The 54,920-nt window shown below is 73.3% G+C and carries 52 protein-coding genes; 26 read left to right on the top strand and 26 right to left on the bottom strand.

Annotation, left to right across the window (positions count from 1 at the left end; all coding sequences use genetic code 11):
• The first annotated feature begins 73 nt into the window (after positions 1–73).
• The 3 genes from ACFC1X_RS31760 to ACFC1X_RS31750 all read left to right on the top strand — a co-directional run bounded on the left by ACFC1X_RS31760 (position 74) and on the right by ACFC1X_RS31750 (position 2,204).
• Positions 74–721, top strand: a complete 648-nt coding sequence (locus ACFC1X_RS31760) for a TetR/AcrR family transcriptional regulator (RefSeq protein ID WP_376360309.1) — start codon at positions 74–76, stop codon at positions 719–721.
• A 33-nt stretch (positions 722–754) separates the two neighbouring features.
• Positions 755–1,438: a maleylpyruvate isomerase family mycothiol-dependent enzyme gene (locus tag ACFC1X_RS31755; protein WP_376360307.1), complete on the top strand. Its 684-nt coding sequence runs from the start codon at positions 755–757 to the stop codon at positions 1,436–1,438.
• A 76-nt stretch (positions 1,439–1,514) separates the two neighbouring features.
• Positions 1,515–2,204 carry a copper homeostasis protein CutC gene (locus tag ACFC1X_RS31750; RefSeq protein ID WP_376360304.1) on the top strand — a complete coding sequence of 230 codons (690 nt, stop codon included), beginning with the start codon at positions 1,515–1,517 and terminating at the stop codon, positions 2,202–2,204.
• Between the two features lie 114 nt (positions 2,205–2,318).
• On the opposite strand, the gene ACFC1X_RS31745 is transcribed toward ACFC1X_RS31750, so the two are convergent.
• The gene (locus ACFC1X_RS31745) at positions 2,319–4,367 is read right to left on the bottom strand and encodes a HelD family protein (RefSeq protein WP_376360301.1); all 2,049 of its coding nucleotides are present in this window, start codon (positions 4,365–4,367) and stop codon (positions 2,319–2,321) included.
• Positions 4,368–4,642: 275 nt separating this feature from the next.
• On the opposite strand from ACFC1X_RS31745, the gene ACFC1X_RS31740 reads away from it, so the two are divergent.
• Positions 4,643–4,828 carry a hypothetical protein gene (locus ACFC1X_RS31740; protein ID WP_376360298.1) on the top strand — a complete coding sequence of 62 codons (186 nt, stop codon included), beginning with the start codon at positions 4,643–4,645 and terminating at the stop codon, positions 4,826–4,828.
• Between the two features lie 31 nt (positions 4,829–4,859).
• Here the strand turns inward: ACFC1X_RS31740 and ACFC1X_RS31735 are convergent, their stop codons facing one another.
• The 3 genes from ACFC1X_RS31735 to ACFC1X_RS31725 form a co-directional block, all read right to left on the bottom strand.
• Positions 4,860–6,506 carry a DNA repair helicase XPB gene (locus ACFC1X_RS31735; RefSeq protein ID WP_376360295.1) on the bottom strand — a complete coding sequence of 549 codons (1,647 nt, stop codon included), beginning with the start codon at positions 6,504–6,506 and terminating at the stop codon, positions 4,860–4,862.
• 84 nt (positions 6,507–6,590) lie between these two features.
• On the bottom strand, positions 6,591–6,806 hold the full coding sequence (locus tag ACFC1X_RS31730) for a hypothetical protein (protein WP_376360292.1): 216 nt from the start codon (positions 6,804–6,806) through the stop codon (positions 6,591–6,593).
• Between the two features lie 414 nt (positions 6,807–7,220).
• Entirely contained in the window at positions 7,221–9,773 is a 2,553-nt protein-coding gene (locus ACFC1X_RS31725) for a helicase-associated domain-containing protein (protein WP_376360289.1), read from the bottom strand.
• A gap of 137 nt (positions 9,774–9,910) precedes the next feature.
• On the opposite strand from ACFC1X_RS31725, the gene ACFC1X_RS31720 reads away from it, so the two are divergent.
• Positions 9,911–10,906: a hypothetical protein gene (locus ACFC1X_RS31720; protein ID WP_376360286.1), complete on the top strand. Its 996-nt coding sequence runs from the start codon at positions 9,911–9,913 to the stop codon at positions 10,904–10,906.
• Between the two features lie 76 nt (positions 10,907–10,982).
• On the top strand, positions 10,983–11,639 hold the full coding sequence (locus ACFC1X_RS31715; protein WP_376360283.1) for an HAD family hydrolase: 657 nt from the start codon (positions 10,983–10,985) through the stop codon (positions 11,637–11,639).
• On the opposite strand, the gene ACFC1X_RS31710 is transcribed toward ACFC1X_RS31715, so the two are convergent.
• Positions 11,594–11,866 (bottom strand): hypothetical protein, encoded by a 273-nt coding sequence (locus ACFC1X_RS31710; protein ID WP_307013243.1) that lies wholly within the window; start codon positions 11,864–11,866, stop codon positions 11,594–11,596. The two genes, ACFC1X_RS31715 and ACFC1X_RS31710, sit on opposite strands and share 46 nt — an antisense overlap.
• A 133-nt stretch (positions 11,867–11,999) precedes the next feature.
• Here ACFC1X_RS31710 and ACFC1X_RS31705 point away from each other — a divergent pair, with 133 nt between their 5' ends.
• Positions 12,000–12,383 (top strand): cold-shock protein, encoded by a 384-nt coding sequence (locus ACFC1X_RS31705; RefSeq protein ID WP_053132946.1) that lies wholly within the window; start codon positions 12,000–12,002, stop codon positions 12,381–12,383.
• Between the two features lie 13 nt (positions 12,384–12,396).
• Here the strand turns inward: ACFC1X_RS31705 and ACFC1X_RS31700 are convergent, their stop codons facing one another.
• The 4 genes from ACFC1X_RS31700 to ACFC1X_RS31685 are packed head-to-tail and all read right to left on the bottom strand — an operon-like array spanning position 12,397 to position 15,919.
• Entirely contained in the window at positions 12,397–13,245 is an 849-nt protein-coding gene (locus ACFC1X_RS31700) for a 1,4-dihydroxy-6-naphthoate synthase (protein ID WP_376360279.1), read from the bottom strand.
• A complete protein-coding gene (locus ACFC1X_RS31695; RefSeq protein ID WP_376360276.1) occupies positions 13,235–13,933 on the bottom strand; it encodes a futalosine hydrolase in 699 nt (232 codons plus the stop codon). The genes ACFC1X_RS31700 and ACFC1X_RS31695 overlap by 11 nt, the downstream gene beginning before the upstream one ends.
• 23 nt (positions 13,934–13,956) lie before the next feature.
• Positions 13,957–14,469 carry a DUF2771 domain-containing protein gene (locus ACFC1X_RS31690; protein ID WP_376360274.1) on the bottom strand — a complete coding sequence of 171 codons (513 nt, stop codon included), beginning with the start codon at positions 14,467–14,469 and terminating at the stop codon, positions 13,957–13,959.
• A 58-nt stretch (positions 14,470–14,527) separates the two neighbouring features.
• On the bottom strand, positions 14,528–15,919 hold the full coding sequence (locus ACFC1X_RS31685; RefSeq protein WP_376360271.1) for an MFS transporter: 1,392 nt from the start codon (positions 15,917–15,919) through the stop codon (positions 14,528–14,530).
• A 344-nt stretch (positions 15,920–16,263) separates the two neighbouring features.
• On the opposite strand from ACFC1X_RS31685, the gene ACFC1X_RS31680 reads away from it, so the two are divergent.
• Both ACFC1X_RS31680 and ACFC1X_RS31675 read left to right on the top strand, forming a co-directional pair.
• Positions 16,264–17,190, top strand: coding sequence for a DUF3027 domain-containing protein (locus ACFC1X_RS31680; RefSeq protein WP_376360269.1), 927 nt, complete (start codon positions 16,264–16,266; stop codon positions 17,188–17,190).
• A 159-nt stretch (positions 17,191–17,349) separates the two neighbouring features.
• On the top strand, positions 17,350–20,499 hold the full coding sequence (locus tag ACFC1X_RS31675; protein WP_376360266.1) for a sacsin N-terminal ATP-binding-like domain-containing protein: 3,150 nt from the start codon (positions 17,350–17,352) through the stop codon (positions 20,497–20,499).
• Between the two features lie 103 nt (positions 20,500–20,602).
• On the opposite strand, the gene ACFC1X_RS31670 is transcribed toward ACFC1X_RS31675, so the two are convergent.
• A complete protein-coding gene (locus ACFC1X_RS31670) occupies positions 20,603–20,860 on the bottom strand; it encodes a DUF2530 domain-containing protein (RefSeq protein WP_376360264.1) in 258 nt (85 codons plus the stop codon).
• A gap of 198 nt (positions 20,861–21,058) precedes the next feature.
• On the opposite strand from ACFC1X_RS31670, the gene ACFC1X_RS31665 reads away from it, so the two are divergent.
• The gene (locus ACFC1X_RS31665; protein ID WP_376360261.1) at positions 21,059–22,474 is read left to right on the top strand and encodes an NCS2 family permease; all 1,416 of its coding nucleotides are present in this window, start codon (positions 21,059–21,061) and stop codon (positions 22,472–22,474) included.
• Between the two features lie 10 nt (positions 22,475–22,484).
• Here the strand turns inward: ACFC1X_RS31665 and ACFC1X_RS31660 are convergent, their stop codons facing one another.
• Positions 22,485–22,667, bottom strand: coding sequence for a ribbon-helix-helix protein, CopG family (locus tag ACFC1X_RS31660; protein WP_064728497.1), 183 nt, complete (start codon positions 22,665–22,667; stop codon positions 22,485–22,487).
• A 156-nt stretch (positions 22,668–22,823) separates the two neighbouring features.
• Here ACFC1X_RS31660 and ACFC1X_RS31655 point away from each other — a divergent pair, with 156 nt between their 5' ends.
• The 3 genes from ACFC1X_RS31655 to thpR are packed head-to-tail and all read left to right on the top strand — an operon-like array spanning position 22,824 to position 25,260.
• On the top strand, positions 22,824–23,261 hold the full coding sequence (locus ACFC1X_RS31655; protein WP_064728496.1) for a MarR family winged helix-turn-helix transcriptional regulator: 438 nt from the start codon (positions 22,824–22,826) through the stop codon (positions 23,259–23,261).
• A gap of 27 nt (positions 23,262–23,288) precedes the next feature.
• Positions 23,289–24,650 carry an MFS transporter gene (locus tag ACFC1X_RS31650; RefSeq protein WP_376360257.1) on the top strand — a complete coding sequence of 454 codons (1,362 nt, stop codon included), beginning with the start codon at positions 23,289–23,291 and terminating at the stop codon, positions 24,648–24,650.
• Positions 24,651–24,687: 37 nt separating this feature from the next.
• Positions 24,688–25,260, top strand: a complete 573-nt coding sequence (gene thpR / locus ACFC1X_RS31645; RefSeq protein ID WP_376360254.1) for an RNA 2',3'-cyclic phosphodiesterase — start codon at positions 24,688–24,690, stop codon at positions 25,258–25,260.
• Positions 25,261–25,406: 146 nt separating this feature from the next.
• Here thpR and ACFC1X_RS31640 read toward each other — a convergent pair whose 3' ends face one another.
• The 8 genes from ACFC1X_RS31640 to ACFC1X_RS31605 form a co-directional block, all read right to left on the bottom strand.
• Positions 25,407–26,399 (bottom strand): aldo/keto reductase, encoded by a 993-nt coding sequence (locus ACFC1X_RS31640; RefSeq protein ID WP_376360251.1) that lies wholly within the window; start codon positions 26,397–26,399, stop codon positions 25,407–25,409.
• Between the two features lie 43 nt (positions 26,400–26,442).
• On the bottom strand, positions 26,443–28,974 hold the full coding sequence (locus ACFC1X_RS31635) for an ABC transporter permease (protein WP_376360248.1): 2,532 nt from the start codon (positions 28,972–28,974) through the stop codon (positions 26,443–26,445).
• The gene (locus ACFC1X_RS31630; RefSeq protein ID WP_376360245.1) at positions 28,971–29,789 is read right to left on the bottom strand and encodes an ABC transporter ATP-binding protein; all 819 of its coding nucleotides are present in this window, start codon (positions 29,787–29,789) and stop codon (positions 28,971–28,973) included. The genes ACFC1X_RS31635 and ACFC1X_RS31630 overlap by 4 nt, the downstream gene beginning before the upstream one ends.
• A 165-nt stretch (positions 29,790–29,954) precedes the next feature.
• Positions 29,955–30,629, bottom strand: coding sequence for a response regulator (locus ACFC1X_RS31625; protein WP_376360242.1), 675 nt, complete (start codon positions 30,627–30,629; stop codon positions 29,955–29,957).
• On the bottom strand, positions 30,626–31,864 hold the full coding sequence (locus ACFC1X_RS31620; RefSeq protein WP_376360239.1) for a sensor histidine kinase: 1,239 nt from the start codon (positions 31,862–31,864) through the stop codon (positions 30,626–30,628). The genes ACFC1X_RS31625 and ACFC1X_RS31620 overlap by 4 nt, the downstream gene beginning before the upstream one ends.
• A gap of 87 nt (positions 31,865–31,951) precedes the next feature.
• A complete protein-coding gene (locus ACFC1X_RS31615) occupies positions 31,952–33,163 on the bottom strand; it encodes an acyltransferase (protein ID WP_376360236.1) in 1,212 nt (403 codons plus the stop codon).
• Positions 33,163–34,137, bottom strand: coding sequence for an alpha/beta hydrolase (locus ACFC1X_RS31610; RefSeq protein ID WP_376360438.1), 975 nt, complete (start codon positions 34,135–34,137; stop codon positions 33,163–33,165). The genes ACFC1X_RS31615 and ACFC1X_RS31610 overlap by 1 nt, the downstream gene beginning before the upstream one ends.
• A gap of 159 nt (positions 34,138–34,296) precedes the next feature.
• Positions 34,297–34,977 carry a GDSL-type esterase/lipase family protein gene (locus ACFC1X_RS31605; RefSeq protein WP_376360233.1) on the bottom strand — a complete coding sequence of 227 codons (681 nt, stop codon included), beginning with the start codon at positions 34,975–34,977 and terminating at the stop codon, positions 34,297–34,299.
• Positions 34,978–35,098: 121 nt separating this feature from the next.
• On the opposite strand from ACFC1X_RS31605, the gene ACFC1X_RS31600 reads away from it, so the two are divergent.
• Positions 35,099–36,076 (top strand): WD40 repeat domain-containing protein, encoded by a 978-nt coding sequence (locus ACFC1X_RS31600; RefSeq protein ID WP_376360230.1) that lies wholly within the window; start codon positions 35,099–35,101, stop codon positions 36,074–36,076.
• Here the strand turns inward: ACFC1X_RS31600 and ACFC1X_RS31595 are convergent.
• The gene (locus tag ACFC1X_RS31595; RefSeq protein ID WP_376360227.1) at positions 36,050–36,865 is read right to left on the bottom strand and encodes a TetR/AcrR family transcriptional regulator; all 816 of its coding nucleotides are present in this window, start codon (positions 36,863–36,865) and stop codon (positions 36,050–36,052) included. The genes ACFC1X_RS31600 and ACFC1X_RS31595 overlap by 27 nt on opposite strands.
• A 90-nt stretch (positions 36,866–36,955) precedes the next feature.
• Here ACFC1X_RS31595 and ACFC1X_RS31590 point away from each other — a divergent pair, with 90 nt between their 5' ends.
• The 5 genes from ACFC1X_RS31590 to ACFC1X_RS31570 all read left to right on the top strand — a co-directional run bounded on the left by ACFC1X_RS31590 (position 36,956) and on the right by ACFC1X_RS31570 (position 41,377).
• Positions 36,956–38,002 carry an ATP-binding cassette domain-containing protein gene (locus ACFC1X_RS31590; RefSeq protein ID WP_376360224.1) on the top strand — a complete coding sequence of 349 codons (1,047 nt, stop codon included), beginning with the start codon at positions 36,956–36,958 and terminating at the stop codon, positions 38,000–38,002.
• Complete coding sequence (locus ACFC1X_RS31585; protein ID WP_376360221.1) at positions 37,999–38,823, top strand: ABC transporter permease; 825 nt, start codon at positions 37,999–38,001, stop codon at positions 38,821–38,823. Before ACFC1X_RS31590 ends, ACFC1X_RS31585 begins: the two co-directional genes overlap by 4 nt.
• Positions 38,824–38,961: 138 nt before the next feature.
• Positions 38,962–39,492 carry a hypothetical protein gene (locus tag ACFC1X_RS31580; protein WP_376360219.1) on the top strand — a complete coding sequence of 177 codons (531 nt, stop codon included), beginning with the start codon at positions 38,962–38,964 and terminating at the stop codon, positions 39,490–39,492.
• A 2-nt stretch (positions 39,493–39,494) separates the two neighbouring features.
• Complete coding sequence (locus ACFC1X_RS31575) at positions 39,495–40,706, top strand: sensor histidine kinase (RefSeq protein WP_376360216.1); 1,212 nt, start codon at positions 39,495–39,497, stop codon at positions 40,704–40,706.
• Positions 40,703–41,377 carry a response regulator gene (locus ACFC1X_RS31570; RefSeq protein ID WP_376360213.1) on the top strand — a complete coding sequence of 225 codons (675 nt, stop codon included), beginning with the start codon at positions 40,703–40,705 and terminating at the stop codon, positions 41,375–41,377. Before ACFC1X_RS31575 ends, ACFC1X_RS31570 begins: the two co-directional genes overlap by 4 nt.
• 37 nt (positions 41,378–41,414) lie before the next feature.
• Here ACFC1X_RS31570 and ACFC1X_RS31565 read toward each other — a convergent pair whose 3' ends face one another.
• Positions 41,415–42,611, bottom strand: a complete 1,197-nt coding sequence (locus ACFC1X_RS31565) for a methyltransferase domain-containing protein (RefSeq protein ID WP_376360210.1) — start codon at positions 42,609–42,611, stop codon at positions 41,415–41,417.
• 255 nt (positions 42,612–42,866) lie between these two features.
• Here ACFC1X_RS31565 and ACFC1X_RS31560 point away from each other — a divergent pair, with 255 nt between their 5' ends.
• Together ACFC1X_RS31560 and ACFC1X_RS31555 are read left to right on the top strand one after the other, a co-directional pair.
• On the top strand, positions 42,867–43,553 hold the full coding sequence (locus tag ACFC1X_RS31560; RefSeq protein WP_376360207.1) for an N-acyl homoserine lactonase family protein: 687 nt from the start codon (positions 42,867–42,869) through the stop codon (positions 43,551–43,553).
• 352 nt (positions 43,554–43,905) lie between these two features.
• Positions 43,906–44,205: a DUF6087 family protein gene (locus ACFC1X_RS31555; protein ID WP_376360204.1), complete on the top strand. Its 300-nt coding sequence runs from the start codon at positions 43,906–43,908 to the stop codon at positions 44,203–44,205.
• Positions 44,206–44,235: 30 nt separating this feature from the next.
• On the opposite strand, the gene ACFC1X_RS31550 is transcribed toward ACFC1X_RS31555, so the two are convergent.
• Positions 44,236–44,514 (bottom strand): hypothetical protein, encoded by a 279-nt coding sequence (locus tag ACFC1X_RS31550; RefSeq protein ID WP_376360201.1) that lies wholly within the window; start codon positions 44,512–44,514, stop codon positions 44,236–44,238.
• Positions 44,492–44,842, bottom strand: coding sequence for an ATP-binding protein (locus ACFC1X_RS31545; protein ID WP_376360198.1), 351 nt, complete (start codon positions 44,840–44,842; stop codon positions 44,492–44,494). The genes ACFC1X_RS31550 and ACFC1X_RS31545 overlap by 23 nt, the downstream gene beginning before the upstream one ends.
• Before the next feature lie 83 nt (positions 44,843–44,925).
• Here ACFC1X_RS31545 and ACFC1X_RS31540 point away from each other — a divergent pair, with 83 nt between their 5' ends.
• Positions 44,926–45,876 (top strand): hypothetical protein, encoded by a 951-nt coding sequence (locus ACFC1X_RS31540; protein WP_376360195.1) that lies wholly within the window; start codon positions 44,926–44,928, stop codon positions 45,874–45,876.
• 77 nt (positions 45,877–45,953) lie between these two features.
• Here the strand turns inward: ACFC1X_RS31540 and serC are convergent, their stop codons facing one another.
• Positions 45,954–47,072, bottom strand: a complete 1,119-nt coding sequence (gene serC, locus ACFC1X_RS31535) for a phosphoserine transaminase (protein ID WP_352156103.1) — start codon at positions 47,070–47,072, stop codon at positions 45,954–45,956.
• A gap of 111 nt (positions 47,073–47,183) precedes the next feature.
• Here serC and ACFC1X_RS31530 point away from each other — a divergent pair, with 111 nt between their 5' ends.
• Complete coding sequence (locus tag ACFC1X_RS31530) at positions 47,184–50,042, top strand: FAD-linked oxidase C-terminal domain-containing protein (RefSeq protein ID WP_376360191.1); 2,859 nt, start codon at positions 47,184–47,186, stop codon at positions 50,040–50,042.
• A 37-nt stretch (positions 50,043–50,079) separates the two neighbouring features.
• Here ACFC1X_RS31530 and ACFC1X_RS31525 read toward each other — a convergent pair whose 3' ends face one another.
• Positions 50,080–50,754: a hypothetical protein gene (locus ACFC1X_RS31525; protein ID WP_376360188.1), complete on the bottom strand. Its 675-nt coding sequence runs from the start codon at positions 50,752–50,754 to the stop codon at positions 50,080–50,082.
• 217 nt (positions 50,755–50,971) lie between these two features.
• Between ACFC1X_RS31525 and ACFC1X_RS31520 the strand changes: the two genes are divergently transcribed.
• Together ACFC1X_RS31520 and ACFC1X_RS31515 are read left to right on the top strand one after the other, a co-directional pair.
• The gene (locus ACFC1X_RS31520; RefSeq protein ID WP_376360185.1) at positions 50,972–52,501 is read left to right on the top strand and encodes an FG-GAP and VCBS repeat-containing protein; all 1,530 of its coding nucleotides are present in this window, start codon (positions 50,972–50,974) and stop codon (positions 52,499–52,501) included.
• A 103-nt stretch (positions 52,502–52,604) separates the two neighbouring features.
• Positions 52,605–53,192, top strand: coding sequence for a DinB family protein (locus ACFC1X_RS31515; protein WP_376360435.1), 588 nt, complete (start codon positions 52,605–52,607; stop codon positions 53,190–53,192).
• Positions 53,193–53,199: 7 nt separating this feature from the next.
• On the opposite strand, the gene ACFC1X_RS31510 is transcribed toward ACFC1X_RS31515, so the two are convergent.
• On the bottom strand, positions 53,200–53,652 hold the full coding sequence (locus tag ACFC1X_RS31510; protein WP_376360183.1) for an NUDIX hydrolase: 453 nt from the start codon (positions 53,650–53,652) through the stop codon (positions 53,200–53,202).
• A gap of 215 nt (positions 53,653–53,867) precedes the next feature.
• On the opposite strand from ACFC1X_RS31510, the gene ACFC1X_RS31505 reads away from it, so the two are divergent.
• Positions 53,868–54,830: a DMT family transporter gene (locus tag ACFC1X_RS31505; protein WP_376360180.1), complete on the top strand. Its 963-nt coding sequence runs from the start codon at positions 53,868–53,870 to the stop codon at positions 54,828–54,830.
• Positions 54,831–54,920 lie beyond the last annotated feature (90 nt).

The following is a 54,920-nucleotide window of genomic DNA, read 5'->3' as shown; positions in this document are numbered from 1 at the left end:
TCCAGCTCCCAGCGATAGCTCTGGTGATAGCCTCTCACTCAATCTTGACGATGAAGCGGAGAGGTGGCGGACCATGCCCGAGGCGCGCACCGGGACCCCGCGCGAGCGCTACCGCACCCAGGTGCGCGCGGAGATCAAGGAGCACGCGTGGGAGCAGATCGCCACGGCGGGCGCCTCCGCGCTCTCGCTCAACGCGATCGCCAAGCGGATGGGCATGAGCGGGCCCGCGCTCTACCGGTACTTCGCCGGCCGCGACGAGCTGATCACCGAACTGGTCCGGGACGCCTACCGCAGCCTCGCCGACAGCTTCAAGGCGGCCGCCGACTCCGGCGCCGACCTCGCCGGACTGGCGCACGTCCTGCGCACGTGGGCCCTCGCCGACCCCCACCGCTACTTCCTCGTCTTCGGCACCCCCGTCCCCGGCTACCACGCCCCCGACGACATCACCGCGATCGCCGCCGAGACCATGGCGGTCATCCTCGACGCCTGCGCCGCACTGCCGTCGGACGGCCCCGCCAGCGACTTCGACGCGCACATCGACGGCCACCGGCAGTGGGCGGGCGGCCACCCGGCCCCCGCCGCGGCCCTGCACCGCGCCCTCGCCTTCTGGACCCGCGTGCACGGCGCCCTCTCCCTCGAACTCGCCGGACACTTCACCGGCATGGCCTTCGACCCCGCCCTGCTCTTCGACGCCGAGGTCGACGACCTGTCGGGACGCTGACCGCGGCCCCCGCCCGGCCCTAACGTGGGGTCCATGACGACTCCTGCCGACGTGAACGACGTACGCGACCCCGAGCTGCCCGGGCGGCTGCTGACCATCGAGCGGGACGCACTGGTGCCCCTGCTGCGGGCGCGGGCGGACGCGGACTTCGCGCTGCCCGTCGCCGCGTGTCCGGGCTGGACTGTGCGCGACGTGCTGGCGCACTGCTCTTCCGCGCTGATCCGCGTGGTGGAGAGCCGCTACGAGGACGGCGTCTTCTCGCCAGCGTCCAACGACCGCGACATCGCCGAACGCGCGGACTGGAGCAACGCCCGCGTGGTGGACGAGCTGGAGCGCGGCATGACCGAGGCCGGTCCGGTGATCGGCCGCGCGGGCGGCAAGCTGGACGGGATCGCGCTGGGGGAGTGGGTGCACGCGGGTGACGTGCGGACGGCCCTGGGCGAGCCGGGCGCGTACGCGGGGCCCGGCCTGCCCGCCGCCCTCGCGCTGCTCGGCACCCTCACCCGCGACCGCGGCCACGTGCCGCTCCACGCCGACCTCGACGACGTGGACGAGCCCCTGAAACTCGGCGCGGTGAGCGGTGAGCGGCCCCCGGGCCGGTTCATCGGCGACGCCGCCACCCTCGTACGGCTGTACGCGGGCCGGCCGCCGGGCGACCCGGCCGGGTACGAGCTGGCCGGGGTGGAGGCGGCGGAGCTGAACCTCTTCGGCGACTGAGGGGGCGCCCCGGCCTGCCGTCTGGGCGTAGTCTTGGATTGGACTAGACCTGTAGCAGGCCGACGAATGGGGTCCCATGAGCAAGCGTGCAGTCCTGGAGGTGATCGCCCTCGACGTCGAGGACGCGGTCGCCGCCCAGGCCGGAGGCGCGGATCGCCTCGAACTGGTCACCGACATGGCGGCCGACGGACTCACCCCGTCGGCCGAGACCGTCGCCGCGATCCGGGCCGCCGTCGACATCGACCTGCGGGTGATGCTGCGCCTCGCGGACGGGTTCGCCGCCGGGGACGTCGAACGGCTGACGCGGCTCGCCGGCCGGATGCGGGAGGCCGGGGCGACGGAGTTCGTGCTCGGCTTCCTCGACCCGGACGGGGACGTGGACCTCGACGCGGTGGAGCGGATCGCCGGGGTGCTGCACGGCTGCCGGTGGACCTTCCACCGGGCGATCGACCGCGCCGCGAACCGCGACGCCCTGCGCAAGCAGCTCGGGGACTTCCCGGGGCTTGACACCTACCTCACGGCCGGCGCGGCCGGCGGCGTGGACGAGGGCATGACCGTCCTGCTCGCCGAGGCGCGGCGGCGGGGCGAGCCGGGCTACGAGCAGCAGCTCCTCGTCGGCGGCGGCCTGCGCCTTGAGCACGTGCCGGGGCTGCTGGCGGCGGGGATCGACGCGTTCCACATCGGCGGCGCGGCGCGGCCCTCCGGGTGGGAGGGGCCGGTGTCGTCGGAGGCGGTCGCGGAGTGGCGGCGGGTGTTGGGGGACTAGTCTCCCCCCCAGCTGCGGGCAGTCGTGCCGCTGGGGCGGCACCCGTCCCAATGAGAGCGGCACCCCGCCAACGCGGGCGAGTGACACCCACGCCACGACACCGGTGCCCCGCAGCTATGAGGCCAACTGCGCCGGCAACTCCGTAGCGTGGGTCACGATCAGACCCGACACCGCACGCGTCAGCGCCACGTACAGCCGCCGCAGCCCCGTCCGCTCGTCCGGCTCCCCGTCCACCACGGCCCGCGGCTCGTCCAGCACCACGTAGTCGTACTCCAGGCCCTTGGCCAGCGAGGCCGGCACCAGGGTCAGCCGCGTGGCGTGGGTGGTCTCCTCGCCCGGCCCGACGTACCCGACGCCCGCCGCGTCGAGCGCCGCCGCCAGCTCCGGCACCCGCGCGTCCGCCGCGATCAGGCCGACGGAGCCCTCGCGGGACAGCAGCTCACCGCAGGCCGCCAGCACCCCGGCCGTCCCCGCGGGCGTCGTACGGACGTCGAAGAAGCCCGGGTTCTCGCGGATCGACGCGACCGGCGTCAGACCCGGCGCGATGTGCGGCAGCAGCCGGGAGGCGTACGCGATGACGTCCGTCGGCACGCGGAAACCGGCCGTCAGCTCCTCCACAACGGCCTCGCCCTTGCCGAGGTGCCCCAGCGCCTCGGCCCAGCTCCGCGTCGCCCACGGCGTGGTGCCCTGCGCCAGGTCGCCGAGGACGGTCGCCGAGCCGGTGGTGCAGCGCCGGCCCACCGCGCGGTACTGCATCGGGGAGAGGTCCTGCGCCTCGTCGAGGACCACGTGCCCGAGCGAGTGGGTGCGCTCGACCAGGTCGGTCGCCTCGTCGATCAGCACGGCGTCCGCGGGCGACCACTTGGCGGACTTCACCGAGCGGGCCGGCTTCACCCACAGCACCGCCTTCTGCTCGTCCTCGGTGAGGACGCCCGCGGCGTGCTCGGCGAGGAAGTCCGCGTCGGAGAGGAGCCGCAGGACCAGCTTCGCGGGGTCGACCGGCGGCCAGATGGCCTTCACCGCCGCCTTCACGGCGGCGTTGCGCGCCACCGCGTTCTGCACCCGGTCGTCCGGCGCCTCGCCCGCCCGCTCCATCTGCACCAGCACGAGGTGCGCGATGCGCTGCGGCAGCGCCTCGCGGGCGGCGCCGTAGCGGATGTCGCGGGCGAGCAGCTCACGGACGATCTCCTCCAGCTCGTACGCCGCCACCCGCCAGCGCCGCGAGCCGCGCACCACGACGATCCCCTCGGCGGGCGGGGCGACGTGCGCGTAGAGGGCCCGGCGCAGCACCTCCGCCATCCGCGCGTCGCCCTTGACCACCGCCGTCGCCGCCTCGTCCGCACCGCGCACCTCGACGTGACCGACCAGGTCCTCGACGGTGGCCTGGCGGACCGTCAGCTCGCCGAGGGCCGGGAGCACCTGCTCGATGTAGTGCAGGAAGGACCGGTTCGGCCCGATGACCAGCGTGCCGGTGCGGGCCAGGCGCTCGCGGTGGGCGTACAGGAGGTAGGCGACCCGGTGCAGGCCGACGGCGGTCTTGCCAGTGCCGGGGCCTCCCTGCACGCAGACCGAGCCGGTCAGCCCGGCGCGCACGATCTCGTCCTGCTCGGGCTGGATCGTCGCGACGATGTCCCGCATCGGCCCGACACGCGGCCGCTCGATCTCCTGCTGGAGCAGCTTGCTGGTGGTCGCCGCCTCGGCCGGGTCGGACAGGTGCTCGTCCTCGTACGCCGTGAGGTCCCCGCCGGTGTAGCCGAAGCGGCGGCGCAGCGAGACGTCCAGCGGGTCGTTCTTCGAGGCCCGGTAGAACGGCTGCGAGACCGGCGCCCGCCAGTCGATCACCATCGGGTCGCCGTCCCCGTCGTGCACATGACGGCGCCCCACGTAGAAGCGCTCGCCCTCCGCGCCCTCGGCCTGCTCGGCACCGGGAGCGTGCAGGTAGTCGAGCCGGCCGAAGAACAGCGGGGTCTCGCTGAGGTCGGCCAGCGCCTTGATGCGGTCCTCGATCTGGCTCTCCAGCACTGCGGCGTTGACCCAGTTCGCGGTCACGTCGGAGATGTCGAGGGACTCCACGTCCTCGCGCATGGCGCGCAGGGCGGAGCGCGAGGCGGCCAGGTGGGCGCGCTCGCGGGACAGGGGGTCGTCATGGACGGGCGTGGACAAGGCGGTGCCTCCGGGTGACCTGCGGTGCGGTGGGCGCGGGCGCGCGCGAGGAGCCGACCGGTTTCCAACCGGACGACGGCACTCCGTGAGGGAGGCGGGCAAGAGCGGAGATTTTAGGGGAGGGGGCGGGCGGCGGGCCAACTCTTTTTCGACCCCTAGGGGACGGGCCCTCCGACCTGAGGGGCACCCGTCCCCCGGGAGGCGTACGCGGGGGAGGAGCGGGTTCGGTCCCGAGACCGATGCCGGTCGGGGCCGCGCGGTCGCACCATGGAGACATGAGCGCAGCAACCATGTACCCCGCCCCGGCACCCGGCCGCGCGTCCGGTGCCACGCCCGTGGCCGGCAGCCACCGGCACCGGCTCGGCGACGCCGTGCGCGCCGTGCGGGTGTTCGCGGGCGCCGCCTTCGACGTGGTCGTGCTCGGCGAGTACGGCGAGGAGGCCGGCGTCCGCCGCCACTGACCCCGGACCGACAGGACCTGGCTAGGCCCCCTCAGACCCCTTCGCCGAGCACCTCGTCCGCGTCCATGATCCGGTACGCGTAGCCCTGTTCCGCCAGGAAGCGCTGGCGGTGGGCGGCGAAGTCCTGGTCGAGGGTGTCGCGGGCCACGACCGAGTAGAAGTGCGCCTGGTGACCGTCGGCCTTCGGACGCAGCACCCGGCCGAGCCGCTGCGCCTCCTCCTGCCGGGAGCCGAAGGTGCCCGACACCTGCACGGCGACCGTCGCCTCCGGCAGATCGATCGAGAAGTTCGCGACCTTGGAGACGACGAGGACGCTGATCTCGCCCTGCCGGAAGGACTCGAAGAGCTTCTCCCGCTGGGCGTTGGACGTCTCGCCCTTGATGACCGGCGCGCCCAGGTGCTCGCCCAGTTCGTCGAGCTGGTCGATGTACTGGCCGATGACGAGGATCTGCTGCCCGGCGAAGCGCCGCACGATCGCCTCCGTCACCTTCCGCTTGGTGTCGGTCGTCGCGCAAAAGCGGTACTTCTCCTCCGTCTCGGCGGTGGCGTACGCCAGCCGCTCGGAGTCGGTGAGGTTGACCCGGACCTCCACGCAGTCGGCGGGCGCGATGTAGCCCTGCGCCTCGATCTCCTTCCACGGCGCGTCGAACCGCTTCGGGCCGATGAGGGAGAAGACGTCCGACTCGCGGCCGTCCTCGCGCACGAGGGTCGCGGTCAGACCGAGGCGGCGCCGGGCCTGGAGGTCGGCGGTGAACTTGAAGACCGGCGCCGGCAGCAGGTGCACCTCGTCGTAGACGATCAGCCCCCAGTCCCGGGAGTCGAACAGCTCCAGGTGCGGGTAGACGCCCTTCCGCCGGGTCGTCAGCACCTGGTACGTGGCGATGGTGACCGGCCGGATCTCCTTCTTCGTACCGCTGTACTCGCCGATCTCGTCCTCGGTCAGGCTGGTCCGCCGCACCAGCTCGTGCTTCCACTGCCGGGCGGAGACGGTGTTCGTGACCAGGATCAGCGTCGTCGACTTGGCCTGCGCCATCGCACCGGCCCCGACCAGCGTCTTGCCCGCACCGCAGGGGAGGACGACGACACCGCTGCCGCCGTGCCAGAAGTTCTCCACCGCCTGCTTCTGGTACGGGCGCAGCGCCCAGCCGTCCTCCGCCAGCTCGATCGGGTGCGCCTCGCCGTCGACGTACCCGGCGAGGTCCTCGGCGGGCCAGCCCAGCTTGAGCAGCGTCTGCTTGATCTGCCCGCGCTCGGAGGGGTGCACGGCCACCGTGTCGGGGTCGATGCGGGTGCCGACCAGCGGCGCGATCCGCTTCGACTTCAGGACCTCCTCGAGCACCGGACGGTCGGTCGTCGTCAGGACGAGGCCGTGCGCCGGGTGCTTGGAGAGGGTGAGGCGGCCGTAGCGGTCCATCGTCTCGGCGATGTCGACGAGCAGCGCGTGCGGCACGGGGTAGCGGCTGTACTCGACGAGGGCGTCCACGACCTGCTCGGCGTCGTGGCCGGCCGCCCGCGCGTTCCACAGGCCCAGCGGCGTCACCCGGTAGGTGTGGATGTGCTCGGGCGCCCGCTCCAGCTCGGCGAACGGCGCGATGGCCCGACGGCAGTCACCGGCCCGCTCGTGGTCGACTTCCAGGAGCAGGGTCTTGTCGGACTGGACGATCAGCGGACCATTCACGGGCGGCACCCTCTCGCGTGCGTACGGCCGACAGCGACTCGACGGATCGGCCAAACGTCCAGTGTGCCTGATCGCGCCGCCGGGCTACTTGAGACTGATGTTGTTGATCAGCGGCCCCTCGATGGTGACGCCCTCGGTGACCAGCGGTTCCACGCCGGTGGCGGGCAGCGGGAGCGGCAGCGCGGCGGCCTTGGGAGCGAGCGCGCCGAACAGCGCCGCGCCGGTGATCAGGGCGGCCACGGAGACGGCGACGGCGGAGCGGGCGGTGGAGCGGAGGGGTTCGGCGGTCTTGGGACGCATGAGGAGCCTTCCGGAGCGAGGGGGAGGGAGAGGGAGGGATGGTGATCCGGAGCGGGCCGGGCCCAGGGGGACTGGGAGCCCGGCCCGCCCGAAGGGGATGCGACGGATCAGAGCTTGATCAGAGCCTGATCAGAGGGCGGGCCGTCAGAGGGTGACGCCTCCACCGAGGTCGATGCCGACCGCGGCGGCCTCGGCGGCGAACGCCGCGATCAGGGTCGCGGTGGAGGTCAGGACGGTGGCGACTCGGCGAACGGCAGTACGCATCGGGTTCTTCCTTTCGGTTTCGGTGCAGGACACCCCGTGGCTGCCCGACCGCCGAAAGGTCGATGCGGTTTATGAAAAAAGCTCCCTCTCAGGTGCGAATCACCCGGCGTGGCGTGCATGAACCGGCGCGTACGCCCGAAAGAGGGCGTGTCACGTCACGTCGTCGGCCAGTTCCGCCACACCCGTGACGCGGTGCAGCGGATAGGTGCGCACCTCGTCCGCCGTGTGGTCGTACGCCGTGACGAAGCCGCCCTCGACCCGGATCGGGGCGATCACGCGCTGGCTGGCGGAGCCCTCCGCGTTCACGTAGCCGATCCACAGCGCCTCGCCGGTCAGCACGGCCGCCTGCATGGTCGCGAGCGTCTCGGCGGCGCCCGTGCGGGGCAGCTCGCCGCCCGGCGCACTGCCCTCGCCGTCCCCGGGGCCCGGCTTGCGCGGGGCCGTGGAGGCCAGGTCGCCCGCCCGGACGGCGCGGATCGCGGCCGCCAGCAGGGTGTCGTCGGGCGCCGGCGGACCGTCCGGGACCGGCTCCGGTGCCGCCCGCGGCGGGGTGCGGCGGGCGTCGGCCCGCGCGATCAGCACATCGCCCGCGGCGGACTCGGCGGCCGGCGCGAACCCCATCGCGCGCAGCCCCTCAAGCAGCGCCGCCGGCTCGGCCTGCGCGGCCAGCACGGTCGGCGCGAGGCGCCGCAGGCCGAGGCCGGAGCCCCGCCGGTCGGCGAGGATCTCGTCCAGCGTCGCGTCGTCGTCGCAGCGCACGTACGCCGAGGCCGCGCCCACCCGCAGCTGCCCGTGCCGCCGGGCCACGTCGTCGATCAGGTACGTCAGGGGCTGCGGCACCGGCGTGCGGGAGTGCCGGGCCAGGAAGGTGTGCAGGTCGGCGGCGGTCTGCCCGGCGTCAAGCGCACGGCGCACCGAGCCCGGCGTGAACCGGTAGACGGTCGCCCCGCCCTTGGACTCCACGTCCGCGAGCACCCCCAGCAGGTCGGCCAGCGGACCCTCCAGCGGCCCCGGCGCCACCGCCGTCAGGTCGGCCTGGAGCAGCACGTGGTCCAGCGGTTCCGGGAGGAGCGGCGCGAGCAGCCGGGCGGCGGTCGCTGCGGCGGCGGCCCGTTCGCCCGGGGCCGGGGGAGCGGGCGGCGCGGGCGTGCGGTGGTGGACGGGGAGCTTGTCGCCGGGGCCCTCGGGCGCCTTCGCCGGATGCGGCGGCTCGGGCGCCCCGATCAGCGCCCGCCCCGGCGCCGCCAGTGCCCCGCGGCCGGTGACGCCCAGCAGCTCGGCCTCGGACAGCGTCCACCGGGCGAGCCGGGTCCGCAGGTCGTCCTCCCGCCGGTCCCGCTCGGGGCCGCGCAGGGGGCGCTCCCAGCGCAGCCGGGCCAGCATCGACTCCTCGGTGGGCGAGGCTCCCTCGGGCAGGCCCGCCAGCAGGGCCAGCACCCGGTGCCGTACCTCCGGCGCCGCCGAACGGTCCAGGTTCGGGCCCAGCGCGGAGAGCGTCCGGTCCTTCGCGTCCCGCCCGCCGACCACCCCCGACGTCCGGGTCGCCGTCAGCCACGTCTGCGCGAGGCTCGCCCAGCGCTCGGCGGGCGGCAGCTCCCGCCACTCGTCGTACGCCGGGGTCGGCGCGTACCGCTCGTCGGCCTCGCCGTCGGAGGCGATCAGGCCGGCCGCGTAGGCCAGTTCCAGCCAGAAGGCGGCGACCGGCTCGGGCAGGTCCAGGGCGACGGCCGTGCGCTTCAGGTCGCGCACGCTCAGCCCGCCCGCCCGCAGCACCGTCGGGCCGCCCTCGTCCCACTCCTTCAGCAGCTCCGCCACGGTCGCCAGCGCCGCGAGGGCCTGCCCGGCCGCGGTGGCGTCCACAACCTGTGGACGGTGCGTGGCGGCGGCCTCCACCGCCGGCGGGGCCGGCTCGGGCGCCCGGTGCGCGCGGCCCGCGCGCAGGTGCAGGGCGACCTCGCGGGGCAGCACGACCGTGCCGGGCGCGGTCGGCAGCAGCAGGCCGCGGTCGAGGAGCGCGCGCAGGTGCGCCGCCGGGTCATGGGTGACCTGCCCGTACGGGGGACCCCACACCAGCCGGGCCAGCACCTCCCGCGACTCCTCGGGCAGCCCGGCAAGGAGCGCCGTCATCCGGCGCCGGTCGGCGAACAGGGTGCCGAGCGCGGTCACCGCGGACACCGAGTCGTGGGTCGAGGGCAGACCGGCGGTGGTCACGATCTCCTGGATCCGCCCCGGCGACATCCCGGCGGTCGCCTCCCGCACGGTGGGCCCCAGACCCGTCGGGGACGGGTGCTGCGGGGAGGGCGCGAGCAGCTCACGGGCGGTGCGCACCAGCCGCAGCCGGTCGTCGGCGCCCCACACCAGGGCCTGCTCGCGCAGCAGGGCGACGGCCCGGGGCAGCGCCGCGGCGACGGCCGGGTCCTCGTCGTCCCCCGCCATCAGCCGGAGCAGCTCGCCGTACGGCGCCGGGTCCGACGCCACGGCCAGCGCCTCCGCCGTCTGGAGCGCGAACCGGTCAAGACGCTCCAGCGCCCGCACCACCGAGGCCCGGGTGCCGGCCCGGGTGGCGAGCTGCGTGAGGTCGGTGGGCACAGGGGTGATGAGGTCGGGACGGCTGCGCAGGAGGGCGGCCAGCGAGACGTCGTCCCGGACACGGAGCGCCTCCGCGAGGGACCGGGGGGCCGCGGACTTCTCCTCGGTGCTCATCCGGTCCACGTTAGCGGGTGGGGGTCACGGCGGGGGGCCGCGTGCGCCGGTGCCGTGCGCGGGGTGTCCGCCGCCCGCGGGAGGATTCGGTACCTTCGTCCGACGGGCTACCACAACACACCGCCCCGGAGGGGTCCGTGGGGATCGAGAGCGACCAGGTCGTCTACGAGTATCTGAGCCGCGTCGGCGACGTGGCCCAGCAGCGGCAGCTGCCGTCGGCCGCGCGCATGCGGCTGGTCTCCGAGCTGCGCAACGAGATCGACCGGCACCGGGCCAGGACCACCGTGGACAGTCCCGCCGCCGTCCGGCGCATCCTGGACCGGCTCGGCAGCCCCGACGACCTCGTCGACGCGGCGGGCGGCACGAGCGGGGTCCGCCCGGCGCCGGTGCCGCCGCCGACCGTGGTGCCCGAGCAGCGGGACACGGACCCCCGCAGGGCCGAGCGCCGCAAGGGCCTGCGGCGGAACGCGCCCGAACCCCCGCCCGAACAGCCGGCCGCCTCCCCACCCCATGTGGCGAGCGCGCAGGAGCTGGGAGGCGGCGGCCGTGGTCCGCAGCCGGACTGGTGGCGGGTGGAGGGCGGCCCGTTCGCCGGCGTGGGCGACAGCGTGCCCGGGTTCGTCGGCGGGGTGGAGATCCCGGAGCTGCTCAAGCCGCCGCCGAAGCCGGAGGACGAGGCCGGGAAGAAGGACGCCACCGCCGCGAAGCCCGCCGCGGTGGAGCAGGTCGTGGAGCCGGTCCCGGCCGGAAAGGCGCGGCGGCTGCGACGCCTGGCCCGGCCCTGGCCCGAGGGCGGCTGGAACAACCCCCTGCTGCTGCTCGCCGCCGGGCTCCTGGTCGTCGGTGCCGTCCTCGGCAACCTCGTCGCCCTGGGCCTGGGCTGGCTGATCGCCTACCTCTCGCGTCGCCTGACCGCGGCCCAGTCGAAGTGGGCGGTCCTGGGCCTGCCCGGTACGGTCGCCGTCGCCGGTGTGGTCTGGCTGTGGGGCCGCACGGAGGGCCGCTGGGGCGACCCGATCGCCGAGGGCCACATGAACGACGCGATCACCGAGACCTGGCCCTGGGTCCTCCGCGGCGCCGCTGTCGCCACGGCCCTGTACCTGCTCTGGCACGCCCGCCGCCCGCGGGGCTGAGCGGGCAGCTCGCCGCGGCCCGTCGGCGGGGGAGGGCCCGCCGGGGGTGCCGGGTGGGGCCTGCACAATGGGGGCCATGGCCTTCACCACCCGTACCGCGCCCACCGTCGGGTTCGATCTCGACATGACGCTCATCGACTCGCGGCCCGGCATCCGGGCCTGCTACCTGGCGCTGAGCGAGCGGACGGGGACGTACGTCGACGCCGACCTGGCCGTGACGCGGCTCGGGCCGCCGCTCGCCGAGGAGCTGGCCAACTGGTTCCCGGCCGAGGAGATCGCCGCCACCGCCGACCTCTACCGGGAGATGTACCCGTCGTACGCGATCGAGCCGACGCTGGCGATGCCCGGCGCCCGGGAGGCCGTCGCCGCCGTACGCGCGGCCGGCGGGCGGACGCTCGTCGTCACCGCCAAGTACGAACCCAACGCCAAGCTGCACCTGGCGCACCTCGGCATCGAGCCGGACGCCGTGGTGGGCAACCTGTGGGCCGAGCAGAAGGCCGTCGCGCTGCGCGAGCACGGCGCGGACGTCTACGTCGGCGACCACGTCGGCGACGTCCGCGGAGCCCGGGCCGCGGGCGCCCGCTCCGTGGCGGTGGCCGGCGGCCCGTGCGGTGCCGAGGAGCTGCGCGCGGCCGGCGCGGACGTGGTCCTCGCCGACCTGACGGAGTTCCCCGAGTGGCTCGCGGGCTACGGAGACGGCGAGGGCGACGGGGCGGCCGCCGCACGGGCCTGACGGCGCCCGGCCGCGATCGACTGGAACACCCCCGCCCCGGCGATCAGGAAGCCCACGCCCATCAGCATGCTCAGGCCGAACATGTAGGTGGGAAACGGCGTCGTCCCCAGCAGCAGCGGGGCCACGGTGACCAGAGTGGCCACCGTGCCGACGAAGAAGACGATCGCACCGGCGCGGATCAGTCGGTCACCGGGCGCGGCGGAATTCGATTGGGTTTGTTCACGCACCCGACCAGGGTAGTTCCCCGGCGCCGCAGGCCCGTTTCAAGGCGTGTCCCCGTGGAGAGACCCCCGGTAGGGTGTCCTGGCAGTAGTGCAACCGGCGTCGGTGCGTCCGGGACTGATCGAGGGAGCGTGTGCTTTGCCGACTGGCAAGGTCAAGTGGTTCAACAGCGAGAAGGGCTTCGGCTTTCTCTCCCGCGACGACGGCGGTGACGTCTTCGTGCACTCCTCGGTCCTCCCCGCCGGAGTCGAGGCGCTGAAGCCCGGCCAGCGCGTGGAGTTCGGCGTCGTCGCCGGGCAGCGCGGCGACCAGGCCCTGTCCCTGACCCTGCTGGACCCGGCCCCGTCGGTCGCGGCCGCGCAGCGCAAGAAGCCCGACGAGCTGGCCTCCATCGTCCAGGACCTGACGACCCTCCTGGAGAACATCACCCCGATGCTGGAGCGGGGCCGCTATCCCGAGAAGACGGCCGGCAAGAAGATCGCCGGCCTGCTCCGCGCCGTCGCCGACCAGCTGGACGTCTGACCCCGCCCGCTCGTCAGGGGAACGCCAGCGCGTCGGGGCCGAGGGCCGGTACCAATCCCTCGGCCGCCGCGCGTGTCAGCAGGCCCCGGATCGCCGCGTAGCCGGCCTCGCCGAGGTCGGCCGTGAACTCGTTGACGTACAGCCCGATGTGCTGGTCGGCGACGGCCGGGTCCATCTCCTGCGCGTGCTCCATGACGTAGGGCCGGGAGGCCTCCGGGTCGTCCCAGGCCGCGCGGACCGAGGTGCGGACCGCGTCGGCCAGCCGGGTCAGGGCCTCCGCGCCCAGCGACCGCCGGGCGATGATCGCGCCGAGCGGGATCGGCAGCCCGGTGGTGTGCTCCCAGTGCTCGCCCATGTCGGCGAGCTTGTGCAGCCCGTAGTTCCGGTACGTGAAGCGCGCCTCGTGGATCACAAGACCCGCGTCGACCTTCCCGTCCCGCACGGCCGGCATGATCTCGTGGAACGGCATCACGACGATTTCGCCGACGCCGCCGGGCACGGTGTCCGCCGCCCACAGGCGGAACAGCAGATACGCCGTCGACGTCTCGCTGGGCACCGCGACCGTGCGGCCGCGCAGGTCCGCGTCCGCCTCCCGGGTCAGCACCAGCGGCCCGCAGCCCCGGCCGAGGGCGCCGCCGCAGGGCAGCAGGGCGTACTCGTCGAGGACGTACGGCAGCACGGCGTACGACACCTTCAGTACGTCCAACTCGCCGCGTTCGGCCATGCCGTTGGTGATGTCGATGTCCGCGAACGTCACGTCGAGGGCGGGCGCGCCCGGCACCCGGCCGTGGGCGAGGGCGTCGAAGACGAAGGTGTCGTTCGGGCAGGGCGAGTAGGCGATGCGGAGGGTCTCAGCGCTCATGTGGGTTCCAACTCCTGAGGACGGGTGCGAGCTTCCCGAAGGCGTCCGTCAGCGCCGCGAGGGCCTCGCCGATGCGCCAGGCGGCGCGGTCGCGCGGGCCGACCGGGTTGGAGACGGCGCGCAGTTCCAGTACCGGCACCCCGTGCGCGGCGGCGGCCTCGGCGACGCCGAAGCCCTCCATCGCCTCGGCCAGCGCGTCGGGGTGGCGGGCGCGCAGCAGCGCGGCGCGTTCGGCGGTGCCGGTGACGGTGGACCCGGTCAGGACGGTGCCGGGGCGGGCGCCGGTCGCGGCGGCGGTGGCGCGCACCAGGGCGGGGGGCGGGTGGTGGGTGACGGTGCCGAAGCCGAGGTCGGTGACCGGCAGGAAGCCGTCGGCGGTCTCGGCGCCCAGGTCGGCGGCGGTGATCGCGTCGGCGACGACGAGCGAGCCGACCGGCGCGTCCGGCAGGAAGCCGCCGCCGATGCCGGCCGAGACGACCAGGCCGTAGGGGGCGCCGTCGAGCGCCGCGGCGGTCAGGGCGGCGGCGGTGGAGGCGGCGGCGAGGGCGGGGCCGACCCCGGCGGCCAGCAGGTCCGGGCCGCCGTCCGGGAGGCGGTGCAGGGCCACCCCGGGACGGGACAGCTCGGCGGCCGGGTCCGGGAACGCCCGAGCCACCGCGTCCCGCTCGGCGGGGACCGCGGTGGCCACGAGAACGCGCGTGGAGGACGTGGTCAGTCGTCCTTCTTCAGCTTGAAGGACCACAGACCGGTGGCCTCCTCGCTGTCGTCCTTGCCGTCACCGGCCTTGATGGTGACCAGCGTGGAGTCGCCCTGGGCGCCGTACTGGGCGTTGAAGAACACGCTGCCCGGGACCGTCCGGTAGGTGTTGTCCGTGTCGTCGGTCAGCTGCTGACCGTTCATCAGGATCGTCCAGCGCTCGTCGGCGACCTCCGGGTCGACGCCGAAGCGGACCGTGTCGTCGGCGTTGACCGAGATGGACTTGACGTTGTCGTCCTGCAGGCACTCCTGGATCTCGGCGGTCTCCAGGGTCTTGCCGTGCCCACCGCAGGCGGCCTCGGAGCTGACCGAGTCACTGCCGACCGTGACCGTGGCCATGGGCGTGGGCTTGTCACAGGCGGACAGCAGGAGCAGTCCGGCGGATACCGCGCCGGCGGCGGCGACGGCGCGGCGGCGCCGCACAGCGCCGTGTCCGAGGGCGGCAGTGCCGCGGAGCAACGTGGTCATGGGCGAAGGCTATCTGGCGCCCGCGGCCCGTCCCCCACCTGGGTACGGCGTGGCGTGATCACGCCACCCTGGGTCGGGCGGGCCCGCCGTGCCGCGCCGAGCCGACCAGACCCCGTACGGTCGTCAGCCACCCGGCGGCGATGATCGCGGCGCCCACCGACAGGCCCAGCGTGCCGTTGAGGGGCAGCACGATGCCGACCGCGCCGCCGAGCACCCAGGAGACCTGGAGCAGCGTCTCCGAGCGGGCGAACGCCGAGGTGCGGACGAGTTCCGGCACGTCCCGCTGGATCAGCGCGTCCAGGGACAGCTTGGCCAGCGCCTGCGCGAACCCCGCGACCGCCGCCAGACACGCCACCAGGACGGCGCTGAAGAACACCGCGGCCGTGACCGCCGCGCCCAGCACGATCGCGACCACCGTCACGATGATGATCTCCGGCGCCCGGGACCGCAGCCACGCCCCGACCGCGGTGCCCAGCGCGTTGCCCGTCCCGGCTGCGACGCCCACGATCCCCAGTGACACGGCGGCGCTCTGCCCGGACAGCGGATGCACCCGCAGCAGGAAGGCAAGGAAGAAGATCAGGAAGCCGGTCAGGCAGCGGATGCCGGCGTTGGCGAGCAGCGCGTGCGTCACCGCCGGGCCGACCGTGCGCAGCCCCGGCCGCTTGCTCCGCTTGCGCAGCGGACCGTGCAGATGGTCCTCGTCGGCGGCGAGCAGGGCCCGGGCCTCGCCGCGCGCGGAGTCCACCGTGTGCGGCAGCGTGAACGACAGCACGGTGCCCGCCACGAAGATCACGAACGCGCCGTACAGCGGCCAGCGCGGCCCGACCTGCTGGAGCCCCGCCCCGATCGGCGCGGCGACACCGGTGGCGAGCAGTCCGCACAGCGTGACCCGCGAGTTCGCCTTGACCAGGGAGAAACGGGGTGGCAGCAGCCGTGGCACCACCGCGCTTCTGACCACGCCGTACGCCTTCGAGGCGACCAGCACGCCGAGTGCGGCCGGGTACATCTCGATGCTGCCGGTGATGACCGCCCCCGACAGCACCAGCGCGAGCAGCGCCCGCGCGGCCATCGCGCAGGCCATCGCCGCGCGGCGGCCGTGCGGCACCCGGTCCAGGAGCGGGCCGATCACCGGCGCGAGCAGCGTGAACGGCGCCATGGTGATGGCCAGGTACAGCGCGACCCGGCCGCGCGCCTCGTCGGTGGGGACGGAGAAGAAGACGGTGGAGGCGAGGGCGACGGTGATCATGACGTCCCCGGCGCCGTTCACCCCGTGCAGCTCGATCAGTTTGCCGAGGCCCGACTCGCCGGCCCCGTGCGCGTGCGTCGCTTTCCGGATACCGCGCGCGGTCCCGGTCACCGGCAGGCGAAGGGCGCGGCCGAGCGCGCGGAACCGCGGGCCGGGGCCACGCCTCCGGCTCCCGCCCTTGAACTCCGTCCGTGCGGCTGCCACCCCGTCATAGTGCCCCGAGAGCGGGGGCTATAGCGTCCCATCGGCACGGATGGCGGTGATCGAGTCGGGTGACACGGACGCCGGGGCCGGGCGGGAAGAGCGGACCTTACCCCGCCGAAACTCCCGTCGGTGTAGGCCCAGCGCACATGAGCAGGTAGCGTGCCTAGCGCGCCGTGGCGAACGTTCTCGGCCGCGCGCCTTACGGCCATCCCGCAGAATGGATGACGTAGGTGTGCCCGAGCGCGATCGGGCGCGGACGTCGACGCGGTCCACAGGTCCGCTCCGTCCGCCCCTCGCAGGCAGCGGCGCACTCGTGAGACGGCGTATGGAGAGAAGCGATACCTGTGAGCGCAGCGACAACGCGAAGCCGCACCCCTGACCGCCTGTGCGCCGAGGCACTCGACCTCGCCCGCGCCGCAGCCGAGGAGGCCGCCTCCCCCGGCGTCGTCGGCGAGCACGAGGGCCTGGTGTCGGAGGGCGACCGGGTCGTCACCCACTACTTCGCCTGCAAGGAGATGGGCTATCGCGGCTGGCGCTGGGCCGTGACCGTGGCCCGCGCCTCCCGCGCCAAGATCGTCACGGTGGACGAGGCGGTGCTGCTGCCCGGGCCCGACGCGCTGCTCGCCCCCGAGTGGGTGCCGTGGAGCGAGCGGCTGCGGCCCGGTGACATGGGCCCCGGCGATCTGCTGCCCACCGACGCGGAGGATCTGCGTCTGGAGCCCGGCTGGACCGGCGAGGACGAGCCGCCGCCGAACTCCGCCGTCTCCCACGAGATGGCCGACCTGGTCGAGGCCGAGGACGCGGAGGTCACCGCCGGACCGCCCGCCGAGCTGACCACCGTGCCGGCCCGCGGCACCATCTCGGCGGTCGCCGAGGAGCTGGGCCTGCGCCGCACGCGGGTCCTGTCCCGGTACGGGCTGCACGTCGCCGCCGACCGCTGGGAGGACGGCTACGGCCCGAAGACCGCGATGGCCCAGGCGGCGCCCGCGTCCTGCGTCAGCTGCGGCTTCCTGGCCCGGATCGGCGGCTCGCTCGGGCAGGCCTTCGGGGTGTGCGCCAACGAGTTCTCGCCGGCGGACGGGCACGTGGTGTCGCTGGCGTACGGGTGCGGGGGGCACTCCGAGGCGGCGGTCATGCCGAAGCCGCCGCGGGTGGCTCCGCCGGTGATCGATGAGACGCGGGTGGATCCGTTTCCGCTGCGGCCGGCGTCGGACTCGGGGTCCGTCTCCGTGGCGGAGGACGAGGCGTCGGCGGAGCTGGGGCATTCGTAAGGTGCGGGTGCGTGGGTGGCGGGGGTCCCTGGGGGCTGCGCCCCCAGACCCCCATCGGCCTTGACGGCCTCGTCCTCAAACGCCGGACGGGCTGAATGATGTCGGCCGGCGTGGCAGGTGGGGCGGTACCTTCGTGGTCCGTCGATGAGGAGAGTCACCGTGAGCATGTTCGTGCAGCCTGCCGCCGAGGGGGCCGATCCGTTCGGTACGGGACGTCTTCGGCGCGGGGTGCTGGACGCCTGGGCGACGAGCCCGGCGCGGTTCCGTGAGGACGCCAACGCGGAGGAGGACCTCGTCCTCGGGGGCTACCGCGACCGGCTGGTCGTCGAGCTGGCGCAGAACGCCGCCGACGCCGCCGCCCGCTCCGGCGTGCCGGGGCGGCTCCGGCTGACCCTGCGCGACGGCGTCCTCGTGGCCGCCAATACCGGCGCCCCGCTGGACGCGACCGGCGTCGAGTCGCTGTCCACGCTGCGCGCCTCCGCCAAGCGGGACGCCGGGGACAGTGCCGTCGGCCGGTTCGGGGTCGGCTTCGCCGCCGTCCTGGCCGTCACCGACGAGCCCGCCGTCGTCAGCCGGCACGGCGGGGTCCGCTGGTCCCTGGCCGAGGCCCGCGACCTGGCCGCCGACACCGCCGGGCACAGCCCCGGCCTGGGCGACGAGATCCGGCGGCGCGACGGGCACGTACCGCTGCTGCGGCTGCCGTTCTCCGCCGAGGGCAGCGCCCCCGGCCCGTACGACACGGCCGTCATCCTCCCGCTGCGCGACACGGCCGCCGCCGACCTCGCCGAACGGCTCCTGCACGCCGTGGACGACGCCCTGCTGCTCGCCCTGCCGGGCCTGGCGGAGGTCGTGGTCGAGGTCGCGGACGACGTCCGTACGCTGTCCCGCCGCACCGAGGGCGCCCTCACCGTCGTCGAGGACTCCCGCGAGGGCACCACCCGCTGGCGTACCGCCGCCGCGCACGGCCCGCTCACCCCCGACCTGCTCGCCGACCGGCCGGTCGAGGAGCGGCTGCGCCCGCACTGGTCCGTGACCTGGGCGGTGCCGGTCGACGCCGACGGCGCCCCGGCGCGGCCCCGCACCAGCCCGGTGGTGCACGCGCCCACGCCCAGCGACGAACCGCTCGGCGTGCCCGCTCTGCTCATCGCCTCCTTCCCGCTGGACTCCACCCGCCGGCACGCCGCGCCCGGCCCGCTGACCGGCTTCCTGACCGAGCGGGCCGCCGACGCCTACGCCGGGCTGCTCGCCGACTGGCGCCCGGTCACCTCCGGTCTCATCGGCCTCGTGCCCGGCCCGCTGGGCAAGGGGGAGCTGGACGGCGCGCTGCGCCAGGCGATCCTCGAACGGCTGCCGCGCACCGCCTTCCTGCCGCCCGCCGCGGAACCCGGCGACGACCCCGACCTGCCCGACTCCCTGCGCCCGCGCGACGCCGAGGTGGTGGAGGGCGCCGGCGCCGACACCGTGCGGGTCCTCGCCGAGGTGCTGCCGACGCTGCTGCCCGCCGGGCTCGAACGCCGGGTGGAGCTGCGCACGCTCGGCGTCGCCCGGGTGCCGCTGACCGACGCGATCGACCGGCTGGCCGGTCTCGAGAAGGATCCGGGCTGGTGGCACCGGCTCTACGACAGCCTCGCCGGCGTCGATCCCGACCGGCTCTCGGGGCTGCCGGTACCGCTGGCCGGGGGCGCCTCCCAGGGCTTCGGGACGGGCGCGGTGCGGACGACCATCGGGCCCCGGCAGGTGCTGCTGCCGTCCCCGGAGGCCGCCTCCCTCGACCCGGAGGTGCTCACCCGCCTCGGCCTGAAGATCGCCCATCCGGACGCCGCCCATCCGCTCCTGGAGAAGCTCGGCGCCCTCCCGGCCACCCCGCGTGCCGTGCTCACCACCCCGCAGGTCCGGGCCGCCGTGGCCGCCTCGCTGGAGGACGACGGCGGCGTGAACTGGGAGGAGGACGCCCTCGACGCCGAGGAACTGGCCGACACCGTCCTCGGCCTGGTCCGCGACGCCGGACTCGACGCCGGGGACGAGCCCTGGCTGGGCGCGCTCGCCCTGCCCGACGAGGACGGCGAACTCTCCCCGGCTGGCGAACTCGTCTTCCCGGGCGGCCCGTTCGCGCGGGTCATGCGCGAGGACGAGGTCGCCGCCGTGGACGCGGAGCTGGCCGAGAAGTGGGGCGCGGACGCGCTGGCCGCCTGCGGTGTGCTCGTCACCTTCGCCCTCGTCCGCGCCACCGACGTCGTCCTCGACCCGGACGAACTGGAGCCCCGCGAGGGCGACTTCGCCGAACCCGACGACGCCGGGCTGCTGGACGCCGTGGACGTGTGGAGCGAGGACGTCCTGGACCGCTTCCCGGACACCCCCGTGCCGCCGGTCGCCACCGAGATCGTCGCCGTGCGCGACCTGGACCTGGTGGACGACGACCGGTGGCCCGAGGCCCTCGCCCTGCTGTCCCGGCCGCCCCTGCGCGACGCGCTCGTCCAGCCGGTCCGCGTGCTGCTGCCCGACGGCACCCACGAGGTCGTACGGCCGTACACCGCGTGGTGGCTGCGCGGGCACCCGGTGCTCGGCGGACGGCGCCCCGCCGGACTGCGCGCGGCGGGCTCCGACCCGCTGCTGCGGGGCCTGTACGACGAGGCCGACGCCTCCGGCTTCGAGGACGAGCAGGTGCTGCGGGCGCTGGGCGTGCGCACCTCGGTCGCCGCGCTCCTCGACGAACCCGGCGGCGCGGCCGAACTCCTCGACCGCCTCGCCGACCCCGGCCGCCCGGTCACGGCCGCCCAACTGCACGCCCTGTACGGCGCGCTGGCCGAACTGGACCCGGAGCAGGTCACCCTGCCGGACGACGTGCGGGCCGTGGTCGACGGCGAGGTGCGCGTGGTGGACGCCGCCGACGCGGTCGTGGTCGACTCGCCGGACCTGCTGCCCTTCACCTCCGGTGTGCCGCTGCTGCCGGTACGGCCGGCCCGGGCCGGCGAGCTGGCGGAGCTGTTCCAGGTGCGGCGGCTGAGCGAGTCCGTCACCGGGCACGTCGACTCCGAGGGCACCGAGCACGACGTGCCGGAGCCGGTGCGGGTGCTGCTCGGGGCGCGGACCCCGGCGTCGTACGTGGAGCACGAGGAACTGGTCGTCGACGGTGTGGAGATCGACTGGCGGCTGACGGACGACGGGGCGTTGCACGCGGCGACGCTGGAGGGGGTTGCCGCGGGGCTGGCCTGGGCGGCGGGGCAGTGGCCGCGGAGGTTTGAAGTCGCGGCGTTGCTGGAGGACGAGTCCCGGACGGAGGAGCTGGCCAGGGACCGTTGGTTCGACTGACGCGGGTTTCCGTACGTGGTTCACTGCGGCGCCGTGGTGGCTGGTCGCGCAGTTCCCCGCGCCCCTGGGGCATCGGACTCACGTCGGGAAGCGGTGGCCCCGGCTATCGCGCGTCGTCCCGCGCCGCCCGCCGCAGGGCGGCCTCGCGGCCCCGGACGTACCAGATGCCGATCAGGCCGAGTCCGGCTCCGGCCAGGCAGGTCCACACCCACCAGGTGTGGCCGTGGTCGTCGAACCAGCCGTAGAACGGGAGCTGCGCCAGGAAGAGGACGAACCACAGGACGGTGCCGCCGATGATGGTCGGAACCACGGGGCCCTCCAGGGGCTCCGGCGCCTCGTGCGTGGGTGTCCACTTCTTCATGCGTACAGCTTACGAGGAGCGGGCGAACGGGTTGTCGGCGCGGCGCCCTCGGGGTCTACGCGCGGAGATAGCGATCCCGGGCTCATACGTTCATACTGAACCCGTTTGTCTCTGACCATTTTCTTTCGTAGAAAACTCCAAGCGCAGAAACACCGACGAGGCCGTGGGGGAACCTGCTGTTGGTGATGAGGTCTCCGCATGCCCACCTCGGCCTCCGCCAAGGTCTCCCCCCTCGACCGCTACTTCAAGATCTCCGAGCGCGGCAGCACCCTGCCCCGTGAGATCCGTGGCGGCTTGGCCACCTTCTTCGCGATGGCGTACATCATCGTGCTGAACCCGATCATCCTGGGCAGCGCGAAGGACATGTACGGCAACCAGCTCGACAACGGTCAGCTGGTCACCGCGACCGCGCTCACGGCCGCGTTCACCACGCTGCTGATGGGTGTCATCGGCAACGTCCCGATCGCGCTGGCCGCCGGTCTCGGCGTGAACTCCGTCGTCGCCCTCCAGCTCGCCCCGCGGATGTCCTGGCCGGACGCCATGGGCATGGTCGTGCTGGCCGGGTTCGTCGTCATGCTGCTGGTCGCCACCGGTCTGCGCGAGCGCGTGATGAACGCCGTGCCCTACGGCCTGCGCAAGGCCATCGCCATCGGTATCGGCCTGTTCATCATGCTGATCGGTCTCGTCGACTCCGGCTTCGTGACCCGGATGCCCGACGCCGCGCAGACCACCGTCCCGCTCCAGCTGGGCACCGGTGGCCACCTGGAGGGCTGGCCGGTGCTGGTCTTCGTCCTCGGTGTGCTGCTGACCCTCGCGCTGATCGTCCGCAAGACCCCCGGCGCCATCCTGATCTCGATCGTCGTGATGACCGTCGTCGCGGTGATCATCAACGCCGTCGCCGACATTCCCTCCTGGGGTCTGACCACGCCGGAGTGGCCGGGCAACCCCGTCGCCACGCCCGACTTCGGGCTGGTCGGCGAGGTCAGCCTGTTCGGCGGGTTCGAGAAGGTCGGTGTCCTGACCGGCGTGCTGTTCGTCTTCACCGTGCTGCTGTCGTGCTTCTTCGACGCGATGGGCACGATCATGGGCGTCAGCGACGAGGCCAAGCTGACCGACGGCGAGGGCCAGATGCCGGGCATCAACAAGGTCCTGTTCGTGGACGGCATCGCGGTCGCCGCGGGCGGCGCCAGCTCCGCCTCGGCCACCACCTGCTTCGTGGAGTCCACGGCCGGCGTCGGCGAGGGCGCCCGCACCGGCTTCGCGAACATCATCACGGGCGGGCTCTTCGCCCTGGCGCTGTTCCTCACCCCGGTCGCCACCATGGTCCCCTCGCAGGCGGCCACCCCGGCACTGGTGGCGGTCGGCTTCCTGATCCTGGCCGGCTCGGTCCGGGAGATCGACTGGTCGGACTTCACGATCGCCGTCCCGGCCTTCGTGACGATGCTGATGATGCCGTTCACGTACTCGATCACCAACGGCATCGGCATGGGCTTCATCACCTTCTCGGTGCTGCGCCTGGCGGCCGGACGGGGCCGCGAGGTCCCGGTCACGATGTACGTGGTGTCGGCGGTCTTCGCCTTCTACTACCTGATGCCGGCCCTCGGCCTGACCTGACCGGTGGGGCTCAGGTGACCCCGTAGAACCGTTCCGTCTCCTCCACGGCGGACTGGAACCGCTCGTCGAAGTCATCCCGAATGAGCGTCCGGACGACATAGTCCTGGACGCTCATTCCCCTTTTCGCCGCATGGTGCCGGAGCCGTTCGAGCAGCTCCCCGTCCATCCGCAGGCTGAGCACGCTGGTCCCCATGCGGTCGAGGGTCGCCCCCGCCGGGCGGGTGATGCTCCGATTTCCGGAAACGACTCACTCGTACGGGTGAACCGCGGGTTTCGGTGGCGTGCGTCACGGGCACGCGGGCGCATGTGCGGTGGTATTTCGCGAGACTAATGAGTTAGGCTAAGGAACATGCCGGACCTCAAGCATGGCGACGACGCCGCCGCCGTGAACTCCCTGCGCTCCGCCGTGATGCGGTTGTCCCGTCGGCTCAAGCACCAGCGGGTCGACGAGTCGCTCAGCCCGACCGAGATGTCGGTGCTCGGCACCCTGTCGCTCTGCGGCAGCGCGACCCCGGGCGAACTCGCCCGCAAGGAACACGTCCAGCCGCCCTCGATGACCCGCATCGTGGCGCTGCTGGAGGCGAAGGGCCTGGTCCGGCTCGAGCCGCATCCCGAGGACCGGCGTCAGAAGGTCGTGACGCAGACCGAGCAGGCCGTGGTGATGCTCGACGAGAGCCGCCGCAAGCGGAACGCGTTCCTGGCCACGCTGGTCGAGGGACTCGACGAGGACGAGTGGGCGAAACTGCGCGCCGCCGCCCCCGTGCTGGAGAAGCTCGCCCACAAGTAAGCAGTTCTCGCGAGGAGGCGAACCCTTTTGAGTACGGGATCCGGAGCAGCTTCCGCCCCCGCACCTGACGGCCACGACGACCCGACCACCCCCGACGCTTCCCGCAAGACCTCGATGTTCGCCTCCCTGAAGGTCAGGAACTACCGCCTGTTCTTCATGGGCCAGGTCGTCTCCAACATCGGCACCTGGATGCAGCGCATCGCCCAGGACTGGCTGGTGCTCAGCCTCACCGGCTCCTCGGCGGCCGTCGGCATCACCACCGCCCTCCAGTTCCTGCCGATGCTCCTCTTCGGCCTCTACGGCGGTGTCCTCGTCGACCGCCTGCGCAAGCGCCCCACGCTGCTGGTCACCCAGTCCGCGATGGCCCTGACCGCGCTCTTCCTCGCCGTCCTCACCCTGACCGGCCACGTCCAGGTCTGGCACGTGTACGTCGCCGCCTTCGCGATGGGCCTGGCGACCGTGGTCGACAACCCGGCCCGGCAGTCCTTCGTCTCCGAGCTGGTCGGCCGGGACCAGCTCCAGAACGCGGTCAGCCTCAACTCGGCGAACTTCCAGTCCGCCCGGCTGGTCGGCCCCGCCGTCGCCGGTCTCATGATCACCGGGGTGGGCACCGGCTGGGCGTTCCTCGCCAACGGCCTCTCCTTCGTCGCGCCGCTCAGCTGCCTGCTGCTGATGCGCGCCCGCGACCTGCACGCCGTCCAGCGCGCCCCGCGCGGCAAGGGCCAGCTGCGCGAGGGCCTGCACTACGTCGCCGGACGCCCCGAGCTGATCTGGACCATCACCCTGGTCGGCTTCATCGGCACCTTCGGCTTCAACTTCCCGGTCTTCCTGTCCGCCTTCGCCGACGACGTCTTCGACGCGGGCGCCGGGGCGTACAGCCTCTTCAACACCCTCATGGCCGTCGGCTCCCTGGCCGGCGCCCTGCTCGCCGCCCGGCGCGGCACGGCCCGGCTGCGCGTCCTGATCGCGGCGGCGATGGCCTTCGGCGCGCTGGAGATCGTGGCGGCGACGGCACCGGGGTTGTGGCTGTTCGCGCTGCTGATGATCCCGATCGGCGTCTTCAGCATGACGGTCAACGTCACCGCCAACACCAGCATCCAGATGTCCACCGACCCGGCCATGCGGGGCCGCGTCATGGCCCTGTACATGATGGTCTTCCTCGGCGGCTCCCCGGTCGGCGCCCCGATCGTCGGCTGGGTCACCGACACCTACGGCGCCCGGGTCGGCTTCGCCGCGGGCGGCGCGGTGGCCGCCACCGCCGCGATCGTCATCGGCCTGGTCCTGGCCCGCGTCGGCAACCTGCGCCTCTCGGTCGGCTGGCACCGCGGCCACCCACAGGTGCGGTTCGTGCCCCGCGAGCGGCGGGAGGCGCTGGCACCGGCGGCGTAGACGTACGGGCGGCGCGGGCGTCTGGGAGGCTGGCGGCATGAGACTGTTCGCCGCCGTCCTGCCCCCCGAGGACGTCACCGCCGCCCTCGCCGCCGAGGTGGCCGGGCTGCGGAGGCTGCCCGGGGCGGACGGGCTGCGCTGGACGGGGCGGCCCGGGTGGCATTTCACGCTGGCCTTCTATGGCGAGGTGGACGACGCCCTCGTGCCGGAGCTGTCGGTCCGGCTGGAGCGGGCCGCGCACCGCACCGAACCCTTCGAGCTGGCGCTGCGCGGCGGCGGGCACTTCGGGCACGGGCGGGCCCTGTGGGTGGGGGCGGAGGGTGGCCTCGCGACGCTGCGGCTGCTCGCCGAGCGGGCGGAGTCGGCGGGGCGCAACGCGGGCGTCGCGCCGGGGGAGCACCGGCGTTACAAGCCCCACCTGACGCTGGCCCGCAGCCGGGACGCCTACGACGTACGCCCCTACGTCGAGACACTGGACGGCTTCTCCAGCCGCACCTGGACCGTGACCGACCTGGCGCTGGTGCGCAGCCACCTGCCGAAGTCCGGTGTGCCGGGGGAGCAGCCCCGTTACGAGGCGGTCGGCCGCAGTCCGCTCGGCGCCTACGGTTAGGCTCGGAGGCGTGGACCCGAAGACCCGTAACCGGATCATGGCCGGTGTGCTCGTGCTGATGCTCGTGGTGGTGGCGATGGCGGCGGCGCTGGGCTGACCCGCCGTGGTGAGCCTGCCGTGAGCCGGCCGCCGCCCCGCTCACGCCGCTACCAGGCGAACGCCTCCGGGGACGGCCCCGGACCCGGGAAGATCTCGTCAAGACCGGCCAGCAGCTCCTCCGACAGCTCCAGCTCGACGGCCCGCAGCGCCGAGCCGAGCTGCTCGGCGGTGCGCGGACCCACGATCGGGCCGGTCACGCCGGGCCGGGTCAGCAGCCAGGCCAGGGCCGCCTCGCCGGGCGCGACGCCGTGCTTGTCGAGCAGGTCCTCGTAGGCCTGGATGCGCGCACGGCCCGCCGGGTCGGCCAGGGTGTCGGCGGCCCGTCCGGAGGCCCGCCGTCCGCCCTGCACCTCCTTCTTGAGCACGCCGCCGAGCAGCCCGCCGTGCAGCGGCGACCAGGGGATGACCCCGAGGCCGTACTCCCGCGCGGCCGGGATCACCTCCATCTCCGCCCGGCGCTCGGCCAGGTTGTACAGGCACTGCTCGCTGACCAGGCCGATGGTGCCGCCGCGCCGGGCGGCGGTCTCGTTGGCCTGGGCGATCTTGTACCCGGGGAAGTTCGACGACCCCGCGTACAGCACCTTGCCCTGCTGGACCAGGACGTCGATCGCCTGCCAGATCTCGTCGAAGCCGGTGGCGCGGTCGACGTGGTGGAACTGGTACAGGTCGACGTGGTCCGTCCGGAGCCGCTTGAGGCTGGCGTCGACCGCCCGCCGGATGTTCACGGCGGACAGCTTGTCGTGGTTGGGCCACGCCTCGCCGTCGGCGGCCATGTTGCCGTACACCTTGGTGGCGAGGACGGTCCGGTCGCGCCGGTCGCCGCCCTTGGCGAACCAGTTGCCGATGATCTCCTCGGTACGGCCCTTGTTCTCGCCCCAGCCGTACACGTTGGCGGTGTCGAAGAAGTTGACCCCGGCGTCCAGCGCCGCGTCCATGATGGCGTGGCTGTCGGCCTCGTCGGTCTGCGGACCGAAGTTCATGGTCCCGAGGACGAGCCTGCTGACCTTGAGTCCTGTGCGTCCCAGCTGCGTGTACTCCATGGTCTCCAGCCAACGACTTGGAGTGCGCTCCAGGCAAGTGATCTCAGCCGTCCCGGTCGCGCAGTGCCGCCCGGGCGGGGAGCGTCACGGAGAGCAGGCCGAGGGCCACCACGACCGCGGCGAACGTGGCGTACAGCAGCGGCGGGACGTGCGGGGACTCGCCCGTCAGGCCGCGCATCATCGGGGTCAGCGTGATCATGGCGATGGTGGTGCCCAGGGCCACGCCCGCCACCGACACCAGGAGCGACTCCCAGCGGAGCATGCGCAGCACCTGGCGGCGGGTGGAGCCGACGAGGCGGAGCGCGGTCAGTTCGCGGCGCCGGTCGAGGACCGTCATCACCAGGGTGTTGACGGCGGCGACGGCGGCGAAGCCACCCAGGACGGCGGCCATCATGTAGTTGGCCCAGGCGCCGAGTTCACGTTCCACGTTCTGCGCGAGGGCGTAGCCCGAGGCGTCGGTGACCTCGCCGAGCGCGGCGAGCGGCCCGGCCTCGCCGCCGCTCACCAGCAGCGTGCTGTCGAAGGCCGAGGTGACGTGGCCGGCCAGGGAGGCGCGGTCCATGGTCACCGCCGCCAGGCCCAGGCCGCGGCCGTAGACCGCGACGACCTCCGGGCGGGCCCGGGTGCCGTCGGGGAGGTAGAGCGGCAGTGCGTCGCCGACCTCGACGTCCGCCGCGGTGGCGAGCGTCCGGTCGACGGCGATCCGGCCCGCACCCACGCGGTCCAGGCTGCCGCTGCGCACGTCCAGGTCCTGCACCTCGGCGAGCTGGGCGCCGGAGCCCGAGATGCCCTGGGTCGCCGACGCCTGGAGCGACGTCTCGCCGCCGCCCCGGACGGGCACCAGCACCTGCGTGTCCAGCAGGCTCACCGCCGCTTCGACGCCGGGAGCGCGGGCGGCCCGGTCGGCGGCGTCGGCGGGCAGGCCCGCCGGGTCGGTGACGACGTGGTCGGCGGTGAGGCCGGCGCGGAGCTGGTCCTCGGCGGTACGGCTCTCGCTCGTGTGCATGAAGACCAGCGTCGAGGCGAAGGCCATCGCCATCACGATCGGGGTGAGCGCGGACGCCAGCCGCCGGGCGTTGGTACGGGAGTTGGCGGCGGCCAGCGCGGCCGGGGCGCCGCCGCCGCGCAGCAGCAGGCCGAAGAGGGCGGCGCACAGCCGGGCCACCACCGGGCCGAGCAGGGCGACGGCCAGCATGAAGAGCATGATGACGCCGAGGGAGGCGTTGGCCGCGTCGCTACCGGCGGCGGAGGCGGCGACGCCGGCCAGGACCGCCGCGCCGACCAGGGCGCCCAGCCCGAGGACGGTACGGACGACGCCCGGCCGCAGGCGCTCCACCGAGGCTTCGGCGAGTGCCTGCCCCGGCTTGATCCTCGCGGGCCTGCGCCCGGCCGCCCAGCCCGCGCCGAGCGCCGTGAGCAGCCCGGCGCCGACCGCGGCGACCAGGGGGAGCCACGAGACGTGCAGCTCGACCGCCTCCGGAACGGCCCCGCGGTCCTTCAGCTGCGCGAACCACCAGTTCGCCAGCGCGATCCCCGGCAGGCAGCCGAGCAGCCCGGCGAGCGGCGCGACGAGCAGTGCCTCGGCGGCGACCGCGCGGCGGATCTGCCGCGGGGTGGCGCCGACGGCGCGCAGCAGCGCGAACTCGCGGCCGCGCTGGCCGACGGACAGGGCGACGGTGCCGGCCGCGGTGAAGACGGCGACCAGGGTGGCGACGCCGCCGAAGGAGCCGCCGAGCCCGGTGAGGGTCTCCTTGGCGTACGCCAGGCCGTGATCCTCGACCTCGCCGCGGTCGTCGCCGGTGCGGATCAGCGCGTCGGTGCCGGCGAGGGACTTCTCGACGGCCGCGGCGAGGGCGTCCGTGCCGGTGCCGTCCTCGGCGAGTACGGCGATGGCGTCGGCCTTGCCGGGGTGCCCGGCCAGCACGGGTGCCTCGGCGTCGGCGAACCAGGCGGTGGCACCGCCACCGCCGGTCGCGCCGGTCGCCGCGGTGTCACCCGGCCCGGCCTCGGCCAGCCCGGAGACCCGGAAGTCGGCGCGTCCGGCGGCCGTTTCGAGCGCGACGGCGTCGCCGACACCGGCCTGCGCGGTACGGGCCGCGGCGGCGTCGAGCACCACCTCGCCCGCGCCGGGTGCGGCGCCCTCGGTCAGCGCGGTGCCGGTGAAGGCGTGCGAGCCCCAGCCGTGGCCGGTGAGCCCCGCGCCGCCCGGCTGCCCCGCGCCCTGCCGCACCGGGAAGGTGAAGTCGGCCACCGCGGCCGCGGCACCCGGCGCCCGGGCGGCCTTCGCGGCGAGCCCCGCGTCCACGCGGGCGGTGTCCGGCAGCGGGAACGCGCTCTCCTCCGGGCCGTCGATGGTGTCGGCGACGAGGCGCGCGGACTGGTCGGCCGCCGCGACCACCGGGGCGTTCGCGTACCGCTCGGCCGGCACCGAGGCGCGGACGCCGCTCTCCAGCAGGATGCCGCAGGCCGTGACGATCAGCGCCGACATCATCAGCGCGACGAACGTGCCCGCGAACGAGGCGGGTTTGAAGCGTACGGCCGCGCGCGCGAGGCCGTTCGGGGCGAGGCTCCTCATGCCGCCACCCCCGCCATCACGTCCGTACGGGCGGTGAGCGCCGTCATGCGGGCCGCGATGCGCTCCGCCGAACCGCGCTCCAGGCTGCCGGCGAACATGCCGTCGGCGAGGAAGAGCACGCGGTCGGCCCAGGCGGCTGCGGCCGGGTCGTGGGTGACCATGACGACGGTGGCGCCGAGGACGTCCACCGCGTGCCGGAGCAGGCCGAGGACCTCGGTGGCGGTGCCGGTGTCGAGGGCACCGGTGGGCTCGTCGGCGAAGACCACGTCGGGGGTGGTGACCAGGGCGCGGGCGACGGCCACGCGCTGCTGCTGGCCGCCGGAGAGTTCGCCGGGGCGGCGCCGTGCCTTGTCGGCCAGCCCGACCTGGGCGAGTACGGCGGCGGCGCGGCGCCGGTCCTGGCGCTGGCCGGCGAGGCGCAGGGGGAGCAGGACGTTCTGCTCCACGGTCAGCGACGGCAGCAGGTTGAACGCCTGGAAGACGAAGCCGAGGCGGCTGCGGCGCAGCTCCGTCAGCTCGTTCTCGCTCATGCCGGTGATCTCCGTACCGCCGAGGCGCACGGACCCCGCCGACGGCCGGTCAAGCCCGGCCGCGCACTGGAGGAAGGTGGACTTGCCGGACCCGGACGGGCCCATGACCGCGGTGAACGTGCCGCGCGGGAGGGCGAGGTCGATGCCCGCGAGCGCGTGCACGGTGCCCGCGCCCCGCCCGTACTGCCGCCGGACACCGCGCAGTTCGACGGCCAGTCCGGGCGTCCCGGCCGGCACCTCCGGCCGCTCGTCCGCCTTCTGCCGCTTGCCGCTGCGTAGCCTCATGTTCCGTCTCCTCATCCGTTCACTGCTTCGACGTGATGTCGACGGGATGGAGAGTGCGGCTACGACTGCGCCCCGGGCGTCATACCGGGGAGCCAAGGTGGGGGTGCTACCGGGGTAGGGGGTGGCGGAGGAGGGGGCGAGGAGGGGACGGGGTCTGCCCGGGGGTCACTCGCCCGGCGCCACCAGCCCCGATTCGTACGCGAAGACCACCGCCTGGGCGCGGTCGCGCAGGTCGAGCTTGGTGAGGACGCGGCTCACGTGGGTCTTCACCGTCTGCTCGGCCAGTACCAGCGTCTGGGCGATCTCCGTGTTGGACCGGCCACGGGCCACCAGGGTGAGGACCTCGGTCTCGCGTTCGGTGAGGGCCTTCAGGCGCAGCGCGGGCTTGCCCCGGCCGGCGGGGCGCTGCCGGGCGAAGTCCGCGATCAGACGGCGCGTCACCGACGGGGCGAGCAGCGCGTCGCCCGAGGCCACGACGCGTACCGCCGCGATGAGGTCGGCGGGCGGCGCGTCCTTCAGCAGGAAGCCGCTCGCGCCCGCCCGCAGCGCCTCGTACACGTAGTCGTCGACGTCGAAGGTGGTCAGCATCAGGACGCGCGGCCGGTGGGTCACGCCCGGCGGGGGCGACAGGAGGCGGCGCGCGGCCTCCAGGCCGTCCATCTCGGGCATGCGGACGTCCATCAGCACGACGTCGGGCCGGGTGCGCCGGCTCAGCTCGACGCCCTGCGCGCCGTCGGGGGCCTCGCCCACCACGTCGATGTCGGCCTGCGCGGCCAGCAGCGCGGCGAAACCGGCCCGCACCATGGCCTGGTCGTCGACGATCATGACGCGCGTGGTCATGTGAAGTCCTCTTCAGTCAGGGGAAGTTGGGCGGCGATCCGGAACCCGCCGTCCGGCAGCGGTCCCACGTCGAGGGTGCCGCCGATGATCCTTACCCGCTCGCGCATGCCGACCAGGCCGTGCCCGGTGCCGCCCACCTCGAGCGGCGCGGCGGGCGGCTCCGGCGGCGGCCCGTTGACGACCAGGACGGTGAGCCGGTCCCCGCCGTCCGCGACGGGCTCCGACACCGACAGCGACACCCGCGTCGCGGCACCCGGCGCGTGCCGTACGACGTTCGCGAGGGCCTCCTGGACGATCCGGTACGCCGAGAGCCCCACCGCCTCCGGCACTTCCGCGTCGCAGGGGGTGAACTCCACCGGCCCGACGGTCCTCGCCGTCGCCTCCACCAGCTGCGCGATCTGCGTGAGACCCGGCTGGGGCACCAGCTCGCCGTGCGCCTCCTCGTTGCGCAGCACACCGAGGAGCCGTCGCATCTCGCCGAGCGACTCCCGCGCGGTCGCCGCGATGGAGGTGAACTCCTCCCGCACGTCCGGCGGCAGCGTCGCGAGGCGGTACTCCGCGGTGTCCGCCTGCACCGTGATGACGGACATGTGGTGCGCCACCACGTCGTGCAGCTCGCGCGCGATGCGGGCGCGTTCCTCCAGCAGCGTCCGCCGTCCCCGCTCGGCCTCGCTGATCGTCTCCTGCTCGACCAGCCTGCGCTGCACCTCGTACCGCTCGCGCAGCACACCGCCCAGCAGGAGCGCGACGCCCCCGAGGATGGTGAGCAACAGGCCCTTGGCGCCGAAGCCGTGGGGCGCCGCGAAGCCCAGGCCGACGTTCGCGGCCGCCGTCGCCAGCCACACCAGCAGCAGCGTCCGGCGCCGCTCGCGCAGGCCCAGGGCGAGGCACAGGCCGACGTACCCGACGATCTCCATGGGCGGGAACGGCCACAGGAGGCGCGCTTCGAAGTCGACGGAGAGCAGGGCCAGCGCCCCGGCCACGTCCGCGGCGAAGATCACGTACCAGGCCCGCAGCGGGCGTACGACGGCGAGCAGCAGCGGCGCCGCCTGTGCGACGGCCAGCGCGCTCGCGAGGCCGCCGCCCAGACCGTAGTCGGCGGTGAGGACCACGATGGTGGTGGGCAGCAGGGCGACGCACAGCACGAACGCCACGGCCCACGGCAGCAGCCGTACCCACCACCGCGAAGCCCCCGCGAGCAGCGCGCGCGGGCGTTCCTCCTCGACTGGGGTCATGGGCACCAGCCTATGCGTGGCGGGAGGCACGAAGTGGTTCTCCGATCTTTGTCCCAGTGTTGGGGCCCGGGTGCGCGGTTACGTCGCTCAGGCCGCCAGCGCGAAGTAGGCGAAGCCCGCCGCCAGTACGCCCGCCGCCGCGCGGCGGGCCGTGCCGGTGTGGTTCCACGGGGTCTCCAGGGGCCGGGCGAACTTCGCGATCAGCACGAGCAGTCCCGCGAAGAGCGGCATCCAGGCCGCCCGCGCCAGGATCCAGCCGGCCGTGTCCGGCGCGGTGGTCAGGCCGGGGAGCCCGCCGGCGTAGGAGGCGGGGATCGCGGCGGCGAGCATCGCCGTCTGGTGCCAGCACAGGATCGTCATCGCCGACAGGTTGACGGCCACCACCGGCGCCCACAGGGCGGGCCGCCGCAGCAGCCGGGCCAGCCGGTCGCGCAGCAGGACCGCCGCGCCGGACTGGGCGGCCGCGAGCGCCAGGACCAGCAGGGACGGCGGGTGGGAGTTGGTGCGCGAGGCGCCGGGCACGCCCACCATCGACGCCGGGTAGTGGAAGGCGAGCAGCAGGGTGGCGAACAGGGCCGCGCCGCCCGCCAGCAGCAGCCATGCCTCGCGGCGGCCCAGCCGTCCGGCCGCCCAGGAGACGCCGAGCTGGTAGGCGAACAGCCAGCCCGGTAGCAGGTTGAGCAGGCTCAGCCAGGACGGCATCGCGTCCGCGTACGGCCCGTAGCGCAGGAAGTCGACCACCGCGACCGAGCCGAGCAGCGGCGCCGCGGACCAGGCGCCGAGGCGGTGCGCGGCGCGGACGCAGTACGGCGTGAGGGCCGTGATCACGGCGTAGACGCCGACGAACCACAGGGGTTGGACGACCAGGGTCGACGCCGTGTGCAGGGTGGCGGTCGGGACGCCGAGGCCGTAGTGGAGGAGCGGCAGCAGCAACGCCCATACGGCCGTGACGCCGAGGACGGGACGGCCCAGGCGCTTGAGGCGACCGAGCGTCCACTGTCCCGCCGACCCCTTGCGGCGCCGGTGGGAGAGGTACGAGGCGTAGCCGCCGACCAGGAAGAAGACGCCCAGCATCTGGAGGATCCAACTGGCCGGTGCCAGCGCGCCGAACGTCGTCAGCGGGCTGGCGTTGTGCAGGCCGCCGCCGGGGTCCAGGGTGAAGCCGCCGACCAGCCAGTGGCCGGTCGGGACCGCCAGCAGCGCCAGCGCGCGCAGGCCGTCGATCGCGCGGTCGCGGTGGGCGGGGGTCCGGGCGTCGATCCCGGCGGTGAGTCGCGTCAGCCTCGTGGGGTTCCGCATCACAGGTCTCCGTCGGCGATCGCCGCGAACGCGGTCAGGGTGGAGGTGCCGGGGGTGAAGTACGCGTCGTGCGCCGGGACGTCGTCGGCGGGCAGGACGGTCGCGCCGAAGCCGGGCGAGGTGGGGTCCGCGCCGTGGCCCAGGCCCAGGAACTCGACGTTGGGGACGTGGTCGATCCAGTCGTCCGGGGACTTCGCCGCCCACACGCGGGCGTCGGTGCCGAGCGCGGTGACGTCGTCGGCGCGCATGCCGGGCGAGCCCATGACGACGATGTCGCTCGCGTCGGTGCCGGCGGCGGCGAGGCCGCAGGTCACCGAGCCGTAGCTGTGGCAGAAGAGGGTGGGGTCGGGGAGGCCGGCCGCGTCCAGGCCGTCGGTGAGGCGGGTCAGGCGCTCGGCACCGGCCGCGGCGAGCGAGCCGGTCGCCAGGTCGGGGCCGATGCCGGAGGGGGTGGTGTAGCCGGCCCAGGCGATGACGGCCGTGTCGTCGCCCGCGGCCGCCTGGAGGCCGGCGGCCCACCGATCCATACGGTCGGCCGTCGAGAGGTCGATGTCCGAGCCGGGGACGATCACCGCCACGTGCGCGGCGTTCTCCAGGTCGCCCGCGACCCGCGCGATCAGGCCGCGCCCGCGCGGGTCGTACGCCAGGACCCGGTCGCCCGCGGGGGCGTTGGCCGCGTAGCGGAGCCGCACGGGGGCGCCGTCGAGGTTGCCGACCACGGTGGGGTGGTCCTCGACGAGCCGCCGGCTCTGGGCGTCGGTCAGCCCGGCGAAGAAGGCCGCCACCTCGGACGGCGTGGCCGTGGCGGGGTCCGGCAGCTCCCTGCCCAGGGAGTCGTCCGCCAGCCAGGCGCCGGTGCCGGGAGGCGGACCGAGGGGCGCGTCCCCACCGACCGCCGAGGCCGAGACCGCCGTGCTGCCGACCAGCAGCGCGGTCAGTACGGCGGTGGTCAGCGTCTTCCCGAACCGGCGCATCCGGTGTGTCCGGCGCATCCGCAGCATTCGTCGGCCTCCCTCTGTCTCGTCCGTCGTGACGGAGAGGAAGGTAGGAAGACGGTCGGGGGCTCGGCGTCACCCTGGGGAGCCAGGTCGCCGGTGATACCCCGGTAGGGGGTGGGTCGGGTGACCGGCGGTCTACGCGGCGGCGGAGTAGGGCCCGCCGAGACCCCACCCCTCGTCCATCGCCTCGGCGAACGCCGCCGCGATCCGGTGCTCGCCGCTCTCGTTCGGGTGGGTGCCGTCGTACGTGTCCGCGTGGAACTCGTACTCCGCGGGCGGCGGGACGAGCAGCAGGGAGGAGCGCGGTTCGTCGAGGTCGGCGACGGTCTTGGCGAGGAGTTCGTTGAAGCGCTGGACCTGCCCGGCGAAGGTGGGGTCCGCGTCCACCCGGATGTTGTGCAGCACCGGCATCACGGCCATGCGCACGCGCGGGTTGGCCGAGCGGGCCTCGGCGACGAAGGCGCGGGCGTTGTCGGCGGTCTGCTCCGCGTTCGTGTAGAAGCCGAGGTCGATCAGGCCCAGGGAGACCAGGAGCACGTCCGCGCGGTACTCCCGTACCGTCTCGGCGATCAGCGGCGTCATGTGGTGCCAGCCCTCGCCCCAGCCGGCCAGGTGGGCGCGCGGGAAGCCGGGTTCGGCGTAGGCGTACGAGGTGGGGGCGTCCGTCACCTGGTCGTGCAGCGTCTCGCGCGGGCCGACGCAGGTGAAGGGGCGGCCGTACGAGGCGCACAGGTGCTGCCACAGCCGGTAGCGCCACGTGTGTTCGCCGGCGCTTCCGATCGTCATGGAGTCACCGACGAACATGAACCTGAGCATCCGCTCATCATGGACGATCGCTCCGGGCGGCGCGACGTGAGCCCGACCACCCGCGATGTGAGCCCGGCCACCCAGGGTGACCGTCCGCGTGAACGCCCGCGCGGGATGGCAGGCTTGGCGCATGCGCCGACCCCTCGCCCTCCTCGCCGCGGCCCTCCTCGTGGGCGCGTTCGCCGTGCCCGCCTCCGCAGCCGACGGCGTCCCCGGGAGCGACGGGTTCACGATCAAGGACCCGCGCATCACCGAGTCCAGCGGCCTCGCCGCCTCCCGCCTCCACCCGGGCGTCTACTGGACGCACAACGACCAGGACAACGGGCCCTACCTGTACGCCGTCGACGGCGCCACCGGCGAGACCGTCGCCCGCGTCGCCCTCTCCGGCGTCGGCAAGCCGCGCGACGTCGAGGCGATCGCGGTCGGGCCGGGCAACAGGATCTTCGTCGGCGACATCGGGGACAACCTCGGCGGCACCTGGCCGTACGTGTGGATCTACGAGCTGCCCGAGCCGAAGGAACTGAAGGACCAGACCGTCAAGGCGACGCAGTACGTCGTGAAGTACGCGGACGGCGCCCGGGACGCGGAGTCGATGGCCGTCCACCCGAAGACCGGGCGGGTCTACCTCATCGACAAGAACGAGGACGGCGGACACCTCTACGAGGGCCCGGCGAAGCTCTCCGCCTCCGGCACCAACGTCTTCCGGCGCACCGTCCCCGTCGACCTCTGGGCCACCGACGCCGCGTTCTCCCCGGACGGGAAGTCGCTCGCCGTGCGCGGCTACCTCGGGGGCATCTGGTACGACTGGAACGGCGGGAAGATCCAGCGCAAGGACCGGATCAGCGTGCCCCTCGGGCAGGGCGAGTCCGTCACCTACACCACCGACGGCGCGAAGCTGCTGCTCGGCATGGAGGGCGCGAACAGCCCGGTCAAGGCCCAGGACGCGCCCGGCGCCGGCTCCTCGGGCGGGGGCGGTTCGGACGCGTCGGGCGGGGGTGACTCCGACTCCGGCGTCCCCGGCGGGGACACGCTCAAGGTCGGCGCGGCCGGGCTGGTCGTGGCGTGCCTCGCGCTGTTCGGGCTACGACGGCTGTTCCGGCGGCGCTGAGCAGTCGGAGCCGGTGTCCGGGGCGGGGACCGGCGCCGCGCTGCGGGCGGCCACGAAGACCTCGAGACCGTCCAGGATGCGCTGCAGGCCGAACTCGAAGTGGTCGAAGCCCGGGCCGAAGGTGTCCTCCGACAGCCCGGCGAGGACGGGGTAGCGCCCGCTGGTCATGGCCTTCACCAGCATGGGCTCCTGGGCCTCCCAGAACTGCGCGTCCGTGAGTCCCGAAGTGCGCTCGGCCTCCTCCGCGTACACCTGGGTGCGGGCGGCCCCGACGACGTATCCGTCGACGAGGAGGATCACCGAGAGCAGCTCGGGGTCGGTCAGCCCCATCGGCTTGATCCGGGTGAGCACCCTCTCCATGCCCTCCAGCGCGCTCGGGCCGAGGATCGGGCGGGACTGGTTGACCTCCAGCAGCCAGGTGTGGCGGCGGTAGAGGGCGAGCGTGGCGTGGCCGAGGGCGTGCAGCGCCGAGCGCCAGTAGCCGTCACCGAGGTCGGCGGGGTTCTCCGAGGGGCGCTGCACGCGGTCCAGCATCAGGTCGAGCAGCTCGCCCTTGCCGGGGACATAGCGGTACAGGGACATCGTGCCGGTGCCCAGCTCGGTGGCGATGCGGCGCATCGAGACGGCGCCGAGCCCCTCCCGGTCCGCGACCTCGACCGCGGCCTCCACGATCCGCTCCAGCGTCAGGCCGGGCTTGGGCCCCCGGCTGGGGCGCCGGCCGGTGTCCCACAACAGTTCGAGGGTGCGGCCGATGTCGCCGCTGCCACTGGTCTCCGTGCCGCTCGCCATGGGGTCAGTCTAGGGCCGCGGAGAAAAACTGGGTACGGCGTACGCGTAATCGGGTACAGTGTACTCAGTTGGCGAGTGAGAGGGGGACCCATGAGCGACGGACACGCGGTTCGCGCCGAGGGCCTGGAGAAGCGCTACGGCGAGAAGCACGCCCTCGACGGCTTCGACCTGGCCGTCCGCGAGGGCACCGTGCACGGCCTGCTCGGGCCGAACGGCGCGGGCAAGACCACGGCGGTACGCATCCTGTCCACGCTGATCCGGCTGGACGGGGGCCGGGCCGAGGTGGCCGGCCTCGACGTCGCCCGGCAGCCGCGCGAGGTGCGCGCCCGGATCGGCCTGACCGGGCAGTACGCGGCGGTGGACGAGGTGCTCACCGGCCGGCAGAACCTGGAGATGTTCGGGCGCCTGTTCCACCTCGGCGGCCGCCGGGCCCGCGCCCGCGCCGTCGAGCTGCTGGAGCAGTTCGACCTGACCGACGCCGCCGACCGGGGCGTCGGCAAGTACAGCGGCGGCATGCGGCGCCGCCTCGACCTCGCCGCCTCGATGATCCTCGCCCCGTCCGTCCTGTTCCTGGACGAGCCGACGACCGGCCTCGACCCCCGCAGCCGGGGCGAGGTCTGGGAATCGGTGCGGGCCCTGGTGGCGGACGGCACCACCGTGCTGCTGACCACGCAGTACCTGGAGGAGGCCGACAAGCTGGCCTCCCGCATCACCGTCATCGACCAGGGCCGGTCGATCGCGGACGACACCCCGGATGGCCTGAAGAACCTGGTCGGCGGCGACCGCGTCGAGGTCGTGGTCGCCGAACGGGCCGACCTGCCACGGGCGGTGAAGGTGGTCGCCCGGGTCTGCGAGGGCGAGCCCGAGGCCGACGAGGAGACGCTGCGCGTGCACGCCCCGGTCACCGACCGGGTGTCCGCGCTGACCGAGGTGGCGCGCACCCTCCAGGACGAGGGCGTCGCCGTGGAGGACATCGGGCTGCGCAGGCCGAGCCTCGACGACGTGTTCCTGCGCCTGACCGGACACCGTACGGATCGCACGGACGGCACGGATCGCTCGGATCGCACGGATCGCTCGGATCGCACGGATCGCACGGATCGCTCGGATCGTGCGGAGAAGGAGACGGTGTCGGCATGAGTGCCCTCGACCCGACCACGGCACCGCCCGAGCGCGGGCGCCTGTACTGGCTGCTCGCCGACTGCGGCAACATCGTCCGCCGCGGCCTGCTCCACTACCAGCGCCAGCCCGTCAACATCGCCTGGCAGCTGGGCTTCCCGATCCTCTCCGTCCTCCTGTACGGCTACGTCTTCGGCAGCGCGATGACGGTGCCGGGCGGCGGGGACTACAAGGACTTCCTGATGCCGGGCATGTTCGTGATGACCATGGCGTTCGGCTTCATCAACACCGCGACGCTCGTCGTCTACGACTCCACCAAGGGCGTCATCGACCGCTTCCGCTCCATGCCGATGGCCTCCTCCGCGGTGGTGGCCGGACGCGGCGTCACCGACCTGCTGGCCGCCTGCGCCGAGCTGGCCATCATGATGCTGACCGCGATGGCCATGGGCTGGCGTCCGGACGGCGGCTGGGGCTTCCTGGCCGCGTTCGGGCTGCTGCTGTGGCTGCGGTTCGCGCTGATCTGGATCGGCGTGTGGCTGGGCCTGCTCGTCCCCAACCCGGAGGCGGCGGGCGGCCTGTTCGCGGTCGCCTTCCCCTTGACGATGATCTCCAGCATCTTCGTCGCCCCGCAGCTCATGCCCGACTGGCTGGGCTGGGTGGCCGCCTGGAACCCCATCTCCTCCACGGCGGCGGCCGCCCGCGACCTGTTCGGCACCCCGGTCGGCGGCGGCGACACGTGGATCGAGCAGCATGCGCTGCTGATGGCGGTCGTGTGGCCGGTGATCCTGACGGCGGTCTTCCTGCCGCTGGCGGTACGGCGGTTCCAGCGGCTGAGCCGGTAAGGGCGTCCAGGGCCTGCGGGCCGGGGGTGGAGGCCGGGGGTGGAGACCAGTAAGGCGGCAGAAGGCGCCGGAACTCCACCCCCGGCCTCCACCCATGGGTCCAGGTGTCGCGAGCCCCGTCCGAGCAGCCTTGAGGGCATGACAACGACCGAGTGGATCACCGACATCGTCCTCGTCCTCGTCGTCTTCCGGCAGCTGCGGGAAGACCGGCTCGACCGCAAGACCTTCCTGATCCCGCTGGGCATCGTGGCCTTCGTGGCGTACTCGTACCTGGACTCCGTGCCGACCGCGGGCAACGACCTGGTGCTGATCGCGGTCCTGACGGCCGTGGGCGCCGCGCTCGGCGTCGCGGGCGGCGTCCACACCCGGATACGGGCACTCGACGGGCACCTCATGATCAAGGCCGGCGCCGTGTCGGCGATCCTGTGGGTGCTGGGCATGGGCGCCCGCATGGGCTTCCAGGTCTGGGTCGAGCACGGCGGCGGCGCCGACGACGTCGCCCGGTTCAGCGTCGCCCACCACATCACGAGCGACCAGGCATGGGTGACGGCGTTCGTGATGATGGCGGTCACCGAGGTGGTCACGCGGGTGGGCACGATCTACCTGCGCAGCCGCGCCCGGGCCAGGGCGGTCTCCCCCGCCGTGCCCGTCCTCGACGGTACGGCCTGACCGTGCGCTATGTTCGGCCCGTGTCCGCCACCCAGAGCACCCCGTCCCCGGACCCGGGGGCGGGACCGCGGCCGGTCCGGGTGCCCGTCCCCGGTCAGGACCCGCGCGCGCAGTGGGGCCTGACCCTCGCGGTCGTCGCCGTAGGAGCCCTGACGATCCGGCCCATGGGGATCAGCGGCCAGGGCCTGGCGGTCGCCGTCCTCTTCGTGGTCAACTCCGCGGCGCTGCTGGCCCGCGGCCTGCCCGAGCACCGGGTCCCTCCGCGCGTCGCGCTCAGCTGGCTCACGCTCGGCATCGCCGCGGCGGCCGCCCTGATCGGTGCCAGCAGCAGCGGTACGGGCTACCTGTTCGCCTACTTCCTCGCCGGGCACCTCGGATACCGGCTCGGAACCAGGCGGGCGCTCACCCTCGCGGCGCTGTGCTCCCTGCTCTGCGCCGGTGTCCTGTACTTCCACCTCGGGCCGGGACACGAGCAGTTGCCCTGGGTGGTCGGTCTCACCACCGGCTTCCCGGTCGTGATCGGCATCATCAACCGCAGTCAGCGCCAGGCCGTCCGCTCGGCGCTCTCGGCCGCCGAGTCGGCGGAACGCGCCGCCCGCGCGGAGGCCCGGACCGCCGTCCTGACCGAGCGCGGCCGGATCGCCCGGGACGTGCACGACGTCCTCGCGCACTCCCTCGCCGGGATCAACATGCAGCTGGAACTGGCCGACGCCCTGCTCGACACCGGTGACCTGGAGAAGGTCCGGGAGGCCAACGACAAGGCCCACGGCCTGGTCAAGGAGAGCCTGAAGCAGGCCCAGTGGACCGTGCACGCGCTGCGTGAGGACGCGCTGCCGCTGCTGGAGAGCCTGACCGCGATGGTCGAATCGGCGGGCCACCACGACGCCCTCACCGTCACCGGAACCGTCCGCGAGGTGCCGGCCCAGGTGACCCAGAACCTGCTGAGGATCGCCCAGGAGGCCCTGACCAACGCCGCCCGGCACGCGCCCGGCGGACGGGTCGGCGTGGAGCTGACGTTCACCACCGCATCGATCACACTGAGGATCCGCAACGGACGGGCCAGCCGTACGACGACCCCGGGAGCCGGCAGCGGCATGGGCCTGATCGGCATGCGTGAACGGGTCGCTCTGCTGGGCGGGAGCGTCGGCGCCGGGCCGGTCACCGAGGGACGGGACCAGGGCGGCTGGCAGGTGGAGGCAGTGATTCCAGGATGAGTGAACAGGCGGAGAGCGCGGCGCGGTTGAGGGTGGTCGTCGCGGACGACCAGGCCGCCGTACGGGAGCCGCTCGCCGCGGTGCTCGGGCTGGCCGAGGACATCGACGTCGTCGCGGCGGCCGCGGACGGCGGCGAAGTACTGGCGGCGGTCGCCGCCGGACCGGTCGACGTGGTGCTGATGGACCTGCGCATGCCCGTGATGGACGGAATCGAGGCCACTCGCCGCCTGACCGAGGAGCATCCGGACGTGGCGGTGGTCGTCCTGACCACCTTCGCCGACGACGAGTCGATCCTGGGCGCGCTCGGCGCGGGAGCCCGCGGCTACCTCACCAAGAACGCGGGACGCCAGGACATCACCCGGGCGATCCGCGCCGCGGGCGCGGGCCAGTCCGTCCTCGACCGAGAGGTCCAGAACCGGCTGCTCGCGACGGCCAGAGCCAAGGCGCCCGCTCCGGGACCTGCCGGGCAGCCCCTGCCGGACGACCTCACACCCCGCGAACGCGAGGTCCTCGCCCTGATCGGCCAGGGCCTGTCCAACCGGGGCATCGCCGAGAAGCTCTTCATCAGCGAGGCCACGGTCAAGACCCACATCAACAACCTGTTCGCCAAGTCCCACATCCGCGACCGCGCCGACGCGGTCCGGCGCGCCATCGGGGCGGGGCTGGCCTGAGGGGCGTGCCGTGCCGGCGGGCGCACGTGGGCCACGGTCAGGGCCGGCGGTGTGCGACCGCCTTGAAGAACGTGTAGCAGAACACCCCATCGGGTTCGGCCGTGCGTCGTAGGGCGGCTATGCCCGCATCGAAGGTACGCGGGTCGATCAGCCCCGCCGCGACGGCGGGCTCTCGGACACCGGAGATCATCGCGGTGAAGGTGCGTCTGGTGAAGCTGTCGGCCAGTTCCGGTCGGCTGCCGTCGACATAGACGGTGCGAGGGGTGACGGTGATGTCCGACCAGTCCGCCTCGTGCAGCAAGGGGAAGAGCCGTCGGCCGACGAGGGCGTCACCGCCGGCGTGGTGCTGCAGTGTCACCTGGCACGCGATGGCCGCGCGGGCGGATTCGTCGTCCGGATGGAAATAGGTTGAGCCGTGGTCGCCCTCGATGACGGTGATCGTGCCGCCGGGCCGGACCAGGCGGCGCAGCCGTTGCAGTGCGTTGACCGGAGAGGGCAGGTGTTCGAGCAGGAAGCATACGAAGACGTGGTCGAAGGACGCCTCGGCGAAGCCGCCTTCCCGTTCAGGGAGGGCGAACACGTCCTTCTCGGCGAACTCGACATTCGTCAGACCCGCGGCAGCGACGCGACGTGAGGCCGACTTCAGTGATTCGGGGGCGATATCGGCCGCCACGAAGTTCGCGTGCGGGCTGCGCGACGCCAGGGTGGTGGTCTGGGCGCCCACGCCGCACCCCATCTCCAGGACTCGTTCGCCGGGCCCGAAGCGGGTGTCGCCGTGCAGCAGCTCGACAAGGGCGTCTGCCTGGTCCGTGAGACGGGTGCTCTCCTCGGCGCGGTAGCCGTGCATGTACTGCTCGAACATGGTCATGGTCTCGATCACCTTCATCAACTGGTCCGACTCCGAACTTTCCAGCGCGGCCTCGAGCCGGTCGCGGAGCTGCCTTCGCCGTTCGAGGTCCTCCTCGACGTCGTCGAGGTGGGCGCGCAATGTCGCTGCCGGGGCCGGATCCTCCTGGTCCAGCAGCGCGGCGATCTGCCGAAGACCCAGTCCGGTCCGGCGCAGGGCCATCGCCCGGTAGAGACGAGTGACGTGCGCGGGGCCGTAACGACGGTGGCCGCTCGGCGTACGTTCGGGCGACACCACTCCCAACGCGTCCCAGTGACGCAACACCCGCACCGACACCCCGGTCGCAAGCGCCAGGTCACCCACCGTCCACCGCGTCCCGTCATCCACGACGGCAAAGCTAGGCCCTCACACGGTGTCAGTTTCAAGCTCGGGTTCGTAGTGGTTCATGCCCGCGTCTGAGCCGTCCATGACATGACGTGGTTGCGGAGTCGGAGTGTTGCGACAGGCGCCTGGAGCACGTATGCAAAAGTGTGGCCCGTGGCTGCGAGATTGCGAGTGACAACCGTGGACGCAGGGCCCTTCACGATGCCGAAGGAAGGTCTCTTGTACGGGGCGAGCGGCATGATCACGGTGCCTTCGACAGTGGCGGTCATCGAGCACGAGATGCACGGGCTGATCCTCTTCGATACAGGTATCAACCATCGTGTGGCTGACCCGGAGGCCGCGGAAAGCTACTGGGGCGTCGGGCTTCGGGCAGCGTACGGCGCTCAGGCATTCACCCGGGAGCAGGCCGTCGACGCGCAGCTGGAACGCCTTGGATACCGCCTGTCCGACGTCAGGTACGTGATCTACTCCCACCTCCATCTCGACCACGCCGGCGGAATGAGCTACTTCCCGGATGCCGTGCATGTGGTCCAGCACGATGAACTGCGCCACGCCTGGTGGCCGGACCGCTGGACGGCCCGGGGCTACGCATTCAACGACTACCGGGACACCCGGTCCTACGACTTCCTCGAACTGGCCGGAGACACCGACCTGTTCCTGGACGGCACCCTGACCGTGGTCCGCACGGCAGGCCATACGCCCGGCCACCAAGGAATCATCCTCGACCTCGACCACCAGGAACGAATCGCCTTCATGGGCGACGCCGCCCACCTGCAAGAAGGACTGGACGGGAACGTGCCGATGGCCAGCGACTGGAACATCCAGGAGAAACTGCTCACCTACGGCCGAGTCCGCGCGCTGGGCCGGGCAGGTGTCCGGACGTTCCTGTCCCACGATCCCGATCACTTCGCTGCCCTGCCGCACGACGGCGCCTTCTGGGACTGATCGCCCCTGAGGACGTACGGCCGCACCACGTCGTCCTCGGTTCGCCAGGGCGACGGCCGCGGACGGTCCGGCGTCGTCCAGCAAGGCTCGTCACCCGGCCACGGCAGGTAACGGCCCGCCGCGCGGCACCGCTTGTGCCAGCGGCGCGGGTGAGCCCGATCAGGCCGCCGCAGCTCGGCAGGCCCTCGACGAGGCGGCCCGGGTCGACTCGACCCTGGTGGTCTCCCGGCTCAATACCCTGCTGGCCGCCGCCCGGCCGTACCGCAGCGCTGACGTGGACGAGGTCCGCCCCCGCGCGCAGGATCTGGCGGCAGCGCGCCCGACGCCGGTCGCGGCCTGAGACCATCGAGCCATGGGCAAGCACTCCCGACCCGGACCGCCGAACCAGCCGTCCCGTGGTGGCCCCCGCGTCGACGGTGACGACCCGCTCGCGCCGTACCACAAGCGGCGCCGCCCGCCCCTCGACCAATACCGCCGGCACCATCCGCTCCACGGCGGTGGCGGACACCTCCGTCCCGAGGAACCGCGGGCGCTGGAGGAGTGGAGCGGATTTTGGTACGAGCCCGCGGGCACGGCGCCGGACCTCGCGGCGGCACAGCGGTGGGTGAACGAACCGGCGTCCGGCGAGAGTGGTGACGAGTCGTCCTCCTAAGTGGCCATTGGTTGCCCGGCTCACCCGGAATCAGGGTCTGAGGACGTACGGCCGCACCACGTCGTCCTCGGTTCGCCAGGGCGACGGCTGCGGACGGTTCGGCGTCGTCCAGCAAGGCTCGTCACCCGGCCACGGCAGGTAACGGCCCGCCACACGGCACCGCTTGTGCCAGCGGCGCCAGCGGGCGTCGTACGGGCTGGGCAGGGGCCACACGTACGGGTCCGGTTCGCGTACCTGGCGGTCGAGGGCCGCCGCCGTCTTGTCGGTGCGTCGCCGGGCGAGCGCGTCACGGAGCCGCCTGAGCCACATCGCCCCTCCCCGCGAGCGTGAACCGCGCCCAGACGCACTTCGTGTACGGGTCCTGGCGGCAACCCCAGTCGTCCGACAGTGCCGATACGAGGGCCAGTCCGCGTCCGCCCTCGTCGTCGGGGCCGGGGTCGTGGAGCCGGGGGAGCCTGTCCCGGTCCGGGTCGGAGACCTCCAGGACCAGGTCGGGTCCGTCCAGGGCGAGGGTGACCCTGACCTGCGCGTACGAGATGCGGCAGTGGAGTACGGCGTTGGTGACGAGTTCGGTGGCCAACAGGACGACAGCATGCGTCAGTTCATCGGCAACGCCCCAGTCCGCGAGCTTTGGCATAGGCCACCGGCACTTTCACTCTTTTGGCTGAGCCCTGGTCGAATGCCCGCGGGCAGCTTGCCCGCGCGAATACGTTCCGTCGCATGGTCAGTTCACCGCATGAAGCCTTGCACCGGATCTTCCGGGCGGATCCGGGGCTGTTCGCCCGGCTTCTGCCCCGGGCGGGCATTGGTTTCCCGGAGTACACCGCGATCGAGCCCGTGGACACCGATCTCACCGAGATCAGACCACTTGAGCGCCGAGTTGACAGTGTGTTCCGCGTCCATGCCGCCGGCGAGGAGGGCGGCTTCGTGCTCGCCGTCGAGTCGCAGGGCAAGCCGGACCCGGACAAGCACAGCAGCTGGACGTACTACCTGGCACACCTCTACGCCAAGTACCGGTTGCCGCCGTTCCTTCTGGTGGTCTGCAAGGACAAGGCGACCGCGTCGTGGGCGGCGGAACCGATCCGTATCGGTCGCGGCTTCCATACGAGCATGGTCGTCTTCCCGCTGGTTCTGGGGCCTGGAATTCTTCCCGTGATCACCGAGGCGGACGAGGCGGCACAGGACCTTGGAGTCGCCGTCTTCTCCGCACTCGCCTACGCCACGGATCCGGGGCTGACTGCCATACTGGACGCGCTGGCGTCAGGAGTGGCGGACGACGCCGAAGAGTCCAGGTCCAGGGGCAGCGCCGAGACGGAAGAGGGCGGGGACGTGGACCGTGTGGACTGGGCGGAGATCGTCGAGATCGGTCTGGGTGAGGGCCCGGGACGTGACTACTGGAGGCATCTGATGGCCGCTTACACCCCGAACTTTCCGGGCAGCAACACGATCGTCGAAGAGTATTGGCTCAAAGGCCGCGCCAAGGGCCAGAGCGAGGGCAAGGCAGAAGGCAAGGCCGAGGACATTCTGCACATTCTCGAGGTTCGGGGTATCGAGATCTCCGACTCCGTCCGGGAACGGGTCACCGACTGCACCGACCTCGACGTGCTGGGCACCTGGCTCGACCGCTCCCTGAGCGTGGCGCACGCCGAGGAGCTGTTCGTCGAGGAGTAGAGCGTACGGATGCGCGCAGGGCGCCCGGCGGATGATCCGCCGGGCGCCCTCCGTAGTCGTACAGGAAGTAGCAGCCGCTACAGCTTGTCGATCACGTAGTCGACGCACTTCGTCAGCGCCTCGACGTCCGCCGGGTCGATCGCCGGGAACATCGCCACGCGCAGCTGGTTGCGGCCGAGCTTGCGGTACGGCTCGGTGTCGACGACGCCGTTGGCGCGCAGCACCTTGGCGACGGCGGCGGCGTCGATGTCGTCGGCGAAGTCGATGGTGCCGATGACCTGCGAGCGCTTGGCCGGGTCGGAGACGAACGGGGTGGCGTACTTGGCCTCCTCCGCCCACGAGTAGAGGCGGGTCGAGGAGTCCTTGGTGCGGCCGGTGGTGAAGTCGAGGCCGCCCTGGCCGTTCATCCAGTCCAGCTGCTCGCCCAGCAGGAAGAGCGTGGCGAGGGCCGGGGTGTTGTACGTCTGGTTCTTGCGGGAGTTGTCGATCGCCGTCGGGAGGGAGAAGAACTCCGGGACGTGGCGGCCGCTCGCGTGGATCCGCTCGGCGCGCTCGATCGCGGCCGGGGAGAAGACGCCGATCCACAGGCCGCCGTCGGAGGCGAAGGACTTCTGCGGGGCGAAGTAGTAGACGTCGGTCTCGGCGATGTCGACCGGCAGACCGCCGGCGCCGGACGTCGCGTCGACCAGCACGAGGGAGCCCTCGTCGGCCCCGGCGACCCGCTTGATGGGCATGGCGACGCCGGTCGAGGTCTCGTTGTGGGTGAACGCGTACACGTCCACGCCGGCCTCGGCGTGCGCGTCGGGGTGGGTGCCCGGGTCGGAGGAGACGACGGTCGGCTCGGCCAGCCACGGGGCGAGCTTGGCGGCCTTGGCGAACTTGGAGGAGAACTCGCCGAAGCTCAGGTGCTGCGACCTGTTCTCGATCAGTCCGTGGGTCGCGACGTCCCAGAACGCGGTGGAGCCGCCGTTGCCGAGGATCACCTCGTAGCCGTCGGGGAGCCGGAACAGCTCGCGGATGCCCTCACGGACCTTGCCGACCAGGTTCTTGACCGGAGCCTGTCGGTGGGAGGTGCCGAGGAGGGACGTACCGGTGGCGGCCAGGGCGTCCAGCGCCTCCACCCGCACCTTGGAGGGACCCGCGCCGAATCGACCGTCCGCGGGCTTGATGTCAGCAGGAATCTGGATCTCAGCCACGTGCCGGAGGGTATCCCGTCGGCCAAACCGGACGAAGCCATGTCCGTCCGATGAGACGAGATCTCCGCCTTGCGGACCTGTAGCGAACCACAAGAGCCCATGCTGGATGACATGACCGATCTGGAGGCAGCACTGCGCAGGGCCGTCCGCGGCGAGGTCGGGTTCGACGTCACCTCCCGCGCGCTGACGACGATGGACGCGTCCAACTACCGGAGGGTCCCGCTCGGCGTGGTGGCGCCCAGAGACGCCGACGACGTGGCGGCCGTGCTGGAGGTGTGCCGGGAGCACGGGGTGCCGGTCGTCGCGCGGGGCGGCGGCACGTCGATCGCCGGGCAGGCGACCGGCACGGGCGTGGTGGTGGACTTCACCCGGCACATGAACCGGCTGGTCTCCCTCGACGCGGAGGCGCGCGCGGCCGTGGTACAGCCGGGCCTGGTCCTCGACCGCCTCCAGGACGCCGCCGCCCCGCACGGCCTGCGCTTCGGACCCGACCCCTCCACCCACAGCCGGTGCACGCTCGGCGGCATGATCGGCAACAACTCGTGCGGCTCCCACTCGGTGGCGTGGGGCACGACGGCCGACAGCGTGCGCGAGCTGACGGTGCTCACCGCGCGCGGGAAGCGGCTCCGGCTCGGGCAGGAGTGGGCCGGCGCGCCGGACGGCCTGCGCGCCCTCGTCGACGCCGACCTGGCGCGCCTGCGCACGGGCTTCCCCGACCTGCCCCGCCGTATCTCCGGCTACGCGCTGGACGCGCTGCTGCCGGAGCGGGGCGCGGACGTGGCCCGCTCCTTCTGCGGCTCCGAGGGCACGCTGGGCGTGCTGACCGAGGCGTCCGTACGGCTGGTCGAGGCGCCGCACGCGCGTGCGCTGGCGGTGCTGGGCTACCCCGACGAGGCCGGGGCGGCGGAGGCGGCGGCCGGGCTGCTGCCGTACGCCCCGCTGACGGTGGAGGGGATGGCGGCCGACCTGGTGCCGTCCACGGAAGGGCTGCCCCGGGGCGGGGCCTGGCTGTTCGTGGAGACCGGCGGCGACTCGGAGGCGGAGGCACGCGCGCGTGCGGAGGCGATCGTGCGGGCGGCCGACGTCGTGGACGCCCGCGTGGTGACCGACCCGGCGGGCCAGCGGACGCTGTGGCGCGTGCGGGAGGACGCGAGCGGTACGGCGACGCGGATGCCGGACGGGTCGGAGGCGTGGCCCGGCTGGGAGGACTGCGCGGTGCCCCCGGCCCGCCTGGGCGCCTACCTGCGCGACTTCAGGGCGCTGCTGACCTCTCACGGTTTGCGCGGCACACCGTACGGCCACTTCGGCGACGGCTGCATCCACGTACGCATCGACTTCGACCTGCTGACGGACGCGGGCGTCGCGCGCTTCCGCCGCTTCTCGGAGGAGCTGGCGGACGTCGTCGTGGCGCACGGGGGCTCGCTCTCCGGTGAGCACGGGGACGGGCAGGCGCGGGCGGAGCTGCTGCCGCGGATGTACGGCGCGGAGACGGTCGCCCTCTTCGAACGCGCGAAGGCCGTCTGGGACCCGGACGACCTCCTCAACCCGGGCATGCTGGTTCGCCCGGCGCCGTTGGACACCAACCTCCGCTTCTCCGTCCTGCCGCGCGAGCCGGTGGACGTGGCGTTCGGCTACCCGTCCGACGGCGGTGACTTCTCGGCGGCGGTACGGCGCTGTGTGGGGGTCGCCAAGTGCCGTACGACGTCGGCGGCCGGTTCGTCCGTCATGTGCCCGTCCTTCCGCGCGACCGGGGAGGAGGAGCACTCGACCCGCGGGCGCGCCCGCCTCCTCCACGAGATGCTCGCGGGCGAGCTGGTGACGGACGGCTGGCGTTCGACGGAGGTCCGGGACGCGCTCGACCTGTGCCTGTCCTGCAAGGGCTGCCGCTCCGACTGCCCGGTCGAGGTCGACATGGCCACGTACAAGGCGGAGTTCCTGCACCACCACTACGCGGGGCGCCGCCGCCCCGCCGCCCACTACGCGATGGGCAGGCTGCCGGTGTGGCTGCGCTGGGCGGCACGGGCGCGTGCGGCGCCGGTCGTCAACGCGCTCGCCTCCGTCGGCCCTCTGGCGTCCGTGGCGAAGCGCCTGGGCGGCATCGCGGCCGAGCGGGACCTGCCGCGCCTGGCCCGCGAGCCGTTCACCCGCTGGTGGCGCCGGCGTCCTTCAAGTCCGGATCGCCCCGGCGACCTGGTGGTCCTCTGGCCCGACACCTTCACCGAACACCTGTCGCCGTCCGTGGGCCGGGCGGCCGTACGGGTACTGGAGGCGGCGGGACTGCGCGTGGCGCTGCCACCGACCCTGCGGGGACGCGCCCGGGTGGGCGACGGCACCTCGACCTCGGCCACCGCCCTCCTCACCGCCCGCCGGGGCCGGGTCTGCTGCGGCCTGACCTACGTGTCGACGGGCCAACTGGACCAGGCCCGCGCGGTGATGCGGCGCACGCTGGACCTGATGGCCCCGGTGCTGGAGACGTCGGCGCCGGTCGTCGTCCTCGAACCGAGCTGCGCGGCGGCCCTGCGCACGGACCTCCCGGAACTGCTCCACGACGACCCCCGGGCGGCCCGCCTCGCCTCCCGCGTACTGACCTTCGCGGAGACCCTGGAACGCCACGCCCCCCACTGGACCCCGCCCGCCGTGGACCGCCCGGTCACCGGCCAGACCCACTGCCACCAGCACGCGGTCCTGGGCGACGCCCCCGACCGCCGCCTGCGCGAGGCAGCGGGCCTGACCGGCGAACTGACCGGCGGCTGCTGCGGCCTCGCCGGCAACTTCGGCTTCGAGACCGGCCACTACGAGGTCTCGACCGCCTGCGCCGAGGACCAACTCCTCCCGACGGTACGCGAGGCACCGGACGGGGCGGTGGTCCTGGCGGACGGCTTCTCGTGCCGGACGCAGTTGGAGCAGTTGGCGGGGGTGCGGGGGCGGCATTTGGCGGAGGTGTTGGCGGAAGGGTTGGAGGGGGAGTGACGGGCGCCTGGACGGACGCCTGGACGGACGGCGCGGGTCAAGGCCGGGAGGGTGGTGCCGACGAACACGGTTCGCCCGTCGCCGACCGCCTGAGTTCTCCCTGAGGAGTGAAGGTGAGAGCGTGGGGGAGCGGCTGACCGCTGAAGCGCACAGCCAGGAGAAGCGGTTGCTCGGCTTCGCGTTCGAAGTCGTTCCACAGGTGGAAGAACACCATCGGCTGTTCGGGATCCTCGCTGAGGTAGCCGAGCGTCTTGCCGTATCGGGGATTGGTGCCTCCGAACAGGACTGAGGGCTCGCCGAACTCCGTCGTCACGTCCGCCCAGGTGCGGTCCTTCCCGGCCCACCGCCGGACCCGGCCGACGAGGTCCTCGTACGCTCGCGGCGCGAGAACACGATCCGGACTGAGCCAACCGCATCGCTGCGCGAACTCGCCGTACACCGAAGCCATGCCGTATTCGTCGCTGTGCCCGAGCATCGCGTCACGGAAGGCACCTCTTACACCGATGCAGGACCACAGCCCCCGCTCCTCCCACTCCTGCTGCTGCCGGGCGAACGCCTCCGGTCGGCGTTCAACGAACAGCAGGTGGTCGATCAGTAACCTCAGCGCCACTTCCCCGCCGAACATCCCGGCTCTGCGGAGCGCCTGGTTGAGTTGGTCGACGAGGTGAGTGCGTATCTCTTCTGCTGTGGCCAGCGGCACGGGAACGGTCATGTATGGAGTCTCGACCGTCAGGGGCCCCGCGTGCTCCGGATCGGCGCCGATGGATGCGTTCAGTTGGGGCGCGGGGGAGGAGGTCGCGGACGCGCAGCGACGCCGCCCCGGGGGCTTGATCGGAACCGCGTGACGCCGCCGATGCGTGATCATTCCTATGGACGGTTCGGATGATCAGGCGGCGGCGCCGCGGCGACGTGTCGGCAAACGGACGTGGGTGATCGGCGCCGGTGCGAGTGCCATCGCCCTGGCCGTCGGCGTGGGGGTGCTGGTCGTGGGCGGCGAGCCGGAGGGCATTGCCGCGCCGTACGCGTGCCGGACCTCGGCCGAGGGCACCGTGCCTGCCACCGGGGCGTCGGGCCGCTCCGCGCCGGAGAGCTCTGCGCCCGCCCCGAAGGGCACCATGTCCCCGGCCGACTTCGACGGGGACGGCAAGCCCGACCTGGCCTTCGGTGCGGGCGGCAGTGTCGAGGGCGGGAGTGGGGGCGGGAGTATCGAGGTCGCCTACGGGACGGGGGACGGGACGCGGGTCGGGCGGTGCCAGTACCTCACTCAGGACGACCCCGGGATACCCGGCAAGAACCGTGACGAGGCGTTCTTCGGGAGCGACGCGGTGGCGCGGGACTTCGACGGGGACGGGTACACCGACCTCGCCACCGCCGTCTTCGACTGGAAGCCGAGCGTGATCATCGTGTGGGGGTCGGAGGAGGGGCTGTCGAGTGCCACGCGCGTGCCGGACACGGACGGCAGCCACGTCGCCTGGGACAACGACCCGATCCTGGAGGAGCAGCTCGCCGCCGGTGACTTCGACGGGGACGGGCACCCCGACCTGGTCTTCGGGCTCGGCTCCGACAAGGGGCTGCTCAAGGGTCCCTTCGGGCGCGACGGCACCCCGGCCGCCACGGACCGCGTCCCCGCGCCGCGACGGCCCGCGCCGGACGTCGACACCGCGAACTTCGGCGATCTCGTCGCCGGGGACCTCGACGGCGACGGCGTCGACGACCTGGTGAGCTTCCACAACGCCGATCCGGACCCCGAGGGCCCCTGGTCCGAGCAGGTCAGACCCGTGAGCTACCTGCACGGTGGCCGGGACGGCTTCACGCAGCCGCGGGGCGTCCGCCTCCCCGACGCCGGGACGGGGGCCATCGGCGACGTGGACGGCGACGGCTTCGGCGACCTCGTCCTCACCCCCCGGGGCGGCGACGCGAGCCGCAGTGCGGTGACGGTCGTGTACGGCTCGGAGTCCGGGCCGGGCGAGCGGACGCCGACCGTCGACCGCGACACCCCGGGCGTGCCGGGCGAGGAACCCCAGGACGAGGACGCCGTCTTCACCTCCCTCGACGTCGGGGACGTCAACGGCGACGGATATGCGGACGTGGTCGCCGGCGCTCCCCGGTGGGACATCTACGGAAAGCCGGGTCTGGAGCAGGTGCTGTTCCTAGCGGGCGGACCGGACGGGCTCAGTGGTCAGGGTGCCCGCCTCTTCGACGGGAGCGACCTCGGCGCCACCCCCGACGGGCAGGCCGACTTCGGCAGCTCCCTGGGCCTCACCGACCTGGACGGCGACGGACACGACGACCTCGTGGTGACCGCACCGGGCAGCGACACGATCGACAGCGTGGCCTGGGTGCTCCCCGGCACGGCGAAGGGACCCGCCACCGAGGGCGCCACCCGGCTGTCCGGCGACGCCTTCGACGACACGGAAGGGCTGGGCCTGCTGATGGGCGGCGGGGGAATCGCCCACTAGCCGAATTGAGCGCCGGGGCGGCTCCGATCTAGGACACAATTTGACCTCGATGGCCCATAGCGTGGTCTCCGACGACGGACCGGAACACCGGAAGGCGGAGACCATGACCCTCGACGACCTGACCACCAGCGAGTCGACCACCCGCGAGTCGACCACCCGCGACCTGGCCGAGGCCCCGGCCCTCAGCGGTGAGCGCGCCGACCTGCTGGAGGTGCTGGCCAAGCACCGGCACTTCCTGCGCTTCACCACCCGTGACCTCACCGACGAGCAGGCCGGGCTCCGGACCACCGCCGGCGAACTGTGCCTCGGCGGCCTGATCAAGCACGTGACCTCGGTCGAGAGGGGCTGGGCGGACTTCATCCTGGACGGCCCGTCCGCGATGGGGGACTTCACGGCCATGACCGAGGCCGACTGGGCCCAGCGCGCCGACGAGTTCCGGATGCTGCCCGGCGAGACGCTCGCCGGTGTACTGGCCGACTACGCCGAGGTCGCCCGCCGGACCGACGACCTGGTCGCCACGCTGCCCGACCTGGACGCCACACAGCCGCTGCCGAAGGCCCCGTGGTTCGAGCCCGCCGCGCAGTGGTCGGTCCGTCGGGTGCTGCTGCACGTCATCGCCGAGACCGCCCAGCACGCCGGCCACGCCGACATCGTCCGGGAGTCCCTGGACGGGGCGAAGAGCATGGGCTGACCGTTCCTCAGGGCGTCGTCCCGCCCCGCACCAGCGGACCGCACACCGGCTGGCTGTCCTCGGGCAGCTCGTCGGGGCGGCACCAGCGGGCCTCCAGGATCTCGAAGGGGTCGATGCGGAGTTCGCCGCCCAGCAGCCGGGCCTCGTACGCCACTTCGAGCCGGGTGCGCAGGCCGCTGTTGAGCATGACCAGGCGGCCCACCTCGACGTCGAGGGCGGTCTCCTCCTTCACCTCGCGGACGACCGTCTCCCGGAAGTCCTCGCCCTTGCGCGCGAAGCCGCTCGGCAGACCCCACTGGCGGCCCGGCGGCCACATCCGGTGCTTCAGCAGCAGGACCCGTCCCTCGTCGTCGCGCACGACGCCGGTCACGCCGACGACGTACTTGGTGTGCAGGAGCCACATCACACGGCTCTGTACGGGGCGCAGCAGGCGCCAGAGGCGGGCAACGAGTCGTCTCACGGTGCGGACGCTACCCCCTCGCCGAAAGGGCCCTTCGGGCGAGTCCGCCCACATGCCGGAAGTCCGTTGACAGCGACCCTCCCCGCTCGCGACAGTTGCGTGGCGGGGCTATGCGCCTGACTTGGTCCATTGCTGTGCACCGTGACGTACAGTGTGATGAACAATCTCATGCCCAGCCCTCCTCCCAGACCTACTCCCGACGACCCGGAGCCACCGTGAGCACCCCCAGCACCCCGGCCCCCGCCGCCGCCCCCGTGGCCGGCGCGGAGGCGGCGCCCGCCACCGGCCACCAGTCCGTGCCGGGCGGGCGACGGGGTTCCCTCGGCCCGGTCGGCCTGGTCCTCGCCGGCGGCCTCTCCGTGCAGTTCGGCGCGGCGCTGGCGGTGACCCTGATGCCCCGGGCCGGCGCGCTCGGTGTGGTGACCCTGCGGCTTGCCGTGGCCGCCGTCGTACTGCTGCTGATCTGCCGGCCCCGGCTGCGCGGGCACTCGCGGGCCGACTGGGGCACGGTCGTCGTCTTCGGCATCGCCATGGCCGGTATGAACGGCCTCTTCTACCAGGCCGTCGACCGCATCCCCCTCGGCCCCGCCGTCACCCTGGAGGTGCTCGGCCCGCTCGCCCTGTCCGTCGTCGCCTCCCGCCGCGCGGTCAACCTGGTCTGGGCGGCGCTCGCCCTGGCCGGCGTCTTCCTGCTCGGTGGCGGCGGCTTCGAGGGCCTCGACCCGGCCGGTGCCGCCTTCGCGCTCGGGGCGGGCGCGATGTGGGCGGCGTACATCGTCTTCAGCGCCCGCACCGGGCGCCGCTTCCCGCAGGCCGACGGGCTGGCGCTCGCGATGGCGGTCGGCGCGCTGCTGTTCCTGCCGCTGGGCATCGCCGAGTCGGGCGGCAAGCTCCTGGACCCGGCCACGGTCGCGCTGGGCGCCGGGGTCGCCCTGCTCTCCTCCGTCCTCCCCTACACCCTCGAACTCCTCGCCCTGCGCCGCCTGCCCGCCCCCACCTTCGCCATCCTGATGAGCCTGGAGCCCGCCATCGCCGCCACGGCCGGCTTCCTCATCCTCGACCAGGCCCTCTCCGCCACCCAGTCCGCGGCCATCGCCCTGGTGATCGCGGCCAGCATGGGGGCGGTGCGGACCCAGGTGGGGCGGGGGCGGGCCAAGGTGCTCCCGGACGTGCCCTAGTGATCTGGTTGTGAGTCGGTCGGGCACCACATGAGTTGCCTTCGGTACCAAGTTGGCGGGTTTGGCTGACGGGTGCCGGTCGGCTTCGGT

The sequence above is a fragment of the Streptomyces sp. NPDC056128 genome (assembly GCF_042263835.1).
In the GTDB taxonomy this organism is placed as follows: Bacteria; Actinomycetota; Actinomycetes; order Streptomycetales; family Streptomycetaceae; genus Streptomyces.
Note: the sequence above shows the minus strand (reverse complement) of the source record. Positions and strands in the feature narration are given on the sequence as shown.

Excerpts from the sequence above, each read along its gene's own strand:
- ACFC1X_RS31760 (WP_376360309.1), top strand. The coding sequence starts at position 74 with ATGCCCGAGGCGCGCACCGGGACCCCGCGCGAGCGCTACCGCACCCAG.
- ACFC1X_RS31755 (WP_376360307.1), top strand. The coding sequence starts at position 755 with ATGACGACTCCTGCCGACGTGAACGACGTACGCGACCCCGAGCTGCCC.
- ACFC1X_RS31750 (WP_376360304.1), top strand. The coding sequence starts at position 1,515 with ATGAGCAAGCGTGCAGTCCTGGAGGTGATCGCCCTCGACGTCGAGGAC.
- ACFC1X_RS31740 (WP_376360298.1), top strand. The coding sequence starts at position 4,643 with ATGAGCGCAGCAACCATGTACCCCGCCCCGGCACCCGGCCGCGCGTCC.
- ACFC1X_RS31730 (WP_376360292.1), bottom strand. The coding sequence starts at position 6,806 with ATGCGTCCCAAGACCGCCGAACCCCTCCGCTCCACCGCCCGCTCCGCC.
- ACFC1X_RS31725 (WP_376360289.1), bottom strand. The coding sequence starts at position 9,773 with ATGAGCACCGAGGAGAAGTCCGCGGCCCCCCGGTCCCTCGCGGAGGCG.
- ACFC1X_RS31715 (WP_376360283.1), top strand. The coding sequence starts at position 10,983 with ATGGCCTTCACCACCCGTACCGCGCCCACCGTCGGGTTCGATCTCGAC.
- ACFC1X_RS31700 (WP_376360279.1), bottom strand. The coding sequence starts at position 13,245 with ATGAGCGCTGAGACCCTCCGCATCGCCTACTCGCCCTGCCCGAACGAC.
- ACFC1X_RS31690 (WP_376360274.1), bottom strand. The coding sequence starts at position 14,469 with ATGACCACGTTGCTCCGCGGCACTGCCGCCCTCGGACACGGCGCTGTG.
- ACFC1X_RS31670 (WP_376360264.1), bottom strand. The coding sequence starts at position 20,860 with ATGAAGAAGTGGACACCCACGCACGAGGCGCCGGAGCCCCTGGAGGGC.
- ACFC1X_RS31665 (WP_376360261.1), top strand. The coding sequence starts at position 21,059 with ATGCCCACCTCGGCCTCCGCCAAGGTCTCCCCCCTCGACCGCTACTTC.
- ACFC1X_RS31660 (WP_064728497.1), bottom strand. The coding sequence starts at position 22,667 with ATGGGGACCAGCGTGCTCAGCCTGCGGATGGACGGGGAGCTGCTCGAA.
- ACFC1X_RS31655 (WP_064728496.1), top strand. The coding sequence starts at position 22,824 with ATGCCGGACCTCAAGCATGGCGACGACGCCGCCGCCGTGAACTCCCTG.
- thpR (WP_376360254.1), top strand. The coding sequence starts at position 24,688 with ATGAGACTGTTCGCCGCCGTCCTGCCCCCCGAGGACGTCACCGCCGCC.
- ACFC1X_RS31640 (WP_376360251.1), bottom strand. The coding sequence starts at position 26,399 with ATGGAGTACACGCAGCTGGGACGCACAGGACTCAAGGTCAGCAGGCTC.
- ACFC1X_RS31635 (WP_376360248.1), bottom strand. The coding sequence starts at position 28,974 with ATGAGGAGCCTCGCCCCGAACGGCCTCGCGCGCGCGGCCGTACGCTTC.
- ACFC1X_RS31630 (WP_376360245.1), bottom strand. The coding sequence starts at position 29,789 with ATGAGGCTACGCAGCGGCAAGCGGCAGAAGGCGGACGAGCGGCCGGAG.
- ACFC1X_RS31625 (WP_376360242.1), bottom strand. The coding sequence starts at position 30,629 with ATGACCACGCGCGTCATGATCGTCGACGACCAGGCCATGGTGCGGGCC.
- ACFC1X_RS31620 (WP_376360239.1), bottom strand. The coding sequence starts at position 31,864 with ATGACCCCAGTCGAGGAGGAACGCCCGCGCGCGCTGCTCGCGGGGGCT.
- ACFC1X_RS31615 (WP_376360236.1), bottom strand. The coding sequence starts at position 33,163 with ATGCGGAACCCCACGAGGCTGACGCGACTCACCGCCGGGATCGACGCC.
- ACFC1X_RS31610 (WP_376360438.1), bottom strand. The coding sequence starts at position 34,137 with ATGCGCCGGTTCGGGAAGACGCTGACCACCGCCGTACTGACCGCGCTG.
- ACFC1X_RS31605 (WP_376360233.1), bottom strand. The coding sequence starts at position 34,977 with ATGCTCAGGTTCATGTTCGTCGGTGACTCCATGACGATCGGAAGCGCC.
- ACFC1X_RS31600 (WP_376360230.1), top strand. The coding sequence starts at position 35,099 with ATGCGCCGACCCCTCGCCCTCCTCGCCGCGGCCCTCCTCGTGGGCGCG.
- ACFC1X_RS31595 (WP_376360227.1), bottom strand. The coding sequence starts at position 36,865 with ATGGCGAGCGGCACGGAGACCAGTGGCAGCGGCGACATCGGCCGCACC.
- ACFC1X_RS31590 (WP_376360224.1), top strand. The coding sequence starts at position 36,956 with ATGAGCGACGGACACGCGGTTCGCGCCGAGGGCCTGGAGAAGCGCTAC.
- ACFC1X_RS31585 (WP_376360221.1), top strand. The coding sequence starts at position 37,999 with ATGAGTGCCCTCGACCCGACCACGGCACCGCCCGAGCGCGGGCGCCTG.
- ACFC1X_RS31580 (WP_376360219.1), top strand. The coding sequence starts at position 38,962 with ATGACAACGACCGAGTGGATCACCGACATCGTCCTCGTCCTCGTCGTC.
- ACFC1X_RS31570 (WP_376360213.1), top strand. The coding sequence starts at position 40,703 with ATGAGTGAACAGGCGGAGAGCGCGGCGCGGTTGAGGGTGGTCGTCGCG.
- ACFC1X_RS31555 (WP_376360204.1), top strand. The coding sequence starts at position 43,906 with ATGGGCAAGCACTCCCGACCCGGACCGCCGAACCAGCCGTCCCGTGGT.
- ACFC1X_RS31550 (WP_376360201.1), bottom strand. The coding sequence starts at position 44,514 with ATGTGGCTCAGGCGGCTCCGTGACGCGCTCGCCCGGCGACGCACCGAC.
- ACFC1X_RS31545 (WP_376360198.1), bottom strand. The coding sequence starts at position 44,842 with ATGCCAAAGCTCGCGGACTGGGGCGTTGCCGATGAACTGACGCATGCT.
- ACFC1X_RS31540 (WP_376360195.1), top strand. The coding sequence starts at position 44,926 with ATGGTCAGTTCACCGCATGAAGCCTTGCACCGGATCTTCCGGGCGGAT.
- ACFC1X_RS31530 (WP_376360191.1), top strand. The coding sequence starts at position 47,184 with ATGACCGATCTGGAGGCAGCACTGCGCAGGGCCGTCCGCGGCGAGGTC.
- ACFC1X_RS31525 (WP_376360188.1), bottom strand. The coding sequence starts at position 50,754 with ATGACCGTTCCCGTGCCGCTGGCCACAGCAGAAGAGATACGCACTCAC.
- ACFC1X_RS31515 (WP_376360435.1), top strand. The coding sequence starts at position 52,605 with ATGACCCTCGACGACCTGACCACCAGCGAGTCGACCACCCGCGAGTCG.